Origin of the sequence: Streptomyces sporangiiformans (genome assembly GCF_005768555.2) — a bacterium.
In the GTDB taxonomy this organism is placed as follows: Bacteria; Actinomycetota; Actinomycetes; order Streptomycetales; family Streptomycetaceae; genus Streptomyces; species Streptomyces sporangiiformans.
Genome location: NZ_VCHX02000172.1, coordinates 1 through 47,427, shown reverse-complemented (window position 1 = coordinate 47,427; position 47,427 = coordinate 1). Strand labels below are relative to the sequence as shown.

The 47,427-nt window shown below is 69.5% G+C and carries 40 protein-coding genes, 1 tRNA gene and 1 pseudogene; 22 read left to right on the top strand and 20 right to left on the bottom strand.

The genetic code is table 11. The features are described from left to right. Window positions 1-48 precede the first annotated feature (48 nt). On the bottom strand, window positions 49-1,770 hold the full coding sequence (locus FGD71_RS29925; RefSeq protein ID WP_119103668.1) for a lytic transglycosylase domain-containing protein: 1,722 nt from the start codon (window positions 1,768-1,770) through the stop codon (window positions 49-51). 290 nt (window positions 1,771-2,060) lie between these two features. Between FGD71_RS29925 and FGD71_RS29920 the strand changes: the two genes are divergently transcribed. Continuing rightward, window positions 2,061-2,915 carry a DUF4184 family protein gene (locus tag FGD71_RS29920; RefSeq protein WP_119103667.1) on the top strand — a complete coding sequence of 285 codons (855 nt, stop codon included), beginning with the start codon at window positions 2,061-2,063 and terminating at the stop codon, window positions 2,913-2,915. On the opposite strand, the gene FGD71_RS29915 is transcribed toward FGD71_RS29920, so the two are convergent. Beyond that, window positions 2,836-3,894, bottom strand: a complete 1,059-nt coding sequence (locus tag FGD71_RS29915; RefSeq protein ID WP_162931254.1) for a serine hydrolase — start codon at window positions 3,892-3,894, stop codon at window positions 2,836-2,838. The genes FGD71_RS29920 and FGD71_RS29915 overlap by 80 nt on opposite strands. 169 nt (window positions 3,895-4,063) lie before the next feature. Continuing rightward, complete coding sequence (gene polA / locus FGD71_RS29910) at window positions 4,064-6,790, bottom strand: DNA polymerase I (protein WP_119103665.1); 2,727 nt, start codon at window positions 6,788-6,790, stop codon at window positions 4,064-4,066. A gap of 135 nt (window positions 6,791-6,925) precedes the next feature. Here polA and FGD71_RS29905 point away from each other — a divergent pair, with 135 nt between their 5' ends. From FGD71_RS29905 to FGD71_RS29865, 9 genes are all read left to right on the top strand, one after another. Continuing rightward, window positions 6,926-9,205: an FdhF/YdeP family oxidoreductase gene (locus FGD71_RS29905; RefSeq protein WP_119103664.1), complete on the top strand. Its 2,280-nt coding sequence runs from the start codon at window positions 6,926-6,928 to the stop codon at window positions 9,203-9,205. Between the two features lie 45 nt (window positions 9,206-9,250). Beyond that, window positions 9,251-9,739: a hotdog fold thioesterase gene (locus FGD71_RS29900; protein ID WP_119103663.1), complete on the top strand. Its 489-nt coding sequence runs from the start codon at window positions 9,251-9,253 to the stop codon at window positions 9,737-9,739. Between the two features lie 117 nt (window positions 9,740-9,856). Further along, window positions 9,857-10,288 (top strand): hypothetical protein, encoded by a 432-nt coding sequence (locus tag FGD71_RS29895; RefSeq protein WP_119103662.1) that lies wholly within the window; start codon window positions 9,857-9,859, stop codon window positions 10,286-10,288. After that, window positions 10,285-10,905: a Tat pathway signal sequence domain protein gene (locus tag FGD71_RS29890; protein WP_119103671.1), complete on the top strand. Its 621-nt coding sequence runs from the start codon at window positions 10,285-10,287 to the stop codon at window positions 10,903-10,905. Before FGD71_RS29895 ends, FGD71_RS29890 begins: the two co-directional genes overlap by 4 nt. A 286-nt stretch (window positions 10,906-11,191) precedes the next feature. Then, window positions 11,192-12,424: a branched-chain amino acid ABC transporter substrate-binding protein gene (locus FGD71_RS29885; RefSeq protein ID WP_162931253.1), complete on the top strand. Its 1,233-nt coding sequence runs from the start codon at window positions 11,192-11,194 to the stop codon at window positions 12,422-12,424. A 111-nt stretch (window positions 12,425-12,535) separates the two neighbouring features. Next, window positions 12,536-13,468, top strand: a complete 933-nt coding sequence (locus tag FGD71_RS29880) for a branched-chain amino acid ABC transporter permease (RefSeq protein WP_119103660.1) — start codon at window positions 12,536-12,538, stop codon at window positions 13,466-13,468. A gap of 5 nt (window positions 13,469-13,473) precedes the next feature. After that, window positions 13,474-15,300, top strand: a complete 1,827-nt coding sequence (locus tag FGD71_RS29875; RefSeq protein ID WP_119103670.1) for a branched-chain amino acid ABC transporter permease — start codon at window positions 13,474-13,476, stop codon at window positions 15,298-15,300. A gap of 5 nt (window positions 15,301-15,305) precedes the next feature. Continuing rightward, window positions 15,306-16,217: an ABC transporter ATP-binding protein gene (locus FGD71_RS29870; protein WP_119103659.1), complete on the top strand. Its 912-nt coding sequence runs from the start codon at window positions 15,306-15,308 to the stop codon at window positions 16,215-16,217. Then, a complete protein-coding gene (locus FGD71_RS29865) occupies window positions 16,214-16,930 on the top strand; it encodes an ABC transporter ATP-binding protein (protein WP_119103658.1) in 717 nt (238 codons plus the stop codon). Before FGD71_RS29870 ends, FGD71_RS29865 begins: the two co-directional genes overlap by 4 nt. 91 nt (window positions 16,931-17,021) lie before the next feature. On the opposite strand, the gene FGD71_RS29860 is transcribed toward FGD71_RS29865, so the two are convergent. Further along, a complete protein-coding gene (locus FGD71_RS29860) occupies window positions 17,022-17,678 on the bottom strand; it encodes an ANTAR domain-containing response regulator (protein WP_119103657.1) in 657 nt (218 codons plus the stop codon). 98 nt (window positions 17,679-17,776) lie between these two features. On the opposite strand from FGD71_RS29860, the gene FGD71_RS29855 reads away from it, so the two are divergent. Both FGD71_RS29855 and FGD71_RS29850 read left to right on the top strand, forming a co-directional pair. Continuing rightward, a tRNA-Leu gene (locus FGD71_RS29855) sits at window positions 17,777-17,860 on the top strand. Between the two features lie 80 nt (window positions 17,861-17,940). Further along, the gene (locus FGD71_RS29850; protein ID WP_119103656.1) at window positions 17,941-18,729 is read left to right on the top strand and encodes a helix-turn-helix domain-containing protein; all 789 of its coding nucleotides are present in this window, start codon (window positions 17,941-17,943) and stop codon (window positions 18,727-18,729) included. Window positions 18,730-18,734: 5 nt separating this feature from the next. Here the strand turns inward: FGD71_RS29850 and pyk are convergent, their stop codons facing one another. Both pyk and FGD71_RS29840 read right to left on the bottom strand, forming a co-directional pair. After that, window positions 18,735-20,171, bottom strand: a complete 1,437-nt coding sequence (gene pyk, locus FGD71_RS29845; protein WP_119103655.1) for a pyruvate kinase — start codon at window positions 20,169-20,171, stop codon at window positions 18,735-18,737. Window positions 20,172-20,387: 216 nt separating this feature from the next. Beyond that, window positions 20,388-21,113: an SIMPL domain-containing protein gene (locus tag FGD71_RS29840; protein ID WP_119103654.1), complete on the bottom strand. Its 726-nt coding sequence runs from the start codon at window positions 21,111-21,113 to the stop codon at window positions 20,388-20,390. Between the two features lie 144 nt (window positions 21,114-21,257). Here FGD71_RS29840 and FGD71_RS29835 point away from each other — a divergent pair, with 144 nt between their 5' ends. Continuing rightward, window positions 21,258-23,096, top strand: coding sequence for a bifunctional metallophosphatase/5'-nucleotidase (locus FGD71_RS29835; protein ID WP_119103669.1), 1,839 nt, complete (start codon window positions 21,258-21,260; stop codon window positions 23,094-23,096). Between the two features lie 48 nt (window positions 23,097-23,144). On the opposite strand, the pseudogene FGD71_RS49215 reads toward FGD71_RS29835, so the two are convergent. The 7 genes and pseudogenes from FGD71_RS49215 to FGD71_RS29805 all read right to left on the bottom strand — a co-directional run. Beyond that, window positions 23,145-23,951, bottom strand: a pseudogene (locus tag FGD71_RS49215) (SidA/IucD/PvdA family monooxygenase); the annotation flags it as partial. A 26-nt stretch (window positions 23,952-23,977) separates the two neighbouring features. Beyond that, on the bottom strand, window positions 23,978-24,676 hold a 699-nt coding region (locus FGD71_RS49210; RefSeq protein WP_280528337.1), incomplete at its 3' end, for a SidA/IucD/PvdA family monooxygenase. Next, the gene (locus FGD71_RS29825) at window positions 24,673-26,154 is read right to left on the bottom strand and encodes a pyridoxal phosphate-dependent decarboxylase family protein (protein WP_119103653.1); all 1,482 of its coding nucleotides are present in this window, start codon (window positions 26,152-26,154) and stop codon (window positions 24,673-24,675) included. The genes FGD71_RS29825 and FGD71_RS49210, both read right to left, overlap by 4 nt. Before the next feature lie 226 nt (window positions 26,155-26,380). Beyond that, window positions 26,381-28,882, bottom strand: a complete 2,502-nt coding sequence (gene pepN, locus FGD71_RS29820; RefSeq protein ID WP_162931252.1) for an aminopeptidase N — start codon at window positions 28,880-28,882, stop codon at window positions 26,381-26,383. A gap of 166 nt (window positions 28,883-29,048) precedes the next feature. Further along, a complete protein-coding gene (locus FGD71_RS29815) occupies window positions 29,049-29,576 on the bottom strand; it encodes a response regulator (protein WP_119103651.1) in 528 nt (175 codons plus the stop codon). A 233-nt stretch (window positions 29,577-29,809) separates the two neighbouring features. Next, on the bottom strand, window positions 29,810-30,145 hold the full coding sequence (locus FGD71_RS29810) for a chorismate mutase (RefSeq protein ID WP_119103650.1): 336 nt from the start codon (window positions 30,143-30,145) through the stop codon (window positions 29,810-29,812). A gap of 93 nt (window positions 30,146-30,238) precedes the next feature. Next, complete coding sequence (locus FGD71_RS29805; RefSeq protein WP_240436838.1) at window positions 30,239-31,021, bottom strand: S1 family peptidase; 783 nt, start codon at window positions 31,019-31,021, stop codon at window positions 30,239-30,241. A 159-nt stretch (window positions 31,022-31,180) separates the two neighbouring features. Here FGD71_RS29805 and FGD71_RS29800 point away from each other — a divergent pair, with 159 nt between their 5' ends. Together FGD71_RS29800 and FGD71_RS29795 are read left to right on the top strand one after the other, a co-directional pair. Beyond that, window positions 31,181-32,092, top strand: a complete 912-nt coding sequence (locus FGD71_RS29800) for a hypothetical protein (protein WP_119103648.1) — start codon at window positions 31,181-31,183, stop codon at window positions 32,090-32,092. Window positions 32,093-32,174: 82 nt separating this feature from the next. Beyond that, window positions 32,175-33,698: an ankyrin repeat domain-containing protein gene (locus FGD71_RS29795; RefSeq protein WP_119103647.1), complete on the top strand. Its 1,524-nt coding sequence runs from the start codon at window positions 32,175-32,177 to the stop codon at window positions 33,696-33,698. Window positions 33,699-33,825: 127 nt separating this feature from the next. Here the strand turns inward: FGD71_RS29795 and FGD71_RS29790 are convergent, their stop codons facing one another. Beyond that, window positions 33,826-34,734, bottom strand: a complete 909-nt coding sequence (locus FGD71_RS29790) for an SDR family oxidoreductase (RefSeq protein WP_119103646.1) — start codon at window positions 34,732-34,734, stop codon at window positions 33,826-33,828. 1 nt (window position 34,735) lies between these two features. After that, entirely contained in the window at window positions 34,736-35,470 is a 735-nt protein-coding gene (locus FGD71_RS29785; RefSeq protein WP_119103645.1) for an SDR family oxidoreductase, read from the bottom strand. 77 nt (window positions 35,471-35,547) lie between these two features. Between FGD71_RS29785 and FGD71_RS29780 the strand changes: the two genes are divergently transcribed. From FGD71_RS29780 to FGD71_RS29765, 4 genes are read left to right on the top strand one after another with little or no spacing between them, the layout of a single operon-like run. Then, window positions 35,548-36,345 carry an enoyl-CoA hydratase family protein gene (locus tag FGD71_RS29780; RefSeq protein WP_119103644.1) on the top strand — a complete coding sequence of 266 codons (798 nt, stop codon included), beginning with the start codon at window positions 35,548-35,550 and terminating at the stop codon, window positions 36,343-36,345. Next, window positions 36,342-37,217: a CoA transferase subunit A gene (locus tag FGD71_RS29775; protein WP_119103643.1), complete on the top strand. Its 876-nt coding sequence runs from the start codon at window positions 36,342-36,344 to the stop codon at window positions 37,215-37,217. Before FGD71_RS29780 ends, FGD71_RS29775 begins: the two co-directional genes overlap by 4 nt. Beyond that, window positions 37,214-37,999, top strand: coding sequence for a CoA-transferase subunit beta (locus FGD71_RS29770; RefSeq protein WP_119103642.1), 786 nt, complete (start codon window positions 37,214-37,216; stop codon window positions 37,997-37,999). Before FGD71_RS29775 ends, FGD71_RS29770 begins: the two co-directional genes overlap by 4 nt. Further along, window positions 37,999-39,063, top strand: coding sequence for an NAD(P)H-dependent flavin oxidoreductase (locus FGD71_RS29765; protein WP_119103641.1), 1,065 nt, complete (start codon window positions 37,999-38,001; stop codon window positions 39,061-39,063). The genes FGD71_RS29770 and FGD71_RS29765 overlap by 1 nt, the downstream gene beginning before the upstream one ends. Here the strand turns inward: FGD71_RS29765 and FGD71_RS29760 are convergent. The 3 genes from FGD71_RS29760 to FGD71_RS29750 form a co-directional block, all read right to left on the bottom strand. Continuing rightward, window positions 39,047-40,204 carry an acetyl-CoA C-acetyltransferase gene (locus FGD71_RS29760; RefSeq protein ID WP_119103640.1) on the bottom strand — a complete coding sequence of 386 codons (1,158 nt, stop codon included), beginning with the start codon at window positions 40,202-40,204 and terminating at the stop codon, window positions 39,047-39,049. The two genes, FGD71_RS29765 and FGD71_RS29760, sit on opposite strands and share 17 nt — an antisense overlap. An 80-nt stretch (window positions 40,205-40,284) precedes the next feature. Then, complete coding sequence (locus tag FGD71_RS29755) at window positions 40,285-40,896, bottom strand: TetR/AcrR family transcriptional regulator (protein WP_119103639.1); 612 nt, start codon at window positions 40,894-40,896, stop codon at window positions 40,285-40,287. 15 nt (window positions 40,897-40,911) lie between these two features. Next, the gene (locus FGD71_RS29750; protein WP_119103638.1) at window positions 40,912-41,700 is read right to left on the bottom strand and encodes an SDR family oxidoreductase; all 789 of its coding nucleotides are present in this window, start codon (window positions 41,698-41,700) and stop codon (window positions 40,912-40,914) included. Between the two features lie 61 nt (window positions 41,701-41,761). On the opposite strand from FGD71_RS29750, the gene FGD71_RS29745 reads away from it, so the two are divergent. Together FGD71_RS29745 and FGD71_RS29740 are read left to right on the top strand one after the other, a co-directional pair. Beyond that, window positions 41,762-42,907 carry an acyl-CoA dehydrogenase family protein gene (locus tag FGD71_RS29745; protein WP_119103637.1) on the top strand — a complete coding sequence of 382 codons (1,146 nt, stop codon included), beginning with the start codon at window positions 41,762-41,764 and terminating at the stop codon, window positions 42,905-42,907. Beyond that, window positions 42,907-43,938, top strand: a complete 1,032-nt coding sequence (locus tag FGD71_RS29740; RefSeq protein ID WP_119103636.1) for an acyl-CoA dehydrogenase family protein — start codon at window positions 42,907-42,909, stop codon at window positions 43,936-43,938. The genes FGD71_RS29745 and FGD71_RS29740 overlap by 1 nt, the downstream gene beginning before the upstream one ends. Here FGD71_RS29740 and qcrB read toward each other — a convergent pair. After that, complete coding sequence (gene qcrB / locus FGD71_RS29735) at window positions 43,913-45,562, bottom strand: cytochrome bc1 complex cytochrome b subunit (RefSeq protein WP_119103635.1); 1,650 nt, start codon at window positions 45,560-45,562, stop codon at window positions 43,913-43,915. The genes FGD71_RS29740 and qcrB overlap by 26 nt on opposite strands. 74 nt (window positions 45,563-45,636) lie before the next feature. Then, window positions 45,637-46,356, bottom strand: a complete 720-nt coding sequence (locus tag FGD71_RS29730; protein WP_119103634.1) for a vWA domain-containing protein — start codon at window positions 46,354-46,356, stop codon at window positions 45,637-45,639. Window positions 46,357-46,446: 90 nt separating this feature from the next. Between FGD71_RS29730 and FGD71_RS29725 the strand changes: the two genes are divergently transcribed. After that, entirely contained in the window at window positions 46,447-47,349 is a 903-nt protein-coding gene (locus tag FGD71_RS29725) for a chitosanase (protein WP_119103633.1), read from the top strand. Window positions 47,350-47,427: the final 78 nt, after the last annotated feature.

Here is a 47,427-nt window from a genome sequence, read left to right as displayed (position 1 = left end):
GCCCCCTCCGCCGGCTCGGCGGAGGGGGCGCCAGTGACTCAGGGTTTACTAGGCGCTGGGGCTCGGCGAGGTGCTCGGGCTCGACGAGGCGGCCGCCTCCACCGTCAACTCGACCGTCAGCGTCGCGCCGCCGGTGGTGTTGATGCGCAGCAGGAACGTGCCGGGCGTGTCGTCCGCGTACAGCTTCGGAAGCAACAGCCGCCCGTTCGCGTCCGTCTTGAGGCCCTTGAGGGTGCGGATGGTCTTGCCGTCCGCGTCCTTGAAGTAGGGGCCCTTGTCGTTCTCGGTGGCGTCGGCCGCCGACTTGATGAGCGTGGCGGTGGCCGCGACACCGTCGGCGACGGCGCCCTTGTACGTGGCCTTCACCTCGACCTGGTTCGCGAACTCGCCGCCCGCGACGCAGGTCAGCGCGGTGCCGCTGGTACGCACGAGGGTGTCGGCCTGGCGGGCGGTCACCGTCGCCGCGTAGTCGAGGCCGGACACGCTGCGGCCGACGACGGTGGCGCGGACCGCGAAGTCACCGGTCTTCTCGCCGGCCCTGAGCGCGGGCGCGGTGGCCACGCCTGAGCTGTTGGTGAGGACCGTGGCGACACTCTCGCCTCCGCTGAAGGCGGCGTCCGTGTCGCCGACGATCGTGAAGCGGACCCTGACCTTCGGCACGGCCTTTCCGGCCTTTGTCTCGGCGCGCGTGGCGATCCTCTCGGTGAAGGCGTCGCCCGCGGTCGCGGTGAGCTTGCCGGTGCCCGCGTTCTCCAGGTGGTCCACCGTGTCGGTGCCGGTGGGGGGCGGAGAGCTCGGGGGCGGTGTGGTGGACGGGGGCGGCGAACTCGGCGAGGCCGGCGAACTCGGGCTCGTGGAGCCGCCGCCTGACGGCGGGGTACTCGGCTTCGACGTGCCGGGGGTCCGCGACGGCGGGGTGGGGGTGGGGCTCGCGCCGCTGTAGTCGTCGCTGCGGCCGGAGGGCAGCGAGCCCGTACCGTCCGGCACCTCGTGGGTGCCCTTGCGGTAGTACTCGAGCCACGTCAGGACCAGGTTCAGGTAGTCCGTGGAGTGGTTGTAGCTGAGGATCGCGCGGTTCAGGTCCTTCTCGACGGACAGGTCGCGGTCCGCCCGGCACAGGTAGTGGCCGGCGGCGAGGGCCGCGTCGTAGATGTTGTTCGGGTCCTTCTCGCCGTCGCCGTTGCCGTCGCGGCCGGACCACGCCCAGGTGGAAGGGATGAACTGCATGGGCCCGACGGCACGGTCATGGGCGGTGTCCCCGTCGTACGAACCGCCGTCGGTGTCGGTGATCTTCTGGAAGCCGTTGCCGTTGAGGACGGGGCCGAGGATCGGGGTGAGCGTGGTGCCGTCGGCGTCGACTCGGCCACCGCGGGCCTGGCCGGACTCGACCTTGCCTATGGCGGCGAGGAGTTCCCAGGGCAGGTTGCAGCCGGGCTTGTCCTCGCGCAGCGCGGCCTCGGCCTTCTTGTAGGCGTCGAGAACGGTCGCCGGTATACCCGCTTCGACGTCGCCCGTGCCGGTGGGGGTCCCCGTGCCGGGCGTCGGGGCAGGGCTGTTGAGCGGCGGGAGGTCCGTGTAGTACGGCGAGTTGCCGGTCGCGCTGGTGTCGTCGCCGACGTCGGGTGAGGGCTGCGAGCCGGTGTTCTGCCGGCCCTGCGAGGTGTCGGTCACGCCCGGTGCCTGGGAGGCGGAGAGGGCCGCGACCGCGGCCGCCGCCACAGCAGTGGTTGCCGCTCCTTTGGCCAGCCTTCGGCCGAATTGCGCCGCCATTGCGTGAACCCCTCCCGTCGACGAGCGCCGCGCTCAGCGCACTACCTTGTTGGTCCCGGCCGTACTGCCCAGCACGGCGACCCAGGTGACCCTACGACAACTTCTGTCGCGCAGACAGCTGTTCGTGCCCGTTTTTCACCGGTTGGCCGGATCCGTTTTCGCCTACCCGGGTGTCCGGGACCATACGCCGCCCGTCCCGCATACTGGGCGTCACCGATCAAGGGATCGCCCAGGCTCGGTCACCCAGGGGGACCGTCAGTCTCGGTCAATTTCGTTCGCGGGGAGCCCAGTTGCCGTTCACTCTCAGCCATGCCGCGGCTGTCCTGCCCGCCGTACGCGCTGATGGAACCGGCCGTGGCCCGCTGGTCCCCGCGGTACTCGTGGCCGGCTCGTTCGCGCCCGATCTGACCTATTACGCGGCCGGCGCGCTGCCCGCGGCGATGGAGTTCGGCGACGTCACGCACTCCTTCGCCGGAGTGTTCACCATCGACGTCCTCATCACCTGGGCACTCGTGGGCGCATGGCTGCTGCTGCGCGAGCCGTTGGTCGCGTTGCTGCCGCCGGGCCGGCAGGGCCGTACGGGATCCCTGGTCCGGTGCGGTGCGCCACGTGCCCCCTTCCGCCCGTCGCTCGCGCTGTGGTGGTACGTGTCCGCGGCGCTCGGCGCGCTGACGCATGTCGTGTGGGACGCGTTCACGCATCTCGACCGGTGGGGGATGCGGTTGTTCCCCGTGCTGGGGCAGGAGATCGCGGGCTCGCCGCTGTACTGGTATCTGCAGTACGGGGGTTCGGCGGTGGCCGCGTTGGTGATCGCGGTCTTTCTTGGCGTCGCTCTGCGGCGACTGCCCGCAGCGGAACCCGTGGGGCTGCCGGTGCTGTCCGTACGGGACCGGTGGCTCGCCTGGCTGGTGATCGGCGGCTGTGCGGCGGTGGCCGCGGTGCAGCGGGCGGTGCGGTGGTGGGAATACTGGGGGTCGAGTGCCCAGCCCTGGGAGCTGATTCCCACCGTGTGCTTCGGCGCGGGGGCCGGACTGGCCGTCGGTCTGCTCGCGTACGGCGTCGGTGTCAGGGTGTGGCGTCCGGCTCCGGCTCGTCCCAGCCCGGCAGCGGATCGTACGGAGCGGAGCCGTCCGACTCCTCGCTGATCTCGCTCTCCGGGGTGAGGGCGTTGTCCGTCGGGCCGCCGTCGCGGCCCTGATCCAGCCCGCGATGCACAGCCTGGGCTATGCGTTCGATCGTGTGGACGCCGTACGCCATGGTCGGGTTGCCGTGGGACAGGACGACGATGCGGTACGTGTTGCGGCCCTGGCCCGTGAACGCGCCGACGCTGTGCACGCGCCAGCCGTGCGTCGCTCTGGGCAGCCAGCCGTTCTTGACGTGCGCCGTCATACCGCTCGGCATGCCCGCGGGAACGCCCCAACGCTGGTCGCGGCGGACCTCGCTGAGCAGTTTCAGGCCGTACGCGCGGGAGCGCAGGAATGAGCTGGGGTTCGTCAGGACGCCCAGCAGTCGCATCTGGTCGGCGGCCGTGGTGCGGGTCAGGCCCCAGTAACGGCCGGGGCCGAGGACGGTGGCGCGGGTGCGGACGCGGGTGAGGAAACGGTTCAGGTAGCTGCGCCCCAGGCCGGCCCAGAGGCGCCCGGCGGCGGTGTTGTCCGAGCTGACGATCATGGGCCGTATGTTGGCCGCCTCCCAGCTTGTGAGTCGGCGCCGCAGTTCATCCGCCCGGCGCAGCACGCCCTCCATGATCATCACCTTGGCGACGCTCGCCGAGTCGTAGCGCAGCCAACTCGCGTACGCGCAGGTCAGTCCGGCGGCATCGGCCACCGCCACGGAGACGGTGCCGTGCCTGGACGACACCACCGCCCGGATGTCCCGGGACAGGCGGGCGGCGCGCTCGGGGTCGCGGGCGGAGCGGCAGGGGGCGGCCGCGAGGGGGCCATGACCGAGGGGGTCCGTGAGCGTGCGATGGCCCGCGCTGTCCGCCGGAATGCGGCGAATGGCGTCTCCGGTCGGGGTTCGGGGGCTGCCGGCGCCGTTCGCCAGGGCGGGTATCGGCGTGAGCAGTACCGACGCGAGCGCTGCGACGAGTGCCGTGCGGCAGTGCCGTATGTGAGGACCCATGCCCGCATCCTGACGGGCGCACCGCCCCCGCGGCTCCCGCTCGGGGGCCACGCGGGTGACAGGGGTCCGGGGTCCTCGGACACGGGCCCGCATCAGGCAGGGGCCCTTCTCCGGCGCCCTGGGGGCACCCCTTTCAAAAAGGGGCGCCCCATCCCCGGTCCGCCGGAGGCTAGTGCGCCGCCGACTCCCAGTCGTGGCCGGAGCCCACGGACACGTCGAGGGGTGCCCTCAGGCGCACCGCGTCCGCCATTTCGCGACGGACGAGTTCCTCGGCCAACTCCCGCTCACCCGGGGCGATTTCGAGGACGATTTCGTCGTGGACCTGAAGGAGCATGCGGGACTTGAGGTTCGCCTCGGTCAGCGCCCGGTCGACGTTCAGCATGGCGATCTTGACGATGTCGGCGGCCGTGCCCTGGATGGGCGCGTTGAGGGCCATGCGCTCAGCCGCCTCGCGGCGCTGACGGTTGTCGCTGTTGAGGTCCGGGAGGTAGCGGCGACGCCCGAAGAGGGTCGCCGTGTAGCCCGTCGCCCGCGCCTCGTCGACGGCCCGACGCAGATAGTCCCGGACGCCGCCGAACCGCTCGAAGTACGCGTCCATCAGGGCACGTGCCTCGCCCGCGTCGATGTTCAGCTGCTGGGAGAGGCCGAAGGCCGACAATCCGTACGCCAGGCCGTACGACATCGCCTTGATCTTGCGCCGCATCTCCGCGTCCACCGCGGCGGGCTCGACCGCGAACACCTGCGAGGCCGCCGTCGTGTGCAGGTCCTCGCCCGAGGTGAACGCCTCGATCAGGCCCGCGTCCTCGGAGAGGTGGGCCATCACCCGCAGCTCGATCTGGCTGTAGTCCGCGGTCATGAGGGACTCGAAGCCCTCGCCGACCACGAAGCCCCGGCGGATCGCGCGGCCCTCGTCCGTACGGACCGGGATGTTCTGGAGGTTCGGGTCCGTGGACGACAGACGGCCCGTGGCGGCCACCGTCTGGTTGAAGGTGGTGTGGATACGGCCGTCCGCGGCGATCGTCTTGATCAGGCCTTCGACGGTGACCCGCAGCTTCGCCTGCTCACGGTGGCGGAGCATTATGACCGGCAGTTCGTTGTCGGTCTGGGTGGCCAGCCATGCCAGGGCGTCCGCGTCCGTCGTGTAGCCCGTCTTCGTCTTCTTCGTCTTGGGCAGGCCCAGTTCACCGAAGAGGACTTCCTGCAGCTGCTTGGGCGAGCCCAGATTGAACTCGTGCCCGGCCGCCGCGTGCGCCTCCTTCACGGCCTGCTGCACGGCGCCCGCGAACATCTGCTCCATGGCTTCGAGATGGGCCCGGTCCGCGGCGATACCGTGTCGCTCCATGCGGGCGAGCAGCGCCGACGTCGGCAGCTCCATGTCGCCCAGCAGATCGGCCGCGCCGACCTCCTGCAGCCGGCCGCCGAAAGCCTCGCCCAGGTCGAGGACCGCCCGGGCCTGCACCATCAGCGCCTCGGCCTCGGCCGTCTCGTCGGCGCCGAAGGCGAGCTGCCCGTCGGCCGCCGCGGCAGGCGCCAGCTCCCGGCCGAGATACTCCAGTGACAGCGCCTCCAGGTCGAAGGAGCGGCGTCCGGGCTTGACGAGATAGGCGGCGAGCGCGGTGTCCATGGAGACACCGGTGATGCTCCAGCCGTGCTCGGCGAAGACCCGCATGGCGCCCTTGACGTTGTGCAGCACCTTGGGCTTCTCCGGATCGGCGAGCCACTGCGCGAACGCGTTCTCGTCGCCCTCGTCCAGCTGCGACGGGTCGAACCACGCGGCGGGTCCGGCGGCCGCGGCGAGCGCGACCTCGGCGACGTGACCCGTACCCAGCGCCCAGGTGTCGACCGTGGCGACACCGAGGGCCTCCGTGCCGTTTTCGGCGAGCCACGGCTTCAGCTCGCCCGCGCCGAGCACCGCACCCTCGAGTGCCACGCCCTCGGCGACCACCTGCCGGGGCTCGGCCTCGTCGGCCCCCGGGTCGACGGCCAGCAGCCGCTCACGCAGCGAGGGGTTACGGATCTCCAGGGTGTCCAGGACCACCGCGACGGCCTTGCGGTCGTACGCGGCGCGCTCCAGGTCGGTGACCGTCCTGGGCAGCTCCACGTTCCGCTCCAGCTCGGTCAGCCGGCGGTTGAGCTTGACCGACTCCAGGTGGTCGCGGAAGTTCTGCCCCGCCTTGCCCTTGATCTCCTCGGCGCGCTCCACGAGCTCCGCGAACGACCCGAACTGGTTGATCCACTTCGCGGCGGTCTTCTCTCCGACGCCCGGAATGCCCGGCAGGTTGTCGGACGGGTCGCCACGCAGGGCCGCGAAGTCCGGGTACTGCGCGGGCGTCAGCCCGTACTTCTCGAAGACCTTCTCCGGTGTGAACCGCGTCAGCTCGGAGACACCCTTCGTCGGATACAGCACGGTCGTGTGCTCGGAGACCAGCTGGAAGGAGTCGCGGTCCCCGGTGACGATCAGCACCTCGAAGCCCTCGGCCTCGGCCTGCGTGGCGAGCGTGGCGATGACGTCGTCCGCCTCGAAGCCGTCGACGGCGAACCGCTCGGCGCGCATCGCGTCCAGCAGCTCGCCGATCAGCTCGACCTGGCCCTTGAACTCGTCCGGTGTCTTGGAACGGTTCGCCTTGTACTCCGTGAACTCCTCGGAGCGCCAGGTCTTGCGGGACACGTCGAACGCCACCGCGAAGTGCGTGGGCTCCTCGTCGCGCAGGGTGTTGGCCAGCATCGACGCGAAGCCGTAGATCGCGTTCGTCGGCTGTCCCGTCGCCGTCGTGAAATTCTCCGCGGGCAGCGCGAAGAACGCTCGGTACGCCAGCGAGTGCCCGTCCATGAGCATCAGCCGCGGGCGCCCGCCGCCGGAGGTCTTCTCGGTCTTCTTCGATGCTGTTTCTGCCACGCCCCCGATCCTGCCACGCCCCACTGACAACGAGCCCCGCCCGTTGCCCGCCGCGGCCCGGGCCAGGTCGTTGTCACCGTCACGTGGCAGGATCAAAGGAGTACCTCACACATGTGCTCGAAGAGGAGGGCCGAGATGGCCGGCAAGCCGCCCCAGGGTGATCCGGTTCAGGACGCGCCGCAGGTCGCCGGGCCCAAGCACGCGGCGGCCGGGCTGCCCGCCATCGGGCACACCCTGCGCGTCGCCCAGCAGCAGATGGGTGTGCGGCGCACGGCGCTCACCCTGCTCCGGGTCAATCAGAAGGACGGCTTCGACTGCCCTGGCTGCGCCTGGCCCGAGCCGGAGCACCGGCACACCGCGGAATTCTGTGAGAACGGTGCGAAGGCGGTCGCCGAGGAGGCGACGCTGCGCCGGGTCACCCCGGACTTCTTCGCCGCGCACTCGGTGGCGGACCTCGCGACCCGCAGCGGCTACTGGCTGGGCCAGCAGGGCCGCCTCACTCAGCCCATGTATCTATCGGAGGGCGCCGACCACTACGAGCCGGTGCCCTGGGAGCGGGCCTTCGACATCGTCGCCGAGGAGCTCACCGCCCTCGACTCCCCCGACGAGGCCCTCTTCTACACCTCGGGCCGCACCAGCAACGAAGCGGCGTTCCTGTATCAGCTGTTCGCCCGCGAGTTCGGTACGAACAACCTGCCGGACTGCTCCAACATGTGCCACGAGTCGTCGGGATCCGCGCTCAACGAGACCCTCGGCATCGGCAAGGGCAGCGTCCTCCTCGACGACCTCTACAAGGCGGATCTGATCATCGTCGCCGGGCAGAACCCGGGCACGAACCACCCGCGCATGCTCTCCGCCCTGGAGAAGGCGAAGGCGAACGGCGCGAGGATCATCACCGTGAACCCGCTCCCCGAAGCGGGCATGGAGCGCTTCAAGAACCCGCAGACACCCCAGGGCATGTTCAGGGGTGCCGCGCTCACGGATCTGTTCCTGCAGATCCGCATCGGCGGCGACCAGGCCCTCTTCCGCCTCCTGAACAAGCTCATCCTCGAGACGGCCGGCGCGGTCGACGAGGACTTCGTCCGCGAGCACACCCACGGATACGAGGCGTTCGCGGCCGCCGCCCGCGCCGCCGACTGGGACGAGACGCTGACCGCGACCGGCCTGGAGCGGGCGAAGGTCGAAGAGGCCCTGCGCATGGTCCTCGCGTCCCAGCGCACCATCGTGTGCTGGGCCATGGGCCTGACCCAGCACAAGCACTCCGTGCCGACCATCCGCGAGGTCGTCAACTTCCTTCTGCTGCGCGGCAACATCGGCCGCCCGGGCGCGGGTGTGTGCCCGGTGCGCGGCCACTCGAACGTGCAGGGCGACCGCACCATGGGCATCTTCGAGCGGCCCGCGCCGGCCTTCCTGGACGCCCTGGAGAAAGAGTTCGGCTTCGCGCCGCCGCGCGAGCACGGCTACGACGTCGTACGGGCCATCGGCGCGATGCGTGACGGCAAGGCGAAGGTCTTCTTCGCGATGGGCGGGAACTTCGTGTCGGCCTCCCCCGACACCGAGGTCACCGAGGCGGCCATGCGCCGCGCCCGCCTCACGGTGCACGTCTCCACGAAACTCAACCGCTCACACGCCGTGACGGGCGCGCGGGCCCTGATCCTGCCCACCCTCGGCCGCACCGAGCGTGACCTCCAGGGCAGCGGCGAGCAGTTCGTGACCGTCGAGGACTCCATGGGCATGGTGCACGCCTCACGCGGGCGCCTGGAGCCCGCGAGCCCGCACCTGCTGTCGGAGCCGGCCATCGTCTGCCGCCTCGCACGCCGCGTCCTCGGACATCGGTCCCCCACTCCCTGGGAGGAGTTCGAGAAGGACTACGCGACGGTCCGTGACCGCATCGCTCGCGTCGTCCCGGGCTTCGAGAACTTCAACGCGCGCGTGGCCGAGCCCGGAGGCTTCACCCTGCCCCACGCCCCGCGCGACGAGCGCCGCTTCCCCACGGCCACCGGCAAAGCCAATTTCACGGCCGCACCCGTCGAGTATCCGAAGCTCCCCGAGGGCCGCCTGCTGCTGCAGACCCTGCGCTCCCACGACCAGTACAACACCACGATCTACGGCCTGGACGACCGCTACCGAGGCATCAAGAACGGCCGCCGGGTCGTGCTCGTCAACCCCGAGGACGCCCGCGAGCTGGGCCTCGCCGACGGCTCGTACACCGACCTCGTCAGCGAGTGGAAGGACGGCGTGGAGCGCCGCGCCCCCGGCTTCCGGGTCGTGCACTACCCCACGGCTCGCGGCTGCGCGGCCGCCTACTACCCGGAGACCAACGTCCTGGTCCCCCTGGATGCCACCGCAGACACCAGCAACACACCCGCCAGCAAGTCCGTCGTCGTCCGTCTGGAACAATCCACTACCAACTGAGCGTTCGCTTAGTGAGCACGATCGACGACGAAGGAGCTTGACCCGATGGGCGAGCAGCACCACGTGAAGTTCCCGCAAGAGGTCATCGACGAGTATGCGGCGCTCGGCGTCGACATCATCGCCATGTTCTCCGCCGGGCACCTCGGCACGCGCATGGGCGTCCAGATCCTCGAGGCCTCCGCGGACCGCGTCGTGGGCACCATGCCGGTCGAGGGCAACACCCAGCCCTACGGACTCCTCCACGGCGGCGCCTCCGCGGTCCTCGCCGAAACCCTCGGCTCGATCGGCTCCATGCTGCACGCCGGCAGCTCCAAGATCGCGGTAGGCGTGGACCTCAACTGCACGCACCACCGGGGAGCACGCTCCGGCCTCGTCACCGGTGTCGCCACCCCCCTCCACCGCGGCCGGTCCACCGCGACATACGAGATCGTGATCAGCGACGAGAAGGGCAAGCGCCTGTGCAGCGCGCGCCTGACGTGCCTGCTGCGCGACGTGAACCCGAGCGACGAGGAGCGGGTGCGCGCCGCGACCTGACCCGCACCCGCACCCGCACCCGCACCCGCGAGCCAGGTCCGTCCAACCGCCGTGGCGGAAACCGCCGTTGTCCACAGGGCCGTTGCCCCCGGGCACCCGGCGCCTTAGCGTCAAGGCATGACAACGGGAAAGGCCCCTTGGCCGGGGGCCGCCTTCGGGTCGAGGCTCGGACTGGTGCTCCTGACCGGCGCCTTGACCGCCGGATGCGGTCAGTCCGACTCGAAGGACGCAGCGGCGGGTACGCAGGACGCCGCAGGGACCGGCTCCGTCTCGCCGTCACCGCGGGCCACACCCCCCGAGGACCTGTGCACGCGGATCGTCGCGCACTGGTCGCGACAGGTACTCGACGACGACACCTACGGCGACTACCAGTCGATGGGTCTGTCCAACGGGCAGTACGAGATCCTGATGGACGTCGTCGACGCCGCCCGGGCCGAGAAGGGACGCGGAGGCTCGCAAGCGGCGGATCGGCTGATCGACCGCAAGGCACGCGAAGGCTGCGAGGACCGGTACCGCGAGGGCGGTCCGAGTGGTGGTCCGTGGCAGTGAGCGGCGTCGGGCCCGTCGAACCGGGCGAGGGCACACGCGCGTGGGACACCCTGGAGCCGGGCGACCCCCTCGCGCCGGAACCACCGCGCGGGCGCCTCGCACAGCTGTATGCCCGCCACCGCCGGGCCGTCCTCGCGTCCGTGTCGGCGGCCGCCCTCCTCGCCGGCGGCGGCTACCTCTACACGTCCCGGCCCCAGGACCCGCCCCCCACCCCTCCGCCGTACCCCTCCAACGTGGTCGACGTCGCCTATCTCGGCAGACAGCCCACCCCCCAGGACGCCGCACCCAAGAGCTTCAGCATCGCCGTGGAGCTGACCACGCACTCCGGGCCCACGGTCACCGTGACGCGGATCACCCAGCCCTACGCGAGCCTCTCGCTGACGTCGGATCCGCGCCTCCCCTTCCGCACCAGGACCGGCTTTCCCCACAAGATCCTCATCACCCTGCATGTGACGGACTGTTCGCACGTGCCGACGAACGCCAGACTTCCTTTCCTGGACGTAACTCTGCGTAATACACGCGCAATACAAGTACACAGCTTCATCCTGGGCGACCGCTATGCACGCGACCTCTCGAAGGCCATTCAAGACGCCTGCGACAACGGCTCCACGTCATGACCAAAACGTAAAGACGTGACTGAAATAGCCTGGCGAGCCCAGCACAATCTCACGATGCGGACGGGACGAATCGGATGGAATTCCATCCTTCCGCCCACCGAGTACCGCTCTGCATTACCTCGTGTCATAACAAGAGCGTCACAGCATGGGCCAGACCCTCCTCCAGGTTCCCCACACACGCTTAGAGTCACGCCCAGTCACCGCGCTACGGATTCGAAAACACTTCGTCCCAGCGCTCGACTCGGCCTGTTCCACGGGGAAGGGCCGCGCCTCGAAAGGACTGATCGTGCGTCAACGTTCACTCATCGCCATCACCGCCGCGCTGGCGGCGGGAGCACTCACACTCACCGCCTGCGGCTCGCGCGACGAGGACGGCGGCTCGGACTCCGGTGGCGGTGGCACCACCGTGGTGATAGGCGTCGACGCCCCGCTGACCGGCGACCTGTCCGCGCTGGGCCTCGGCATCAAGAACTCCGTTGACCTCGCCACCAAGCAGGCCAACAAGGACAACTACGTCGACGGCATCAAGTTCAAGATCGACGCCCTCGACGACCAGGCGCAGCCCTCCTCCGGCCAGCAGAACGCCACCAAGCTCGTCGCCAACAAGGACGTCCTCGGCACCGTCGGCCCCCTGAACTCCTCGGTCGCCGAGTCCATGCAGAAGGTCTTCGACGACGCCAAGCTCGTCGAGGTCTCCCCCGCCAACACCGGCCCGACCCTCACCCAGGGCCCCGACTGGCAGTCCGGCAAGAAGGTCCGCCCGTACAAGTCGTACTTCCGCACCGCGACCACGGACGCCATCCAGGGCCCGTTCGCCGCGCAGTACCTGTACAACGACGCCAAGAAGAAGAAGGTCTTCGTCATCGACGACAAGAAGACCTACGGCGCCGGTCTGGCAGGCACCTTCACCGACGAGTTCAAGAAGCTCGGCGGCAAGATCGCCGGCACCGAGCACATCGACCCGGAGACCAAGGACTTCTCCGCGATCGCCACCAAGGTGAAGAGCTCCGGCGCGGACGTCGTCTACTACGGCGGCGAGTACCCGCAGGCCGGTCCGCTGAGCAAGCAGATCAAGGCCGCGGGCGCGAAGATCCCGCTGGTCGGCGGTGACGGCATCTACAGCGCCGACTTCATCAAGCTCGCCGGCAAGAGCGGCACGGGCGACCTCGCCACCTCCGTCGGCGCGCCGGTCGAAGACCTCCCCTCCGCCAAGGAGTTCATCGCCAACTACAAGGCCGCCGGATACAAGGAGGCCTACGAGGCGTACGGCGGCTACTCCTACGACTCGGCGTGGGCGATCATCGAAGCCGTGAAGAAGGTCGTCGAGGACAACGACGGCAAGCTCCCGGACGACGCTCGCGCGAAGGTCACCGAGGCCATGCAGAACGTGTCCTTCGACGGTGTGACCGGCAAGGTGGCCTTCGACGAATACGGTGACGCGACCAACAAGCAGCTCACCGTCTACTCGGTCGAGGGCGGTGCCTGGAAGCCGGTGAAGTCCGGCACGTACACAGGCTGATCCCCACCCGCACCACTCCATGAGCCGCGCGGGGCGCCGCACCACTGGCGCCCCGCGCGGACTCACATCCGGTCACATTCGTCGAACATCCGAAGTCTCGGAGGACATGCGGTGAACGAACTGCCGCAGCAGCTGGTCAACGGCCTGCTCCTGGGATCCATGTACGGGCTGGTCGCCATCGGCTACACGATGGTCTATGGCATCGTCCAGCTCATCAACTTCGCCCATGGCGAGATCTTCATGATCGGAGGGTTCGGCGCCCTCACGATCTATCTGTACGTCCTGCCCGACGGCACCACCATGTGGGTCGCACTACCACTGATGCTCCTCGGAGCCGTCATCGCCGCCGTCGTAGTCGCCGTAGGAGCGGAACGATTCGCCTACCGGCCCCTGCGCACCGCACCACGACTCGCCCCCCTCATCACCGCCATCGGCCTCTCCCTCGCCCTCCAGCAGGCCGTATGGGCCTGGTACCCCGGCGCCAAGGAATCGATCAACTTCCCGGAGATCGACGGCGGCCCCTTCGAAATCGGCAGCGTCACCATCCAGACCGGTGATGTCTTCCTGCTGATCGCCGCCCCCATCAGCATGGCGATCCTCGCCTACTTCGTCATGAAGACCCGCACCGGACGCGGCATGCAAGCCACCGCGCAGGACCCCGACACCGCCAAACTCATGGGCATCAACACCGACCGCATCATCGTGGTCGCCTTCGCCCTCGGCGCCGTGTTCGCCGCCGTCGGAGCCGTCGCCTACGGCCTCAAGTACGGCCAAGTCCAGTTCCGCATGGGCTTCATCCTCGGCCTCAAAGCCTTCACCGCAGCCGTCCTCGGCGGCATCGGCAACATCTACGGAGCCATGATCGGCGGCCTCGTCCTCGGCATCGCCGAGACCATGGCCACCGCCTACATCTCCGACGTCCCCGGCATGGAGCAGCTCGGCGGCCAGTCCTGGGCCAACGTCTGGGCCTTCGTACTCCTCATCCTCGTACTGCTCTTCAGGCCACAGGGCCTGCTGGGCGAACGCGTCGCGGACAGGGCGTGACACCGATGACCACACAGACCACAGCACCCCAGACCCCCGGCAAGATGCCCGCCGGAAGCCAGGCCAGCCTCGTCGGGATCCCCCCGCACATCGGCCGCGCCCTCGCCACCGGCGGCGGTGTCCTCACCGTCATCTCCACCTTCCTCGCCTGGACCTGGACCGCCGAATTCCCCGGCGACCTCACCGTCTACGGCTACCCGGGCGGCCTGCAGGTCCTCGTCCTCATCGGCGGCGCCCTCACCGGACTCTTCGGCCTCGCCTCCTACGGCGTCAAAGGCCTGCGCTGGCTCGCCCCCGCAGGCGCCGACAGCGCCATCAAGCTGTCCGCACTCGCCGCCTGGGCCACCGCCTGGTACACCGTCATCGCGATCAGCACCAAACTCGGCGGCCTCGTCAACCTCGAGCCCGGCGGCTGGGTCGTGGCCATCGCCACCCTCACCGCCCTCATCGGCGCACTCGCCCTGCCCTTCGACCGGCCGGCCCCCGACCCCGCCGACCCCGACGACACCGGCTGGGAACAGTTCCGCCACAACGCCCGCAACACCGGCGTCTTCATCAAGGCAGCCTTCGCCTCCGGCACCTCGACCCCGGCGCGCAAGCTGCCCGCGTACGCCGAAATCCTCGTCATCGTCGCGGCACTGGCCCTCGGCCTGACCGTATTCACCTACGGCATCGGCACCGAATACGACGAACTCTTCGTCGGCTTCCTCATCACCGCCGGCTTCAGCTTCGCCGCCGCCGCCAAGGCCGGACTCGTCGGCCGGGTGTCCGCACTCACCGCCAAACACCGCAACGTGACGATGGTCGGCGCGTTCATCGCAGCCGCCGCGTTCCCCTTCACCCAGTCCGACGACCAGTACGCGACGATCGGCGTCTACATCCTGATCTTCGCCACCGTCGCCCTCGGCCTGAACATCGTCGTCGGCCTCGCCGGTCTCCTCGACCTCGGATACGTCGCCTTCCTCGGCGTCGGCGCCTACACCGGAGCCATGGTCTCCGGCTCCCCCTCCTCCCCCTTCGACATCCACCTGCCGTTCTGGGCCTCCGCCCTCCTCGGCGCTGTCGTGGCCATGATCTTCGGCGTCCTCATCGGCGCCCCCACCCTCCGACTGCGCGGCGACTACCTCGCCATCGTCACCCTCGGCTTCGGTGAGATCTTCCGACTCGCCGTCCTCAACGCCGACGGCACCTCCGGCCCCGACATCACCAACGGCTCCAACGGCATCTCCTCGATCCCCAACCTCAACATCCTGGGCTTCGACTTCGGCCAAGAGCACACCATCGCCGGATTCACCATCGCGCGATTCGCCAACTACTTCCTGCTGATGCTCCTCATCACGCTGGTCGTCGTGGTCGTCTTCCGCCGCAGCAGCGACTCCCGCATCGGCCGCGCCTGGATCGCCATCCGCGAAGACGAAACAGCCGCCCTCGCCATGGGCATCAACGGCTTCCGCGTCAAGCTCATCGCCTTCGCCCTCGGCGCCGCACTCGCCGGCCTCGCCGGCACCGTCCAGGCACACGTCACCTACACGGTGACGCCCGAGCAGTACCAGTTCGCCCACGTGGTCCCGCCCAACTCGGCGTTCCTGCTGGCGGCGGTCGTACTCGGCGGCATGGGCACCATCAGCGGTCCCCTGGTCGGCGCCGCCCTGCTGTACCTGATCCCCGCCAAACTCCAGTTCCTCGGCGACTACCAACTCTTCGCCTTCGGCCTCGCGCTCGTCCTGCTGATGCGCTTCCGTCCGGAAGGCCTCATCCCGAACCGGCGCCGCCAGCTCGAATTCCACGAAGAGGCGGAAGCACCCACAGTCCTCAGCAAGGCAGGGGCCTGACCACCATGACAACCGACACCACCACCAAGGGCGCCACCCCCGGCGCCCCCGCGCCCGGCGAAACCGTGCTCGACGCACGCGGCGTCACCATGCGCTTCGGCGGCCTCACCGCCGTCCGCAACGTCAACCTCACCGTCAACAGCGGTGAAATCGTCGGCCTGATCGGCCCCAACGGCGCCGGCAAGACAACCTTCTTCAACTGCCTCACCGGCCTCTACATCCCCACCGAGGGAGAGGTCCGCTACAAAGGCAACATCCTGCCGCCCAAGTCCTTCAAGGTCACCGCGGCCGGCATCGCCCGCACCTTCCAGAACATCCGTCTCTTCTCCAACATGACGGTCCTGGAAAACGTACTCGTCGGCCGCCACACCCGCACCAAGGAAGGGCTCTGGTCCGCCCTCCTGCGCGGCCCCGGCTTCCACAAGGCCGAAGCCGCCTCCCGCGAACGCGCCATGGAACTCCTGGAGTTCATCGGCCTCGCCGGCAAAGCCGAGCACCTCGCCCGCAACCTCCCGTACGGCGAGCAACGCAAGCTGGAGATCGCGCGAGCACTGGCCAGCGAGCCGGGCCTGCTCCTCCTCGACGAGCCCACCGCCGGCATGAACCCCCAGGAAACACGCGCCACCGAAGAACTCGTCTTCGCCATCCGCGACAAGGGCATCGCCGTACTCGTCATCGAGCACGACATGCGCTTCATCTTCAACCTCTGCGACCGCGTCGCAGTCCTCGTACAAGGCGAAAAACTCGTCGAAGGCGACAGCGAAACCGTGCAGGGCGACGAACGCGTCATCGCCGCCTACCTCGGCGAACCCTTCGAAGACGCCCCCGGCGACGAAGAAGTAGCAGAAGTCGAAGCCGCCGAAGCCCAGGCCGCGGCCCAGGCCGACGCCGTGCCCGGCAAGGAGAACGACCGATGACCACACTGCTCGAGGTCGAAGACCTCCGAGTCGCCTACGGCAAGATCGAAGCCGTCAAAGGCATCTCCTTCAAGGTCGACGCCGGCGAAGTCGTCACCCTCATCGGCACCAACGGCGCAGGCAAGACCACCACGCTGCGCACCCTCTCCGGCCTCCTCAAGCCGGTAGGCGGCCAGATCAAATTCAACGGCAAATCGCTGAAGAAGATCCCCGCGCACCAGATCGTCTCCCTCGGGCTCGCCCACTCCCCCGAGGGGCGGCACATCTTCCCCCGCATGACGATCGAGGACAACCTGCGACTCGGCGCGTTCCTCCGCGACGACAAAGCAGGCATCGACAAGGACATCCAGCGCGCCTACGACCTCTTCCCCATCCTCGGAGAACGCAGGAAGCAGGCCGCGGGCACCCTCTCCGGCGGCGAACAGCAAATGCTCGCCATGGGCCGCGCCCTGATGTCCCAGCCCAAACTGCTCATGCTCGACGAGCCCTCCATGGGCCTCTCACCGATCATGATGCAGAAGATCATGGCGACCATCGTCGAGCTCAAGGCCCAGGGCACCACCATCCTGCTCGTCGAGCAGAACGCCCAAGCCGCGCTCTCGCTCGCCGACCACGGACACGTCATGGAGATCGGCAACATCGTGCTCTCCGGCACCGGCCGGGACCTCCTGCACGACGAGTCGGTACGCAAGGCGTACCTCGGCGAGGACTGAGTCCCCCTCTCGCCACATGGCTGAGGCCCGCACCCCCTGCTCGGGGTGCGGGCCTCAGTCGTCGCCGTACGTCGCGTAAACCCCGCCCGTACTAGCCCTTCGCCGCCTTCTTCTCCTCGGCGTCCAGGATGACCGCCTCGGCGACCTGCTGCATCGACATCCGCCGGTCCATGGACGTCTTCTGGATCCACCGGAAAGCGGCTGGCTCCGTAAGGCCGTACTCCGTCTGCAGGACGGACTTCGCCCGGTCCACCAGCTTCCGGGTCTCCAGACGCTGCGTGAGATCCACGATCTCCTTCTCCAGCGCCTTCAACTCCGTGAAACGGGACACCGCCATCTCGATCGCCGGAACCACATCACTCTTACTGAACGGCTTCACCAGATACGCCATCGCACCGGCATCACGCGCACGCTCGACAAGGTCACGCTGCGAGAACGCGGTCAGCATCAGCACGGGCGCGATGGACTCCTCGGCGATCTTCTCCGCCGCCGAGATGCCATCGAGCTTCGGCATCTTCACGTCCAGGATGACAAGGTCGGGCCGGTGCTCCCGGGCCAGCTCGACGGCCTGCTCACCGTCACCCGCCTCACCTACGACGGTGTACCCCTCTTCTTCGAGCATCTCCTTGAGATCGAGACGGATCAGCGCCTCGTCCTCGGCGATGACGACACGGGTCGTCAGCGGAGGCACGTGCGACTTGTCGTCGTCGGGCGCGTCTTCGGGCTGGGGCGACTCGGGGGCGGTCACGGGTGCTCCTTGTTTCAGGGCAGGCAAGTACTGCTCCCAAGAGCGTACCTAGCTGATGCCACCAGTGGTGACCGGGTACACTCCCAAACAGCACTCAAGCCGGGTTGGCGCAACTGGCTGACGCGGAGGTCTCAAACACCTCTGTCCGAAAGGACGTGTGGGTTCGAATCCCATACCCGGCACTGCGAAGCGGATGTTCCCATTCTCGTGAACATCCGCTTTTTGCTGCGCACGGTCGCGATCGGTAACACAGAGTGGCTGGATGGACGTTCATGGCACTGAGGTGCGACAGAAGGCACTCACACTGCTACGTGGCGGCACGAGGAACGCGGATGTGGCGCGGCAATTCAACATCCCACCCGGCACAGTCAGCTACTGGAAGCACCTGGACCGCGCAGAGCGCGGCGAGTGCCCAGGGAGGCACGACCCAAGATGCCCCCGGTGCGACGGACGAGAGCTCGACGAGTCGGCCTACAGCTATCTGCTCGGGCTCTACCTGGGCGACGGCCACATCAGTCACTACTCCGAGCACCGCGTGCCCAACCTTATGATCACCTGCACCGAATCGTGGCCCGGCCTCATGGACGACTGTGAGCAAGCCATGCGTGCGGTCTTCCCCGACAACTCCGTGTGCCGCGTCCGTAAGACCGGCTGCCGCAACGTGAAGGTGTACTCCAAACACCTGCACTGTTTGTTCCCGCAACACGGCCCAGGCAGGAAGCACGACCGCCGGATCGCCCTCGAACCCTGGCAACAGACAATCGTCGACGCCCACCCCTGGGAGTTCATCCGTGGCCTCGTCCACTCCGACGGCTGCCGCATCACCAATTGGACGACGCGCCTCGTGGCCGGCGAACGGAAGCGCTATGAGTATCCGCGCTACCTCTTCGCCAACAAGTCGGACGACATCCGGAAGCTCTTCACCGACACCCTCGACAAGGTCGGCGTCGAGTGGACCACCCTCGCCCGCGGCAGCGATCCCTTCAACATCTCCGTCGCCCGCAAAGCCTCCGTCGCCCTCATGGACACCCACGTAGGACCCAAGTACTGACGCGACTACTTGGGGGCGTCGTCCTCGCCGATGTGGTGGACGCGGACCAGGTTCGTCGAGCCGGAGACTCCGGGCGGGGAGCCGGCCGTGATGACGACGATGTCGCCCTTCTCGCAGCGGCCGATCTTGAGGAGTTGTTCGTCGACCTGGTCGACCATCGCGTCCGTGGAGCCGACCTGCGGGCCGAGGAAGGTTTCGACGCCCCAGGTCAGGTTGAGCTGGGAGCGGGTGGCCGGGTCGGGGGTGAAGGCGAGGAGCGGGATGGGCGAGCGGTAGCGCGACAGGCGGCGGACCGTGTCTCCGCTCTGCGTGAAGGCGACGAGGAACTTCGCGCCGAGGAAGTCGCCCATTTCCGCGGCGGCCCTGGCGACCGCGCCGCCCTGGGTGCGGGGCTTGTTGCGTTCGGTCAGAGGTGGGAGGCCCTTGGCGAGGATGTCCTCTTCGGCCGCCTCGACGATGCGGGACATGGTGCGGACGGTTTCGATGGGGTATTTGCCGACGCTGGTCTCACCGGACAGCATGACGGCGTCGGTTCCGTCGATGACCGCGTTGGCCACGTCCGACGCTTCGGCGCGTGTGGGGCGGGAGTTGTCGATCATCGAGTCGAGCATCTGGGTGGCGACGATGACCGGCTTGGCGTTGCGCTTGGCGAGTTTGATGGCGCGCTTTTGGACGATGGGGACTTGTTCCAAAGGCATTTCGACGCCGAGGTCGCCGCGGGCCACCATGATGCCGTCGAAGGCGGCGACGATGTCGTCGATGTTGTCGACGGCTTGGGGTTTTTCGACTTTGGCGATGACGGGGAGGCGGCGGCCTTCTTCGTCCATGATCCGGTGGACGTCATTGATGTCGTTTCCGGTGCGGACGAAGGAGAGGGCGATGACGTCGAATCCGGTGCGCAGGGCCCAGCGGAGGTCCGCTTCGTCTTTTTCCGAGAGGGCGGGGACGGAGACGGCGACTCCGGGGAGGTTGAGGCCCTTGTTGTCGGAGATCATCCCGCCTTCGACGACGGTGGTGTGGACGCGGGGGCCGTCGACGGCGGTGACTTCGAGGCAGACCTTGCCGTCGTCGACGAGGATGCGTTCGCCGGGGGTGACGTCGGCCGCCAGCCCGTCGTACGTCGTGCCGCAGGTCTGGCGGTCGCCTTCGATGCCGTTTTCGACGGTGATGGTGAAGGCGTCTCCGCGTTCAAGGAGTACGGGGCCTTCGGTGAAGCGGCCGAGTCGGATCTTCGGGCCTTGAAGGTCGGCGAGGATTCCGACGCTGCGGCCGGACTCGTCGGAGGCCTTGCGTACGCGCTGGTAGCGCTCCTCGTGGTCGGCGTAGGAGCCGTGGCTGAGGTTGAAGCGGGCTACGTCCATTCCGGCTTCGACCAGTTCTTTGATCTGGTCGTATGAGTCGGTTGCGGGGCCCAGGGTACAGACGATCTTTGCTCGGCGCATGATTCGAGCCTAGACCTTACCGGCGGGTAGAGAATTGGCCGGGCATGACTACTCAACAACCTTTACGTGAAGGGCTATTGACAAGTGTTGAATTGTGCGGCGGGGCGCTCCGATGAGCATTTCGGGTGCCTCGAATTCACCCATTGACTCGAATCCCTCCATTGAGTCGAAATGCCGGACGCGCGTTGACGTCTGCCGTTCGTTGCGGCTCGGGCGTCACAGCTCTGGTGGTGCCATCGTGAAGCGGGCGTTGACCTGGGCGTAGACGTGTTGGCGTTGGGGCTCGAGGTCGAGAGGGGCGGCGGCGTCTTCGGCGGCTCCGGCGTAGGCGGTGGTGCGCATCGAGCGAGATTGGGCCGCCATGTCGAAGGGGTGGGCGTTTTCGGCGCCGATGTCGGCGAGTTCGAGGAGTGCGGTGAGGGTGGTGCCGAGGGCTTCGGCGTATTCGCGGGCTCGTTGGACGGCTTCGCGTACTGCTTGTTGGCGGGCTTGGCGGTGGGCGGGTGAGTCGGGGCGGAGGGCCCAGTAGGGGCCTTCGACGTGGGTGAGGTCGAGGTCGGCGAGTCGTGTGGTGAGTTCGCCGAGTGCGGTGAAGTCGGTGAGTTCGGCGGTGGTGTGGACGCGGCCGTGGTAGGCGCGGATGCGTTCGCCGCGGCCGTGTTTGGTCAGTTCGGGGCTGATGGAGAAGGCTCCGGTTTCGACGCGTTCGACGGCTTCTCCGTAGGTCTTGACCAGGTCGAGCGCGGTGGCGTTGCGGCGGGTGAGGTCGTCGAGTGCGGAGCGCCGGTCGGTGCCGCGGGCGCTGACGGTGATGCCGATGCGGGCCATTTCGGGGTCGACTTCGAGGTGGGCTTCGCCGCGTACGGCGATGCGGGGTGCTTCTGAAGTGCCGTAGGGGGTGGTGGTGCCTGTGGGGCGGGGTTCTTCTGTGGGTGGGGTCATACGTCCCACTCTGTCACCGGCGGCCCGGTTCCGGGCGGCGCTGGTCATCAGATCGAAACCTGCGGGGGCTGTTGTCGCGCGTCATGCACGGGTCAGAATCTACGCGCGTTGTTGACCATCCCCCAAGGAGCACCAGACATGCCGTTGCCGCTGAACCGCCGGAAGTTCCTGAAGAAGTCCGCCGTGACCGGGGCGGGAGTCGCGCTGACGGGCGCGGTCGTGGCTCCGTCGGCACAGGCCGCGCAGGCGCAGGCCGCTGAGGCACCGGCTGCGGAGACGAGGAAGGGCGGCAGACCCGTGAAGCGGTACTCCCTGACGGTGATGGGCACGACGGATCTGCACGGTCATGTCTTCAACTGGGACTACTTCAAGGACGCGGAGTACAAGGACTCGGCGGGCAACGCGCAGGGCCTGGCCCGTATCTCGACGCTGGTGAACCAGGTCCGTGAGGAGAAGGGCCGCTGCAACACGCTGCTGCTGGACGCGGGTGACACGATCCAGGGCACTCCGCTGACGTACTACTACGCGAAGGTGGACCCGATCACGGCGAAGGGTGGTCCGGTTCATCCGATGGCACAGGCCATGAACGCCATCGGATATGACGCGGTGGCGCTCGGCAACCACGAGTTCAACTACGGCATCGAGACGTTGCGCAAGTTCGAGGAGCAGTGCGACTTCCCGCTGCTGGGTGCGAACGCGCTGGATGCGAAGACGTTGCGCCCGGCGTTCCCGCCGTACTTCATCAAGAAGTTCCCTGTGCGGGGGCTGCCGCCGGTGAAGGTAGCGGTGCTGGGTCTGACGAATCCGGGGATCGCGATCTGGGACAAGGCCTACGTGCAGGGGAAGTTGACGTTCCCGGGTCTGGAGGAGCAGGCGGCGAAGTGGGTGCCGAAGCTGCGGTCGATGGGCGCCGACGTGGTGGTCGTGTCGGCGCACAGCGGGTCGTCCGGCACGTCCTCGTACGGTGATCAGTTGCCGTACATCGAGAACTCCGCGGCGTTGGTGGCGCAGCAGGTGCCGGGGATCGACGCGATCCTGGTCGGTCATGCGCATGTGGAGATTCCCGAGTTGAAGGTGACGAACGAGAAGACCGGGAAGACGGTCGTCCTGTCGGAGCCGTTGGCGTATGCGGAGCGGCTGTCGCTGTTCGACTTCGAGTTGGTCTTCGAGAAGGGCCGGTGGGCGGTCGAGTCGGTCGGCGCGTCGGTGCTCAACTCGAACGCGGTCGCTGACGACCCCAGGATCACCCGGTTGCTGAAGGACGAGCACGACGTGGTCGTGGCGTACGTGAACCAGGTGGTCGGGACGGCGACGGAGGCGTTGACGACGGTGGAGGCGCGGTACAAGGACGCGCCGATCATCGACCTGATCACGAGGGTGCAGGAGGACGTGGTCAAGGCGGCGCTTGCGGGTACGGAGTACGCGTCGTTGCCGGTGATTTCGCAGGCGTCGCCGTTCTCGCGCACGTCGGAGATTCCGGCCGGTGAGGTGACGATCCGGGATCTGTCGAGTCTGTATGTGTATGACAACACTCTGGTCGCGAAGGTGATGACGGGTGCGCAGGTGCGGGCGTACCTGGAGTATTCGGCGGAGTATTTCGTGCGGACGGCGGCCGGTGCGGCGGTGGAGGTGGACAAGCTGACGAACGCGAACAACCGTCCGGACTACAACTACGACTATGTGTCGGGGCTGACGTATGAGATCGACATCGCGCAGGCGGCGGGTTCGCGGATCAAGAACCTTTCCTACAACGGTGCTGCTTTGGACGACGCTCAGAAGTTCGTGTTCGCGGTGAACAACTACCGGGCCAATGGCGGGGGTGCGTTCCCGCATGTGGCGTCGGCGACGGAGGTGTGGTCGGAGTCGACGGAGATCCGTACGCGGATCGCGGAGTGGGTGACGGAGAAGGGCACGCTGGACCCGAAGGAGTTCGCTTCGGTGGACTGGAGGCTGACTCGGGACGGGGCTCCTGTGTTCCCGTAGTCCGGTCGCTGGCTTTCCCGTAGTCGGTCCGGTCCCTGGCCCGGGTGCTCAGCTCTCCATGAGGGGGATGAGTGCCTGGGCCTTGTGCTGTCTGGGGTGGGGGATCTGGGGCTGTGGTTCGTGCTCGGAGGGTTGTGGTGCGAGGCCGAAGGTGGTGAAGGCGGTGCGGGATGGGAGGGGGTAGGGGTTCTTGCCGGTGAGGGAGTTGAGGATGGTGGCGCTGCGCCAGGCGGCGAGGCCGAGGTCGGGGGTGCCGACGCCGTGGGTGTGGACTTCGGCGTTCTGGACGTAGACGGCGCCGGTGATGGCCGGGTCGAGGGTGAGGCGGTACTGGTCGTCGATGTGGGGGCGTTCGGCGTCGTCTCGGTGAAGGTAGGGGGCGAGGCCGGCGAGGAGTTGGTCGAGGGGGCGTTCGCGGTAGCCGGTGGCGAGGATGACGGCGTCGGTGGTGAGGCGTGTGCTGGTGCCTTGTTGGACGTGTTCGAGGTGGAGTTCGACTTTGGTGTGGGCTACGCGGCCGGCGGTTCGGACGCGGACGGCGGGGGTGAGCACGGTGTCGGGCCAGTCGCCGTGGAGGGTGCGGCGGTAGAGCTCGTCGTGGATGGCGGCGATGGTGTCGGCGTCGATGCCTTTGTGGAGTTGCCATTGGGCGGGGACGAGCCGGTCGCGTACGGGTTCGGCGAGGGCGTGGAAGTAGCGCGTGTAGTCGGGTGTGAAGTGTTCGAGGCCGAGTTTTGAGTACTCCATGGGGGCGAAGGCCTCGGTGCGGGTGAGCCAGTGGATCTTCTCGCGGCCGACGGGGCGGTGTCGGAGGAGGTCGAGGTAGACCTCGGCGCCGGATTGTCCTGAGCCGATGACGGTGATGTGTTCCGCGGTGCGGNGACCTCGGCGCCGGATTGTCCTGAGCCGATGACGGTGATGTGTTCCGCGGTGCGGATCCACTCACGGTGTTCGAGGTAGTCGGCGGCGTGGATGACGGGTACGGCGGGGGCTTCGACGAGGGGGCGGAGGGGGCCGGGGATGTGGGGGGTGGTGCCGATGCCGAGGACGATGTTCTTGCTGTAGGTGCGGCGGATGGGTTCGGCTGCGGCGTCGGCTGCGGCTGCGGCTGGGCCTTCGGGGTCGTGTGGGGTGAAGTCGATGGCGAAGAGTTCGCGTTCGGGGTTCCAGTGGATGGCTTCGACGTGGTGGCCGAAGTGGAGTCCGGGGAGGTGGTCGCTGACCCAGCGGCAGTAGGCGGCGTATTCGGCGCGTGGGATGTGGAAGCGTTCGGCGAAGTAGAAGGGGAAGAGGCGGTCGCGGCTGCGCAGGTAGTTGAGGAAGGACCAGGGGTTGGCGGGGTCGGCGAGGGTCACCAGGTCGGCGAGGAAGGGGACTTGGAGGGTGGCGCCGTCGATGAGGAGGCCTGGGTGCCAGTCGAAGGCGGGGCGTTGTTCGTAGAAGGCGGTGTCGAGTTCGGCGAGGGGGTGGGCGAGGGCGGCGAGGGAGAGGTTGAACGGGCCGATGCCGATGCCGACCAGGTCGCGGGGTGCTTCGGGTTGGTGCTGTGCGGGTGTGTCGGGGGTGGGCGTCGGGCTCATCGGCGTGGGGGTCCTTCCACCAGTTTCAGGAGCGCGGCGAGGTCGCCCGGCTCGGTGTGCGGGTTGAGCAAAGTGGCTTTGAGCCAGAGGCGGCCGTCGAGGCGGGCGCGGCCGAGGACGGCGCGGCCTTCGGTGAGGAGTTGTCGTCGTAGGCCGGCGATGATGTGGTCGGTCGCGTGGGCGGGCCGGAAGAGGACGGTGCTGATGGTGGGCCGGTCGTAGAGCTCGAGGCCGGGGTGTGCGTCGACGAGGTCGGCGAGTTCCTGTGCGCGGGCGCAGACGTTGTCGACGAGGGCGCCGAGTCCTTGCCGTCCGAGCGTTTTGAGGGTGACGGCGATCTTGAGGATGTCGGGGCGCCGGGTGGTGCGCAGGGAGCGGCTGAGGAGGTCGGGGAGGCCGGCTTCGGTGTCGTCGTCGGCGTTGAGGTAGTCGGCGTGATGTTCCAGTGGGCGCAGATCGCGCGGGTCCTGAACGGCGAGCAGGCCTGCGGCGACGGGTTGCCAGCCGAGTTTGTGCAGGTCGAGGGTGACGGTGTGGGCGCGGGCGAGGCCGTCGAGTTTGGCGCGGTGGTGGTCGCTGAAGAGGAGGCCTCCGCCGTAGGCGGCGTCGATGTGCAGGCGGGCGCGGTGGGTTCGGCAGAGGTCGGCGATGGCGGGGAGCGGGTCGATGTGTCCGGCGTCGGTGGTGCCCGCGGTGGCGGCCACGAGGAGAGGGCTGCCGGTGCCGTGCAGTTCGCCCAGGACTTCGTCGAGTGCGGCGGGGTCCATGGTGCCGGTGGGGGCGGGCACGGTGATGGGTTCGGGGAGGCCGAGCAGCCAGGTGGCACGGCGCAGGGAGTGGTGGGCGGTGTCCGCGCAGACGAGTTGGACGCGGCCGTGGAGTTCGCGGGCGAGGAGGAGCGCGAGCTGGTTGGACTCGGTGCCGCCGGTGGTGACGAGGGCGGCGGCGGACTGAGCGACCTGGGCGGCGGGCTGCGTGTCCTGGGCGGCGGGCTCGGCGGGCCGCGCGACCAGGGCAGGAGGCCGCGCGACCTGGGCCGTGGGCCACGCGACCTGGGCCTCGGCCCGCTTGCCGTACACCGCCTCGGCGAGTGCGGCCGTGACCAGGGCTTCCAGTTCGGAGGCCGCCGGGGCCTGGTCCCAGGAGTCGAGGGACGGGTTGAGGGCGGAGGCGGCGAGGTCGGCGGCGGTGGCGACGGCGAGGGGCGGGCAGTGCAGGTGCGCGGTGCACAGGGGGTCGGCGGGGTCGGCGGCGCCTGCCGCGAAGGTGTGCACGAGGGCGCGCAGGGCGTCCTCGTCGCCCTGTTCGGGCAGGACGTCTCCGAGGGCGGCGCGTATGTCCGCGGCGACCGCTTCGGGGCCTCCGGCGGGCAGGGGGCCGCTTCGTGCGGTGGCGCCGTCCCGCAGCGCGTCGAGCACGGTCGTGAGCAACGGCCGCAGGGCGTCCGGTCCTTGGGGGCCTGAGGCGAGCGCGCGCATGGACGTCCTCCGGGGGCGCGCGGCCGGGGGTTTCCGGCTTGTTCGCGTGGTGGGTTGACGCGCCCGGAGAGCCCAACGATCGGGACCCGAAAGGGGGTACGGCGGCGCTCGCCGCCAGGAGGTCACGACGCTCGGTCTGTGAGGTGTGCGAGGAATGTACCCGCGAGTGCGGGTCGCGGGGGGGCTGGTCGCCCCCTGCGACGCGCCTCGCTCCACGTCTGTCGGGCTACTCCTCCCGTACCCGAAGTGCCCTTGCCAGGTCGTCGAGTTGGTCGGCGAGCTTGCGGCGGAGGGCGGGTGTGGGGTCGGCGTCGCGCAGGCACTCCTCGCCGAGGCGGAGTGTCTGCGCGGAGACGGCGTACACGGGGAAGGCCCAGCGGCCCGCGGCTTCGGCGATGGCGGGGCCTCGGCGGGCGGCGAGGGCGACCGCGTCCTTGAAGTACCGGGGGACGAAGTCCCGTACGAGGTCTGCCTGTTCGGGCTGCCAGAAGCCTTGGGCGGTGGCGGTGAACAGGTAGTTGGAGAGGTCGTCCGTGGCGAACATGTCGTCCCAGGCCTGGCGTTTGGCCTCGGGGTCGGGGAGGGCGGCGCGGCAGCGGGCGGCGCCCTCCTGGCCGGTGGCGCTGGGGTCCTGGACGAGTTCGGCTTCGATGACGCTGTCGTCGATGGCGCCGAGGATGGCGAGGCGGCCGAGGATGCGCCAGCGCAGTTCGGGGTCGAGTTCGGGGCCGCCGGGGACGGTGCCTTCGGAGAGCCAGGCGGTGATCGTGTCGGGTTGGGCGGCGACGTCGATGAGGTGGCGTACGGCGGTGAGGCGCAGGCCGGGGTGGGAGCCGTCCTCGGTGCGGCGGACGAGGTCGCGGCACAGGGAGGTGAGGGTGGTGAGGGCGGCGGGCCGGTCGGGTGCGGGGAGGTAGCGGTTGGCGACCTGGGTGGTGGCGAAGGCGAGGACGCCCTGGACGAGGGCGAGGTCGGTCTCGTGCGGGAGGTGGGTGCGGGCGGCCTCCAGGTAGGCGGTGGCGGGGAGTTCGCCGTCGCGTACGGAGTCGCGCAGGGCGTTCCAGATGACGGCGCGGGTCAGTGGGTCGGGCAGGGCGGACAGTTCGGCGCGTACGGTCGCGAAGGATTCGGGGTCGAAGCGGACCTTGGCGTAGGACAGGTCGGCGTCGTTGAGGAGGAGCAGGGCGGGGCGCTTGCCGATGGGCCGGGCCGGCTCGGTCTGGGGCAGGTCGAGTTCGAGGCGTTCGCGGAGGGTGAGGCGGCCTTCGTCGCTGAGGTCCCGGTCGTACAGGCCGACGGCGATGCGGTGGGGGCGGGTGCCGTCGTGGGCGATGGTGAGGGTGCAGGTGCCGTTGTCGGTGCGGGCGACCTTCGGGGTGAGGGTGTCGACGCCGGTGGTCCGCAGCCAGGAGTCGGCCCAGGCGTGGACGTCTCGTTCGGTGGCCTGGGCGAGGGAGTCGATGAAGTCGGCGAGGGTGGCGTTGGCGAACTTGTGCCGGGCGAAGTGGGTGTTGATGCCGGCGAGGAAGTCCTTCTCGCCGAGCCAGGCGACGAGTTGGCGCAGTGCGGAGGCGCCCTTGGCGTAGGAGATGCCGTCGAAGTTGAGGAGCGCGGAGGCGGTGTCGGGGACGGCGTCCGGGTCCGGGGCGACGGGGTGGGTGGAGGGCCGCTGGTCGGCTTCGTAGCCCCAGGGTTTGCGGGTGACGCCGAATTCGGTCCAGGTGCCGGTGAACCGGGTGGCCTCGGTGAGGGTCTGGTAGCCCATGTACTCGGCGAAGGACTCGTTCAGCCAGATGTCGTCCCACCAGCGCAGGGTGACGAGGTCACCGAACCACATGTGGGCCATTTCGTGGGCGATGACCATGGCGCGGATCTGTCGCTCGGTGTCGGTGACGGCGGAGCGGTGGACGAAGTCGTCGCGGAAGGTGACGAGGCCGGGGTTCTCCATGGCGCCGGCGTTGAACTCGGGGACGAACGCCTGGTCGTAGGAGTCGAAGGGGTAGGGCTCCTCGAACTTCTCGTGGTAGCGGTCGAAGCAGGCGCGGGTGATGTCGAGGAGTTCGTCGACGTCGGCGTCGAGGTACGGGGCGAGGGAGCGGCGGCAGTGGATGCCGAAGGGTAGGCCGCGGTGCTGGGTGCGTACCGAGTGCCAGGGGCCGGCGGCGACGGCGACGAGGTAGGTGGAGATCAGCGGGGTCGGGGCGGCCTTCCAGTTGCCGTCGCCGAGGTGCTCGGTGATGCCGTTGGCGAGGACGGTCCAGCTTTCGGGGGCCTTGACCTCGAGTTCGAAGACGGCTTTGAGGTCGGGCTGGTCGAAGGCGGCGAAGACGCGTTGGACGTCTTCCATGAACAGCTGGGTGTAGAGGTAGGTTTCGCCGTCGGTGGGGTCGGTGAAGCGGTGCATGCCCTCGCCGGTGCGCGAGTAGCGCATGGCGGCGTCGATGCGCAGTTCGTGTTCGCCGGGGGTGAGCTTCTTGAGGGGCAGCCGGTTCTCGTCCAGGGTTTCCGGGTCGAGGGGCTGTCCGTCGAGGGTGGCGGTGCGCAGTTCGGCGGGCTTGAGCTCGACGAACGTGTCCGCGGCCTTGTGGTTGCCCCGCACCGTGAAGTGGATGACGGTGCGGGAGTCGAAGGTCTCGTCGCCGCGCGTCAGGTCGAGTTCGATCTGGTAGCGGTGGACGTCGAGGAGCCGGCCACGGGTCTGCGCTTCGGCGCGCGTCAGTACGGACATGGGTGACATGCTGCCTGATGAGCTTGGCGCGGCACAGAGGAGGCCTGGTCTCGCGGCCGTACGCGGTGGTCTTCCGGCCGTTTCGGGGGCTTGTGTGTATCCTCCGGCCTCGTCGGAGGGCTCGTCAGCGGCCTCGTCAGGGGCCTGTGTGGGCCTTTCGCGGGGCCTACGCGCTCTGGTCGTGCTTCGGGGCGGTGGAAGGGCGCCCGGGCGGTACGCGGGGGTCGAAGCGCGTGTGGTCGGCTTCGGGAGGCACGCCTTCCTTCACCAGGGCACGTAGTTCCCGTACTTCCCGTTCCAGCCACAGAAACCGCTGGTGGTAGTCGTACAGGTACCGCACTTTGGTACGCAGGGCCCAGGGGTCGATGGGTTTCACGACGAGGTCGGCGACGCCGAGCCGGAAGGCGGTGGAGGTGAGTTGGGCGTCCGTGCCGAAGCCGGTGACCAGGATGATGGGTATGCGCTGGGTCTGCTCCACGCGGCGCATGTAGCGGACGACGTCGAGGCCGCTGACGCCCGGCATCCGCACGTCGAGGAGGAGCAGTCCGACCTGGCCCCGCAGGACCTCCTTGAGGGCGTCGTCGCCGCTGGTGGCTCGCGCCAGCCGGTAGCCGAGCGGGGCCAGGGCGCTTTCCAGTGCGTAGAGCGTGTCCTCATGGTCGTCGACGATGAGGATCTTGGCATCCGACGGCATTGCGCGAAGTCCCCTCGCTTGGACAACCAGCTTATGCCTGAACCGACTGACACGGAGTACTCGTGAACTGACAAGGAGTGCTCAGCGAAGGATGCCTTATTTCGGCGCGCACGCCGAGGGGTTGTGCGTACAACGGTGCGAGAAGTGTGCGAGAAGTGGGGACAATGGGTGGAAACGCCGTGTCGAGAGGCCGGAACGTGCCGAGAGGCCGGTAGGGGGCTCCGCTCCCGCTGTCACTTCGTGGTGTTCGCGTGGTCCGCGATGCTTTCGTGGTGGCGGATGACCTCGGCGATGATGAAGTTGAGGAGCTTCTCCGCGAAGGCGGGGTCGAGCTTGGCGTCCTCGGCGAGCTGACGCAGGCGGGCGATCTGCCGGGCCTCGCGGGAGGGGTCGGCGGGCGGCAGTCGGTGGGCTGCTTTGAGGTGGCCGACCTGCTGGGTGCATTTGAAGCGTTCGGCGAGCATGTGGACGACGGCGGCGTCGATGTTGTCGATGCTGTCGCGCAGCCGGGCGAGTTCGGCGCGGACGGCGGGGTCCACGTCACCGGGGCCGGTGTTGCTGGTGGTCATGGACGTCCACCTTAAGGGGCGCGGGGAGCTGCGCGACAAGCCACGGGACGACCCGCACCCGAGGTACGACGCGCAGTCCCCGCCCGCTGCCCCCTACAGCGTCGCCGCCGCCCGGGATATGGCGGAGGCGAACGTGGAGACCTCCGTGTAGACGCCGGGCACACCGGGCCGCGCACACCCGTCGCCCCAGCTGACGATGCCGACCTGCAGCCACGCCCCGCTGTCGTCCTTGCGGAACATGGGGCCACCGGAGTCGCCCTGGCAGGTGTCGATGCCGCCGCGCGGATACCCGGCGCAGATCTCCTGCCCGGCGACGAGCCGGCTGCCGTAGTGCTGCTTGCACTTGGTGTCGCTGATGAACGGGACCTTGGCCTTGAGCAGCTTGTCCGAGCCGGTGCCCGCGTTCTCCTTGGTGTCACCCCACCCGGCGATGGTGAAGGTGCCCTTGTTGTAGCGGGTGTTGGTCGCGATCTTCAGCGTGGGCCGGTCGATGGGCCGGGCCAGCTTGATCAGGGCCCAGTCCTTGCCCTTGCCGTTGTAGCCGGGGGCCGTGAGGACCTTTTTGGACTTGACCTTGATCGCGCCGGGGGCGTTGAGGTCGACGACGCCGGCGGTCGCCGTGATGCTGGTGTCGTTGCCCGTGAACTCGACACAGTGCGCGGCGGTCAGGACGATGTCCTTCTTGTAGAGCGCGCCGCCGCAGCCCATGGACAGATGGACCATGAACGGGAACTCGTTCTGTGCGGCGGGTGTGCCTCCGACGATCGGCGCGGGCGCGGCGTGCGCGGCGACGGGCTGGAGGCTGGCGGTCGCGAGGGCGACGGCACCGATGGCCGCCGATCTCTTGACGAAGGTGAGCGTTCTGCTGGTCAACAGAGTTCCTCTCGTGGGGGGTTGAGCGCGTAGCAGTATGAAGATCCCACGCTGAGGGCGGCAAGGGTGGATCTCACGCCTTCTCGAGGAACCAGTGCGGCGAAATTCCCCTCGCATCGACTTAGAGTGGAATCGGGTTCTGGGCCTCTTGGGGGTGCGGGCGTGGCGAACGGCGGGCCGGTGAAGCACGGCTACCCGCACCTGGACACGGTGCGGGCGGCGATCACGGCGCTGTACAAGCGGCTCTCGTACGACACCATCCACACCTTCGACACCAGCGTGCTGCCCGCCGATGTGGCCTTCGCCGATGTGGACGATCTGTATCTGGGCACGCAGCGTGTGGCCCGCGAGCTGGTTCAGCACTTCCGGCTGCCGGACGCCCGCATGATCGTCAGCTTCCGCGAGATGGAGCACGCCGCGAATGTCGAGCTCGCCGCGGGCCCCGAGTACTTCATCGAGCTGAACGACCGGTTCCGTTCGCATCGCAGGGACATCGGCGCCGCTTTGGCGCACGAGGTGATGCACGTGTATCTGCACCGCCTGGATCTGTCGTTCCAGGGCACGCGGGACAACGAGATCCTCACGGACACCGCGACGACGTATCTGGGCGCGGGCTGGCTGCTGCTCGACGCGTACCGCGAGGACGCCGCCTCCTCGCAGAAGCTGGGCTATCTGACTCCGGAGGAGTTCGGGTACGTCCTGGCCAAGCGGTCCCTGATCTTCGGCGAGGACCCCTCCACGTGGTTCACCAGTGCGCAGGCGTACACGGCGTACACGAAGGGCATGGCGCGGGCCCGCCACGACGAGCAGCAGCCTCCGCTGTCCGCGGCCGGCTGGGCGGGCCGCCGCCGGTATGCGAAGGACCGCCGCCACGCCCAGGACCGCCCGGTCCAGGACCATCACGCCCACGGCCGGCCGACGGGCGTCCCGTACGACTTCACTCCCGAAGCTCACGGTCCGCTGCGTGTGTCGTTCCCCTGCCCGACCTGCCATCAGCGGATCCGGGTGCCGGTGCGGGGCCGGGTGCGGGCGCGCTGCGCTCTGTGCCACACGGTGCTGGAGTGCGATACGTAGCCGGTGCGACGTATGGGAATCGGGAGGAGATTCACAGCAAAAGTCTTTGCTTCGCCGGCCTGTCCGGGGCGAAGGTCGATGCATGGACACGCAAGACCCGGCGGCCGGTCTGTTGACGGCCTTGTACGAGGCCGATGAGGACGCGGTCGTACGGCAGTTGCGCGCCGGCGCGAGCGCGGAGTCGGTGGACGAGGACGGCCAGAGCGTCCTTTATCTGGCGGCCGTGAACGACAAGCCCGGTGTGGTGCGCCTCCTCCTGGCGGCGGGAGCCGCACCGGACCGGCTGAGCGCGGGCACCGATTCGCCGTTGTGCGGGGCGGCCTGCGGCGGGCACACGGAGGTCGTCCGTGCGCTGCTGGCGGCCGGAGCGCTGCCGGATCTGCTGGAGGGTTTCGGTTTCACCGCCCTGACCTGGGCTGTTCAGCGGGGGCACGCTCCCGTGGTGGCCGAGCTCCTCAGGTACGGCGCCGACCCGAACCGCCCGGGTCCGACCGGGGATTCCCCGCTCGTCGTGGCTGCGCGCCGCGGCTCCCCGGGCTGCGTACGCGCGCTGCTCGCGCGGGGCGCGCGGGCCCGGTCCGAGGCGCTGGCCGAGGCCCGGCGCTGGCTGACCCTTGATGTGGAGGCGGAGCTGCGGGCCGGTCTGGAGCAGGTGCACGGGCCCGGCCACGAGTTCGTCACCCGCCGCTTCCCGGAGGACGGCGGTGTGACGGTCGAGGTCGAACTGCTGAAGGACGGCCGTCCTGTGTCCGGCAACGACCAGCAGACGGGCCACGCGGCCATCGTCACCCTCCTGGAGGCGTCTCTCGGTGTCGCCTCCCCCGCCACGGAACTCGCCGATCGTGCCCTGCGCCGCGGCGACCCGGACAACGACGACTGGTCGGAGGCGGTGACCGTGCTCGCCCGGCGTGGCGACGCGGAGACGTTCGAGGCGGCGGCCCTGTGGTGCGGGGAGGGCACGGACCCACTGCGGCAGGCGTTCGGCGCGGATGTGCTGGGGCGGTTGGGGGCGGAGGGAAGCGGGGACGGGCCACCTCGGCGGCAGGACGAAGTCGCGGGCCCCTTTGCCGCCCGGAGTCTCCCCGTGCTGCGGGAGTTGGCGCGCGCGACCTGGGAGCCGGTGACGTCGCGGTCCGTCGTCGCGGCCCTCGGCCTGCATCGGGACCCGGCCGCTCTCCCCGAGATCCTCCGCCATGGCGGCCACCCGGACGCCGGTGTACGGCGAGCGGTCGCCGTGGCCCTGTGCGGGCTGGTGCCCGCCGATCACCTGGAGGGCATCGAGCGGCTCATCGCGCTGACGGGGGATGCCGACAGGGACGTACGCGACTGGGCGGCGACCGCGTTGGCCGTACTCGACACGGACACCCCCGATCTGCGGGACGCGCTCGCGGCGCTCCTCGACGACACGGACCGGGAGGTGGTGGCGGAGGCGGCGCGTGGGCTGGCGATCCGGCAGGATCCGCGGGCCATAGAGGTGTTGGAGCGGCTGCTGACGGAGGAGAGACCCGACAGCGCCCCGCGCGCGACAGCCGAGGAGGCCGTCACGCACATACGGGACGACCGGGTGAGGACGCTGCTGGCGTCGACACTGCCACGGCGGATGTAGGGACACGGCGGCTGTGGGGACGCCGCGGATGTTCGGCCGGCGCGGGGTCGGCCGTGTCCCCCCGGTGACGTACGGGACGCGCCCGCTACCGCGCCTCGTACGCGCGCCACGGCACCTCGGAGGCGCGCTACCGCGCCCCGTACACCGGCTGGGGCGCCTCCGCGTCCGCGAGCAGTTCGAGGGCGGTGTCCCCGGCCTCGGACGGCGTCCACCGCGCTGCCTTGTCGGCGGTCGGGCCGGGGCGCCAGCCCTCCATGACGGTGATGCGGCCGCCCTCGGCCTCGAAGACCCGGCCGGTGACACCGGTGCTCGCGGCGGAGCCGAGCCAGACGACGAGCGGGGAGACGTTCTCGGGCGCCACCGCGTCGAAGCCGCTGCCGGGCGCCGCCATCGTCTGTGCGAAGGTCCGCTCGGTCATGCGGGTGCGTGCGGCCGGTGCGATGGCGTTGACCTGCACTCCGTAGCGTCCCATTTCGGCGGCGGCCACCAGGGTGAGCCCGACGATGCCCGCCTTGGCCGCGCTGTAGTTGCCCTGCCCGACCGATCCCGCCAGCCCCGCTCCGGAGCTGGTGTTGACGACCCTCGCCCGGGGCGTGCGTCCGGCCTTGGCCTCGGACCGCCAGTGCGCGGCGGCGTGCTTCAGCGGCAGGAAATGCCCCTTCAGGTGGACACGCAGGACGGCGTCCCAGTCGTCCTCGTCGAGGTTCACCAGCATCCGGTCGCGCAGGAACCCGGCGTTGTTGACGAGTGTGTCGAGCCGTCCGAAGGCGTCGATGGCCGTGGCGATCAGTGACTGGGCGCCCTGCGAGGTGGCGATGTCGCCGCCGTGCGCGACGGCTTCGCCGCCCGCCGCGCGGATCTCCTCGGCGACGCGTGCGGCCGGGCTGTCGGGGCCGGGCGAGCCGTCGAGCCCCACCCCCAGGTCGTTGACCACGACGCGCGCGCCCTCCGCCGCGAACGCGAGGGCGTGCGCCCTCCCGAGGCCCCGTCCCGCGCCCGTGACGATCACGACCCGGCCGTCGCAGATTCCGGTCATCTCACTTCTCCTTGTTGACGGTTGCCGCGTCCAGGAAGGCGGGCCGCTCTCCGCCGCCGTGCACGAGCAGGCCTGCCCCGGTGATGTACGCGGCGGCGTCGGACGCGAGGAACAGGGCGGCCGCGCCGATGTCCGAGGGGGCGGCGAGACGTCCGAGCGGGACGGTGCGGGACACGGCCGCGATGCCGTCCTCGTCGCCGTAGTGCAGGTGGGACAGTTCGGTGCGGACCATGCCGACGACCAGCGTGTTGACGCGGACGTCCGGCGCCCACTCCACGGCCATCGACCTGGCCAGGTTCTCCAGCCCCGCCTTGGCCGCACCGTATGCGGCGGTGCCGGGCGAGGGCCGCGTCCCGCTCACACTGCCGATCATCACGACGCAGCCCCGGGCGCGCCTCAGTTGCTCGTACGCCGCCAGGGACGCGGTCAGCGGTGCGGTGAGGTTGAGTTCGATCACGCGCGCGTGCCGCTCGGCGTCCGTCCCCGCGAGTGGCACGTACGGGCCGCCGCCCGCGTTGTTGACCAGGACGTCGACCCGGGGAAGAGCGTCGAAGAAGGCGCGTACGGCCGCCGGGTCCCGCAGGTCGGCCTGCGCGAACTCGACTCCCTCGACCGGCTTTTCGGGCGGTCTGCGCGCACAGACCACCACGTCGTCGCCGGCCTCGGCGAACGCCTGGGCGATCCCGGCGCCCACCCCTCTGGTGCCGCCGGTCACCACCACGAGCCTCTTGTCCACAGGGCCTCCCGCTCGTCGGCATTCGCTGTTACTTTCTCACCTAACAAACGTTTGGTGGAAAGGTAGCTGATGCACCCATGGGTGTCTCCACCTCGTCCCCGGAAAAGGGGATTTCCGTCGTCACGGTCGACTTCCCGCCCGTGAACGCACTACCGGTGCGCGGCTGGTTCGAGCTGGCCGACGCCGTGCGCGCGGCGGGCCGCGACGCCGAGGTCCGCTGTGTCGTGCTGAGCGCCGAGGGCCGGGGGTTCAACGCGGGCGTCGACATCAAGGAGATCCAGCAAGAACAGCGACAGCAGCGGGACCGGCCGGACCAGCGGGGCGCGACGGGCCATGGCGCGCTGATAGGGGCCAACCGCGGCTGCGCGGAGGCGTTCGCGGCGGTGTACGAGTGCGAGGTGCCGGTGGTGGCGGCGGTGCGGGGTTTCTGCCTGGGCGGCGGCATCGGGCTCGTGGGGAACGCGGACGTGATCGTGGCGAGCGACGACGCCACCTTCGGCCTGCCCGAGCTGGACCGGGGCGCCCTGGGCGCGGCCACGCACCTGGCCCGCCTCGTCCCGCAGCACCTGATGCGCGCGCTGTACTACACGTCGCGCACGGCCACGGCGGCCGAGCTGCACGCGCACGGTTCGGTGTGGCGGGTCGTGCCGCGCGCGGATCTTCCGGACGCCGCCCTGGAGTTGGCCCGGGAGATCGCGGCCAAGGACGGGCAGCTGATCCGGCTCGCGAAGGCCGCCATCAACGGCATCGACCCGGTCGACGTGCGCCGCAGCTACCGCTTCGAGCAGGGCTTCACCTTCGAGGCGAACGTCAGCGGGGTGGCCGACCGGGTCCGGGACACGTTCGGAAAGTCCAGGGAGGGGGAGGACCGGTGAGCGACAAGACGATGTCGGCGGAGGAGGTCGTCGGCCGGCTGGAGAGCGGGATGACGATCGGCATCGGAGGCTGGGGCTCCCGCCGCAAACCGATGGCGCTCGTGAGGGCACTGCTCCGTTCCGGGATCACGGATCTCACGGTCGTTTCGTACGGCGGGCCGGACGTCGGCATGCTCGCGGCCGCCGGGAGGATACGGAAGCTGGTCGCCGCGTTCGCGACCCTCGACTCGATCCCGCTCGAACCGCACTACCGCGCGGCGCGCGAGAGCGGGTCCCTCGAGCTGATGGAGATCGACGAGGCGATGTTCATGTGGGGGCTGCACGCCGCGGCGAACCGGCTGCCCTTTCTGCCCGTGCGGGCCGGAATCGGTTCGGACGTGATGCGGGTCAACCCCGGGCTGCGGACGGTCACTTCGCCGTACGAGGACGAGTCGACGGGGGTCCACGAGACCTTCGTCGCCATGCCCGCGCTGCGGATGGACGCCGCGCTGGTCCATGTGAACCGCGCGGACCGGCTGGGCAACGGCCAGTATCTGGGCCCGGATCCGTACTTCGACGACCTGTTCTGCGAGGCGGCCGACACCGCGTACGTCTCCTGCGAGCAGCTCGTCGACACCATCGGCACCGCCGAGCCGGCGAAGGCTGCCGCCGCCCCGCAGACACTGCTGGTCAAGCGGCACAGCGTGACGGGGGTGGTGGAGGCGCCAGGCGGCGCGCACTTCACGTCCTGCGTGCCCGACCACGACCGGGACGAGAGCTTCCAGCGGCTGTACGCGACCACGCCCTGGCCGGAGTTCGCCGAGCGGTTCCTGTACGGGAACGAGAAGGACTACCAGTCGGCTGTTCAGGCCTGGCACGAGGAGCGGCGATGAGTGAGGTGACGCGTGCCCCTCTTCTCCCGCCCACCCGCGCCGAGTACTGCGTGATCGCCTGCGCCGAGGCATGGCGGGGCAATGGTGAGGTGCTCGCCAGCCCCATGGGCGCCGTCCCGTCCGTCGGCGCCCGGCTCGCCCGGCGGACCTTCGCTCCCGACCTGCTCCTCACCGACGGCGAGGCGATGCTGGTGGGCCCGGACGGCACGCCGGAGGGCTGGCTGCCCTACCGGCAGCACCTCACGATGGTCACCGGCGGCCGACGGCACGTGATGATGGGCGCGAGCCAGATCGACCGGTTCGGCAACCAGAACATCTCCTGCATCGGCGACTGGGAGCGGCCCGCGCGACAGCTGCTCGGGGTGCGGGGCGCTCCCGTCAACACCCTGAACAATCCCGTCAGTTACTGGATCCCGAAGCATTCCAGGCGCGTCTTCGTCGAGAAGGTCGACGTGATCAGCGGAGTGGGCTACGACAGCGCGGCGGCGGCCGGTCCCACGGCGACCCGCTACCACCGCATCCCCCGGGTCGTGTCCAACCTGGGCGTCTTCGACTTCGCGACCCCGGGCCGCTCGATGCGGCTCGCCTCGCTGCATCCGGGCGTCACGGTCGAGGAGGTCAGGGAGGCGACGGGCTTCGACCTGACGGTCCCGGACGAGGTCCCCCATACGCGCGAACCGACCCGGGAGGAGCTGGAGCTGATACGCGAGGTGATCGACCCGCGGGGGCTGCGCGACCGTGAGGTGCCGGCCGGCAAAGTCGAGCGTGGGGCCGGCAGCTGATGGAGACAGCGCTCACGAAACTCGTCGGGGTGCGGCATCCGGTCGTCCAGACCGGTATGGGCTGGGTCGCCGGTCCTCGCCTGGTCTCCGCGTCAGCGAACGCGGGTGCCCTGGGTGTCCTGGCCTCCGCGACGATGACCGTGGAGGAGCTGCGGTGTGCCGTCCGGGAGGTCAAGTCCCGTACGGACGCGCCGTTCGGCGTGAACCTTCGGGCGGACGCGGGCGATGCCCGCGACCGGGTGCGGATCATCATCGAGGAGGGCGTGCGGGTCGCCTCGTTCGCGCTCGCGCCCTCCCGCGCCCTGATCGCCGAACTGAAGGACGCGGGTGTCGTCGTCATCCCGTCCGTCGGCGCCCGCCGCCACGCCGAGAAGGTCGCGGCGTGGGGCGCGGACGCGGTGATCGTGCAGGGTGGCGAGGGCGGCGGCCACACGGGCGAGGTGGCGACGACGGTGCTGCTGCCGCAGGTCGTGGACGCGGTCGGGATACCGGTCGTGGCGGCGGGCGGCTTCTTCGACGGCCGGGGCCTGGTGGCGGCCCTCGCGTACGGGGCGGCCGGCGTCGCCATGGGCACACGCTTCCTGCTCACCTCGGACTCCACCGTCCCGGACCCGGTGAAGGCCCAGTACCTGGCGGCGACGGTGAAGGACGTGACGGTGACGACGGCCGTGGACGGCCTGCCTCACCGCATGCTGCGCACGGACCTCGTCGACTCACTCGAGGGGGCTGGCCGCACGAGATCCTTCGCCCGGTCGGTGCGCCGGGCAGCCGCCTTCCGCAAGCTGTCCGGGCTCACCTGGCCCCAGATGATCCGTGACGGCCTCGCCCTGAAGCACGGCAGGGACCTGTCCTGGAGCCAGGCCCTGCTCGCCGCCAACACTCCGATGCTGCTGCGCGCGTCGATGGTCGAGGGGCGTACGGATCTGGGGGTGATGGCGTCGGGACAGGTGGCCGGGGTGATCGAGGACCTGCCGTCGTGCGCGGAGCTGGTGGAGCGTGTGATGACCGAGGCCGAGCGCGTGCTGCACGAGTTGTGCGCGGCCGGCGTCAGAGCCTCTCGATGATCGTCACGTTCGCCTGGCCGCCTCCCTCGCACATCGTCTGCAGGCCGAACCGGCCCTCCGTGCGCTCCAGTTCGTGGAGCAGCGTCGTCATCAGCTTCACGCCCGTGGCGCCGAGGGGGTGGCCGAGGGCGATCGCGCCGCCGTTGACGTTGACCTTCTCCGGGTCCGCGCCGGTCTCCTTCAGCCAGGCCAGGACGACCGGGGCGAAGGCCTCGTTGATCTCGACGAGGTCGATGTCGTCGATGGTCAGGCCGGTCTTCTTGAGGGCGTGCGCGGTGGCCGGGATGGGGGCCGACAGCATGCGGATCGGGTCCTCGCCGCGGACGGAGAGGTGGTGCACGCGCGCGCGGGGCGTCAGCCCGTGCTCGCGGACCGCCCGCTCGGAGGCCAGCAGCATCGCGGCGGCGCCGTCGGAGACCTGGGAGGAGCAGGCGGCGGTGATGGTGCCGCCCTCGACGACCGGCGCCAGTCCGGCCATCTTCTCCAGCGAGGTGTCCCGGCGCGGTCCCTCGTCGGCTGTGACGTCCCCGTATGCCACGACCTCGCGTGCGAAGCGGCCCTCGTCGATCGCCCGGATCGCCCGCTGATGGGACCGCAGAGCGAACTCCTCCTGGTCGCGGCGGCTGATCCCCCACTTCTCGGCGATCAGTTCCGCGCCGTAGAACTGGTTCACGGGCCGGTCGCCGTAGCGCGCCCGCCAGCCCTCGCTGCCAGCGAAGGGCCCTTCCGTGAGGCCCAGCGGCTCGGCGGCCTGGCGGGAGGCGAACGCGATGGGGATCTGCGTCATGTTCTGGACGCCTCCGGCGACGACCAGGTCCTGCGTGCCGGACAGCACGCCCTGCGCGGCGAAGTGCACGGCCTGCTGGGACGAACCGCACTGCCGGTCGACCGTCACGCCCGGCACCTCCTCGGGCAGCCCGGCCGCCAGCCAGCACGTGCGTGCTATGTCGCCGGCCTGCGGCCCCACGGTGTCCAGACAGCCGAAGACGACGTCCTCGACGGCGGCGGGGTCGATCCCGGAGCGCGCGACCAGGGCGCCCAGCACATGCGCGCCCAGGTCGGCCGGATGGACCGCGCTCAGGCCGCCCTTGCGCCGCCCGACGGGCGTACGGACCGCTTCGACGATGTAGGCCTCGGCCATGACAACTCCCCAGTCGGTCTCGTAGATCTGGTCGGTCTCGTCGTGATCGTCGCTCTGGTCGTTCTGGTCGTTCTGGTCGTTCAGGTGCGTACGGCGATTCCGTCCAGCACCATCGACAGGTACTGACGGGCGATCTCCTCGGGGCTGTGCTGTCCGCCCGGCCGGTACCAGGACGCGGCGACCCACACGGTGTCGCGCACGAACCGGTAGGTGAGCCGGATGTCCAGGTCGTCGCGGAAGACCTCGGCGGCCACGCCCCGCTCCAGCGTGCTCAGCCACGCCTTCTCGAACTTGCGCTGCGACTCGGCGAGGAACGCGAAGCGCTCCTGGACGGCCAGGTGGCGGGACTCCTTCTGGTAGATGGCGACGGCCGCGCGATGCCGGTCGATCTCCCGGAAGGACTCGGTGACCAGGGCCTCCAGGGTCTCCCGGGGCCCGAGTTCGGCGTCCAGGACCGTGTCGTACCCGTCCCACAGCTCGTCCAGGAACGTCCGCAGGATCTCCTCCAGCATCGACTCCTTGGAGTCGAAGTGGTAGTAGAGGCTGCCCGCGAGCATGCCCGCGTGGTCGGCGATCTTGCGTACGGTGGTGGCGTTGTAGCCCTGTTCGGCGAAGACCTCGGCGGCGGTGCCGAGGAGCTCACGACGCCGCTCGGGCGTGGCGGTCACCTGGGGCTTCTTCTTGGTAGGCACGGCTCCATTGTCGTCCTAGGCGTGCTGGCTGCTGACGGAGACGATCTCGCCGGTCATGTACGAGGAGTAGCCGGACGCCAGGAACACGATCACGTTGGCCACCTCCCACGGCTCGGCGTACCGCCCGAAGGCCTCGCGGCCGGTGAGCTCCTCCAGCAGTTCGGGGGTGGTCACCTTCACGAGGTGGGGGTGCATGGCGAGGCTGGGTGACACCGCGTTCACCCGGACCCCGTACTCGGCCGCCTCCATGGCCGCGCACCGGGTCAGCGCCATGACGCCCGCCTTCGCCGCGGCGTAGTGCGCCTGGCCGGACTGGGCGCGCCAGCCGACGACCGAGGCGTTGTTGACGATCACTCCTCGGCCGGCCGCCCGCATCGCCCGCAGTGCCGCCCGCGTACACCGGAACGTGCCGTTCAGCGTGACGTCGAGGACCTTCGACCACTGCTCGTCCGTCATGTCCACCAAGGGCGACGTACCGCCCAGTCCGGCGTTGTTGACGACTATGTCCAAGCCGCCGTGCAGCCCTCCGGCCGCGTCGAACAGGGCCCGTACCTGGGCCTCGTCGGTGACGTCGCAGGGCAGCGAGTCGACGGACGAGGCACCGAACTCGGCGGTCAACGCCTCGGCGCTCTCCTTGAGCCGTCGTGCGTGCGCGTCGCTGATCAGTACGCGCGCGCCCTCCTCCAGGAACCGGCGCGCCGTCGCCCCGCCGATCCCCGCGCCAGCGGCGGCCGTGATGACGGCGGTCCGCCCCTTCAGCAGGCCATGACCGGATACGTAAGCCGGACCCTCGACGGCTGTCATACCGCCACGCTAACCTACCAAACACTTGTTAGGGAAGGGCTACCGTTAAGGACCGCCGCCGATGGATCTCGCCTTCACACCGGACGAGGACGCCTTCCGGAGCGAGGCCCGGGCCTGGCTCGACAGCCATGTGCCGGCCACTGCTCTCCCCTCCCTCGAGACCGAGGAGGGCTTCGCCGCACACCGCGCGTGGGAGGCCGAACTGGCCGCGGACCGCTGGTCGGTGGTGTCCTGGCCGACCGCGTACGGCGGGCGGGACGCCGGCATCCTCAAGTGGCTTATCTTCGAGGAGGAGTACTACGCGGCGGGCGCGCCCGGCCGCGTCAGCCAGAACGGCATCAACCTCCTCGCGCCGACCCTCTTCGACCACGGCACCGAGGAGCAGCGCGCCCGGATCCTGCCGTCCATGACGTCCGGCGAGGTCGTCTGGGCGCAGGCGTGGTCCGAGCCGGAGGCCGGCTCGGACCTGGCCTCCCTCAGGTCCAGGGCGGCGCGCACGGACGGCGGTTGGCGCTTGAGCGGCCAGAAGACGTGGTCGTCGCGGGCCGCGTTCGCCGACCGCGCGTTCGGCCTGTTCCGCAGCGAGCCCGACACCCCGAAGCCCCACCAGGGGCTCACCTACGTGATGTTCGACCTGCGCGCGCCGGGCGTCACCGTCCGCCCCATCGGCCGTCTCGACGGGAAACCGGCCTTCGCCGAGCTCTTCCTGGACGAGGTGTTCGTGCCGGACGAGGACGTGATCGGCGGGGTCGGCGAGGGCTGGCGGGTCGCGATGGCGACGGCGGGCAACGAACGCGGGCTGACGCTGCGCTCCCCCGGCCGTTTCCTGGCCTCCGCCGCCCGCCTGCTCGACCTGTGGCGCACGCACGGCGACCCGTCCGACACGGCACTGCGCGACCGCGTGGCCGACGCGCTGATCGGCGCCCGCGCCTACCAGCTCTTCACGTACGCGGGCGCGTCCCGCTTCCTCGAAGGCGAACGCATCGGCCCGGAGTCCAGCATGAACAAGGTCTTCTGGTCGGAGTACGACATCGCCCTCCACGAGACGGCACTCGACCTGCTGGGCGCGGAGGGCGAGTTGGCCGGCACCGACTGGTGCGAGGGCTACGTTTTCTCGCTCGCGGGCCCCATCTACGCGGGGACGAACGAGATCCAGCGCGACATCATCGCCGAGCGCCTCCTCGGTCTGCCGAAGGGACGCCGCTGATGCGTTTCCTCCTGGACGACGAACAGCGCGCCTTCGCCCGCTCGCTGAACGCCCTGCTGACGGCCGCGGACACGCCGTCGGTCATCCGGTCCTGGGCCGCAGGCGACCACTCGCCGGGGCGTGCGCTGTGGTCCCGTATCGCCGATGCGGGGGTCTTCGCGCTCGCGGTACCCGAAGCGTACGACGGGGTCGGACCGCTGCCCGTCGAACTGACCGTCGCCTTCGTGGAGTTGGGGCGGCACGCGGTGCCGGGGCCACTGGTGGAGACGGTCGCGGCGGCCTCGCTGCTCACCGACCCGGGGCCGGCGAAGCGGCTGCTTCCGGGGCTGGCCTCGGGAGAGACGATCGCCACGGTGGCCTTACCCGGGCCGGACGAGCGGGCCCTGGACGGGGACGCGGCGACGGTCCGCCTCACCGTCGGGGGCGACGCACTGCGGCTCGCCCCCGGGCACGGCCCTGTGTGTGCGTCCATCGACCCGGCCCGGCGCCTCACCGCGCTGGACCGGGGCGGTGAGCTGCTCGCCTCCGGCCCTCATGTCGTCGCGGCCGCCGAGGAGGCCCTCACCCGGGCGCGCCTCGCCACCGCCGCCCAAGCTCTGGGCACAGGTCTCGCGCTGCTCGACAAGACGGTCGCGTACGTCAGACAGCGCGCGCAATTCGGCGTGCCCATAGGCTCGTTCCAGGCGGTCAAGCATCAACTGGCCGATGCGAAGAAGGCGTTGGAGTTCGCGCGCCCGCTGCTCTTCGGCGCCGCGCTGTCCCTGCGCCCGGCCGATGTCGCCGCGGCCAAGGTCGCGGCGTGCGAGGCGGCGTACGCCACCGCGCGCACGGCACTGCAGCTGCACGGCGCGATCGGCTACACCGCCGAGTACGACCTCTCGCTCTGGCTCACCAAGGCCCGTGCGCTGCGCACCGCCTGGGGCACCCCGCACGTATGCCGGGCCCTGGTGCTCTGCGGGACCGGCGGGCTCGGCGGCGGGCTCGGCGGTGAGCCGGGCGGCGGGCTCAGTGGTGGTGCTCGCCGCTCGTGAGCTCGCGGTGGTACTCCTCGGGGGTCGGTTTGGGGATGTACGTCTGCGGCCCGAACATGGCGCGGGCCAGCCGGGCGCGCAACCGCTGGGCGGGCTTGGCCTTGCGGGCGACACCGTTCGCGTCGACGAGTGGGCCCACCTCGTAGGGCGGGAGCTGTTCGTGCTGGGTGAGGGTGAAACGCTGGGACTGCGAGAGCTGTTCGTGCACCTCGATGTACTCGCCGTGCGGCAGCCGTTTGATGGTGCCGGACTCCCTGCCGTGGAGCACCTTGTCCCGGTCGCGGTGTTGCAGTCCCATACAGATGCGTTTGGTGACGATGAAGGTGAGGACCGGCACGACGAAGAAGGCGACCCGTACGAACCAGGTGATCGAGTTGATCGACAGGTGCAGATGCGTGGCCACGATGTCGTTGCCGCCGCCGATCAGCAGCACCCCGTACAGACTCAGCCAGGCCGCGCCGAGACCGGTGCGCGTCGGGACGTTGCGCGGCCGGTCCAGGACGTGGTGTTCCCGCTTGTCCCCGGTGATCCACGCCTCGATGAACGGATACACGCCGATCGCGAGCATGATCAGCGGGAAGAGGGAGAAGGGGATGAAGACACCCAGCTCCAGGGTGTGGCCGAAGGCGTTGATCTCCCATCCCGGCATCACCCGGATCAGCCCCTCGGAGAAGCCGAGGTACCAGTCGGGCTGGGCGCCCGTGCCGACCAGGTCGGGGCGGTAGGGGCCGATGGCCCAGACGGGGTTGATGGTCGCGATGGCCCCCATCACCGACAGCACGCCGAAGACCAGGAAGAAGAAGCCGCCGGCCTTGGCCATGTAGACCGGGAGGAAGGGCATGCCGACCACGGACTTCTGGTTGTGTCCGGGCCCCGGGTACTGCGTGTGCTTGTGGTAGAAGATCAGGATCAGATGGACCACCACCAGGCCGAGCATGATCCCGGGCAGCAGCAGGATGTGGATCGGGTACAGCCGCGAGATGATGTCGTGCCCCGGGAACTCTCCCCCGAAGAGGAAGAAGGAGAGGTACGTCCCCACGACCGGTACGGAGAGGATCGCGCCCTGCGCGAAGCGGATGCCGGTGCCGGAGAGCAGGTCGTCGGGGAGCGAGTAGCCGGTCAGCCCGGTGATGATCCCGAGGAACAGGAGCGTCCAGCCGAACAGCCAGTTCAGCTCGCGCGGCTTGCGGAACGCGCCGGTGAAGAACACCCGCATCATGTGGATGAGCATGCCGGCGACGAACACGACCGCCGCCCAGTGGTGGATCTGCCGGATGAGGAGACCGCCGCGCACATCGAAGCTGATCTCGAGCGTGGACTCGAACGCCCTGGTCATCACGATGCCGTTCAGCGGCTCGTACGAACCGTTGTAGACGACCTCGGCCATGCTCGGCTCGAAGAACAGCGTGAGGTAGACACCCGTGAGGATCAGGATGATGAAGGTGTAGAGGCAGATCTCACCCAGCATGAAGGACGGGTGGTCCGGGAACACCTTGCGCATCTGGGACTTGGCCAGTGCGTAGATCCCGAGCCGTCCGTCGGCCCAGTCGGCCAGCCGCTCGCCCTTGCCCGTCTGTGCCGGCCGCCCGCCCGTACCCTGCCGGTCCGCCGATCGCGCGTCCATACGCCGCCTCTCACCTCGGGTCACCTCAGAGTGACACGACGATCACACAAAGCCAACGGGGCGCGCGCCGCTGGTCAGCGGACGATGCCCAGGCTCCGTGCCGCCGAGAGCCACTGGGGGAATTCGGACACAAGGCGGTCGTACAGATCGCTGTCGGAGACCTGCCGCGGGTCCGAACCGGCGTGGAAGAAACCGGCGTTGTCGAGGGGCCGCTTCGCGGGCACGGCGAGTTCGTCGAGCTTGCGGAGGAAGTCGAACTGTTTGCTGGTCGCGTCGCCGAAGCCGATGAACTGCCAGAACAGCGGGAGCCTGGCCGCCTTGCACAGGTAGCGCTCGGCGGCGAGTTTGTTGATCGGGCCGCCGTCGGTCTGGAAGACCACCAGGGCCGGAGCTTTCGAGCCGCTGTCCAGGTAGTGGTCGATGACCGCGTCCATGGCCAGGTGGTAGCTGGTCTTGCCCATGTGGCCGAGGCCCGCGACGATCCGCTCGATACGGCCCTGATGGTTGTCCAGGGCGATGTCCGTCACCGCGTCGATGTCCGTCGAGAAGAACACGACCGGTACGGTCCCGTCGTCGTCGAAGTGCGCCGACAGGCCCAACACCCGGTCGGCGAGCGCCTGCACGCTGCCGTCCTTGTAGTACGGCTTCATCGAACCCGAGTAGTCGACGACGAGATAGACGGCCGCCCGCTGTCCGCTCAGCCCGTGCTTGTCCAGCGAGACACCGGCGCTCTTGTAGAGGGACACCAGCGCGGGTGCGGTCTCCTCCACCTTGCTCAGGCTGATGCCGGCCATCGGTGCTCCTTACGGTCATGGGCTGCCCGGTGAGCCTAGCCGGGGGTACCTCCCTGCCCCTGGCGAAGTCGGGAACGTACTCTGAGCGCCATGAGACGTGGTGGTTGCCTGCTGTTCGCCGTTGTGCCCGTCGTCGCGACGGCGGCGGTCTACTTCTTCACGCCCGGGCAGTCGGAGTCGGAGGACACCGGCAGGGGGCCGTCCGCCTCGCAGCAGGCCCGACAGGACGCCAAGGCGAAGGCCGAGGACACGGCCGACGACGAGCTGATCGCGGATCTGCCGCCCGGTCTCGCGGCGCCGGACAAGAAGGAGCTGGCCCAGAAGCTCGTGGCGAGCGCGGAGAACTCCACGCTGGACTGGCGCGCCCAGTACGGCTACATCGAGGACATCGGCGACGGCCAGGGCTACACCGCGGGCATCATCGGCTTCTGCACCGGCACGCACGACCTCCTCGTCCTCGTCGAGCGCTACACGAAGGCCCACCCGGACAACGGCCTGGCCCGCTACCTTCCCGCCCTGCGCAAGGTCGACGGCACGGACTCACACGAGGGGCTCGACCCGGGCTTCACGGCCGCCTGGAAGGCGGAGGCGAAGGTGGCGGCCTTCCGCCGGGCCCAGGACACGGAACGCGACCGCGTCTACTTCGACCCGGCGGTCCGCCTCGCCAAGCTCGACGGACTGGGCACGCTCGGGCAGTTCATCTACTACGACGCGATGGTCCTGCACGGCCCCGGCACCGGGCCCAGGGGCTTCTACGGGCTGCGCGAGCGCGCCGTGTCCGAGGCCGACACCCCGGCGCAGGGCGGCAAGGAGAAGGCGTACCTCGACATCTTCCTGGACGTCCGCCGCAAGGCCATGAAGTCCAAGGACTCCCATCGCGACACGACCCGCATCGACACGGCTCAGCGGCGGTTCCTGTACGACGGGAACCTGAGCCTGGACGCTCCGCTGCAGTGGGCGGTCTATGGAGAAACGTTCCGGGTGCCCAAGTAACCGGTGCGGGTCCAGGGTTTTCGCCCCCGCCGCCCCTACCCGTCCCATCCTTCTGGGGCTCCGCCCCAGACCCCGTCC

Bases quoted from the DNA above. Each gene is read 5' to 3' on its own strand.
- FGD71_RS29925 (WP_119103668.1), bottom strand. From the start codon at position 1,770: ATGGCGGCGCAATTCGGCCGAAGGCTGGCCAAAGGAGCGGCAACCACT.
- FGD71_RS29815 (WP_119103651.1), bottom strand. From the start codon at position 29,576: ATGCCGTCGGATGCCAAGATCCTCATCGTCGACGACCATGAGGACACG.
- pepN (WP_162931252.1), bottom strand. From the start codon at position 28,882: ATGTCCGTACTGACGCGCGCCGAAGCGCAGACCCGTGGCCGGCTCCTC.
- FGD71_RS29750 (WP_119103638.1), bottom strand. From the start codon at position 41,700: ATGACAGCCGTCGAGGGTCCGGCTTACGTATCCGGTCATGGCCTGCTG.
- FGD71_RS29865 (WP_119103658.1), top strand. From the start codon at position 16,214: ATGACCACACTGCTCGAGGTCGAAGACCTCCGAGTCGCCTACGGCAAG.
- FGD71_RS29745 (WP_119103637.1), top strand. From the start codon at position 41,762: ATGGATCTCGCCTTCACACCGGACGAGGACGCCTTCCGGAGCGAGGCC.
- FGD71_RS29850 (WP_119103656.1), top strand. From the start codon at position 17,941: ATGGACGTTCATGGCACTGAGGTGCGACAGAAGGCACTCACACTGCTA.
- FGD71_RS29760 (WP_119103640.1), bottom strand. From the start codon at position 40,204: ATGGCCGAGGCCTACATCGTCGAAGCGGTCCGTACGCCCGTCGGGCGG.
- FGD71_RS29875 (WP_119103670.1), top strand. From the start codon at position 13,474: ATGACCACACAGACCACAGCACCCCAGACCCCCGGCAAGATGCCCGCC.
- FGD71_RS29905 (WP_119103664.1), top strand. From the start codon at position 6,926: ATGGCCGGCAAGCCGCCCCAGGGTGATCCGGTTCAGGACGCGCCGCAG.
- FGD71_RS29870 (WP_119103659.1), top strand. From the start codon at position 15,306: ATGACAACCGACACCACCACCAAGGGCGCCACCCCCGGCGCCCCCGCG.
- FGD71_RS29900 (WP_119103663.1), top strand. From the start codon at position 9,251: ATGGGCGAGCAGCACCACGTGAAGTTCCCGCAAGAGGTCATCGACGAG.
- FGD71_RS29730 (WP_119103634.1), bottom strand. From the start codon at position 46,356: ATGGCCGGCATCAGCCTGAGCAAGGTGGAGGAGACCGCACCCGCGCTG.
- pyk (WP_119103655.1), bottom strand. From the start codon at position 20,171: ATGCGCCGAGCAAAGATCGTCTGTACCCTGGGCCCCGCAACCGACTCA.
- FGD71_RS29765 (WP_119103641.1), top strand. From the start codon at position 37,999: ATGGAGACAGCGCTCACGAAACTCGTCGGGGTGCGGCATCCGGTCGTC.
- FGD71_RS29770 (WP_119103642.1), top strand. From the start codon at position 37,214: ATGAGTGAGGTGACGCGTGCCCCTCTTCTCCCGCCCACCCGCGCCGAG.
- FGD71_RS29825 (WP_119103653.1), bottom strand. From the start codon at position 26,154: ATGCGCGCGCTCGCCTCAGGCCCCCAAGGACCGGACGCCCTGCGGCCG.
- FGD71_RS29795 (WP_119103647.1), top strand. From the start codon at position 32,175: ATGGACACGCAAGACCCGGCGGCCGGTCTGTTGACGGCCTTGTACGAG.
- FGD71_RS29840 (WP_119103654.1), bottom strand. From the start codon at position 21,113: ATGACCCCACCCACAGAAGAACCCCGCCCCACAGGCACCACCACCCCC.
- FGD71_RS29810 (WP_119103650.1), bottom strand. From the start codon at position 30,145: ATGACCACCAGCAACACCGGCCCCGGTGACGTGGACCCCGCCGTCCGC.
- FGD71_RS29915 (WP_162931254.1), bottom strand. From the start codon at position 3,894: ATGGGTCCTCACATACGGCACTGCCGCACGGCACTCGTCGCAGCGCTC.
- FGD71_RS29895 (WP_119103662.1), top strand. From the start codon at position 9,857: ATGACAACGGGAAAGGCCCCTTGGCCGGGGGCCGCCTTCGGGTCGAGG.
- FGD71_RS29725 (WP_119103633.1), top strand. From the start codon at position 46,447: ATGAGACGTGGTGGTTGCCTGCTGTTCGCCGTTGTGCCCGTCGTCGCG.
- qcrB (WP_119103635.1), bottom strand. From the start codon at position 45,562: ATGGACGCGCGATCGGCGGACCGGCAGGGTACGGGCGGGCGGCCGGCA.
- FGD71_RS29790 (WP_119103646.1), bottom strand. From the start codon at position 34,734: ATGACCGGAATCTGCGACGGCCGGGTCGTGATCGTCACGGGCGCGGGA.
- FGD71_RS29740 (WP_119103636.1), top strand. From the start codon at position 42,907: ATGCGTTTCCTCCTGGACGACGAACAGCGCGCCTTCGCCCGCTCGCTG.
- FGD71_RS29780 (WP_119103644.1), top strand. From the start codon at position 35,548: ATGGGTGTCTCCACCTCGTCCCCGGAAAAGGGGATTTCCGTCGTCACG.